The sequence below is a fragment of the Caldimonas brevitalea genome, assembly GCF_001017435.1.
GTDB lineage: Bacteria > Pseudomonadota > Gammaproteobacteria > Burkholderiales > Burkholderiaceae_C > Caldimonas > Caldimonas brevitalea.
On sequence record NZ_CP011371.1, the window covers coordinates 3,490,321 to 3,547,991 of the forward strand.

Annotated in this window: 41 protein-coding genes and 1 tRNA gene (1 of these 42 running past the window's edge); 25 read left to right on the top strand and 17 right to left on the bottom strand. The window is 66.0% G+C overall.

Annotated elements, in window-relative coordinates; genetic code table 11:
• The 12 genes from AAW51_RS14910 to AAW51_RS14965 form a co-directional block, all read left to right on the top strand.
• Positions 1–351, top strand: partial view of an ABC transporter permease subunit gene (locus AAW51_RS14910; RefSeq protein ID WP_083438308.1) — the final stretch only. The gene continues 618 nt to the left of window position 1, outside the view; the window shows 351 of its 969 coding nt (coding positions 619–969); the start codon falls outside the window, past its left edge; it ends in the stop codon at positions 349–351.
• Positions 348–1,202 carry an ABC transporter permease gene (locus AAW51_RS14915; RefSeq protein WP_047195236.1) on the top strand — a complete coding sequence of 285 codons (855 nt, stop codon included), beginning with the start codon at positions 348–350 and terminating at the stop codon, positions 1,200–1,202. Before AAW51_RS14910 ends, AAW51_RS14915 begins: the two co-directional genes overlap by 4 nt.
• 44 nt (positions 1,203–1,246) lie before the next feature.
• Complete coding sequence (locus AAW51_RS14920; protein ID WP_238947601.1) at positions 1,247–2,692, top strand: DUF3138 family protein; 1,446 nt, start codon at positions 1,247–1,249, stop codon at positions 2,690–2,692.
• Between the two features lie 48 nt (positions 2,693–2,740).
• Positions 2,741–4,249 (top strand): aldehyde dehydrogenase, encoded by a 1,509-nt coding sequence (locus AAW51_RS14925; protein WP_047195238.1) that lies wholly within the window; start codon positions 2,741–2,743, stop codon positions 4,247–4,249.
• A 168-nt stretch (positions 4,250–4,417) separates the two neighbouring features.
• A complete protein-coding gene (locus tag AAW51_RS14930; RefSeq protein WP_047195239.1) occupies positions 4,418–5,365 on the top strand; it encodes a DMT family transporter in 948 nt (315 codons plus the stop codon).
• Positions 5,366–5,578: 213 nt separating this feature from the next.
• The gene (locus AAW51_RS14935) at positions 5,579–7,834 is read left to right on the top strand and encodes a type VI secretion system Vgr family protein (RefSeq protein WP_047195240.1); all 2,256 of its coding nucleotides are present in this window, start codon (positions 5,579–5,581) and stop codon (positions 7,832–7,834) included.
• A gap of 17 nt (positions 7,835–7,851) precedes the next feature.
• Complete coding sequence (locus AAW51_RS14940) at positions 7,852–8,391, top strand: DUF6484 domain-containing protein (protein WP_157359903.1); 540 nt, start codon at positions 7,852–7,854, stop codon at positions 8,389–8,391.
• 6 nt (positions 8,392–8,397) lie between these two features.
• The gene (locus AAW51_RS14945) at positions 8,398–9,510 is read left to right on the top strand and encodes a DUF2169 family type VI secretion system accessory protein (RefSeq protein WP_047195241.1); all 1,113 of its coding nucleotides are present in this window, start codon (positions 8,398–8,400) and stop codon (positions 9,508–9,510) included.
• On the top strand, positions 9,507–10,535 hold the full coding sequence (locus AAW51_RS14950) for a 3-oxoacyl-ACP synthase (protein ID WP_047195242.1): 1,029 nt from the start codon (positions 9,507–9,509) through the stop codon (positions 10,533–10,535). The genes AAW51_RS14945 and AAW51_RS14950 overlap by 4 nt, the downstream gene beginning before the upstream one ends.
• Entirely contained in the window at positions 10,535–11,719 is a 1,185-nt protein-coding gene (locus AAW51_RS14955; protein WP_047195243.1) for a PAAR-like domain-containing protein, read from the top strand. Before AAW51_RS14950 ends, AAW51_RS14955 begins: the two co-directional genes overlap by 1 nt.
• Before the next feature lie 20 nt (positions 11,720–11,739).
• A complete protein-coding gene (locus AAW51_RS14960; protein WP_053013593.1) occupies positions 11,740–12,639 on the top strand; it encodes a hypothetical protein in 900 nt (299 codons plus the stop codon).
• A 13-nt stretch (positions 12,640–12,652) separates the two neighbouring features.
• Complete coding sequence (locus AAW51_RS14965) at positions 12,653–13,903, top strand: TIGR02270 family protein (protein WP_047195244.1); 1,251 nt, start codon at positions 12,653–12,655, stop codon at positions 13,901–13,903.
• A gap of 147 nt (positions 13,904–14,050) precedes the next feature.
• On the opposite strand, the gene AAW51_RS14970 is transcribed toward AAW51_RS14965, so the two are convergent.
• The gene (locus AAW51_RS14970) at positions 14,051–15,361 is read right to left on the bottom strand and encodes a peroxidase family protein (protein ID WP_169788034.1); all 1,311 of its coding nucleotides are present in this window, start codon (positions 15,359–15,361) and stop codon (positions 14,051–14,053) included.
• Positions 15,362–16,021: 660 nt separating this feature from the next.
• Here AAW51_RS14970 and AAW51_RS14975 point away from each other — a divergent pair.
• Positions 16,022–17,215 carry a hypothetical protein gene (locus tag AAW51_RS14975; protein WP_157359905.1) on the top strand — a complete coding sequence of 398 codons (1,194 nt, stop codon included), beginning with the start codon at positions 16,022–16,024 and terminating at the stop codon, positions 17,213–17,215.
• Positions 17,216–17,285: 70 nt separating this feature from the next.
• On the opposite strand, the gene dusA is transcribed toward AAW51_RS14975, so the two are convergent.
• The 9 genes from dusA to rimP all read right to left on the bottom strand — a co-directional run bounded on the left by dusA (position 17,286) and on the right by rimP (position 29,016).
• On the bottom strand, positions 17,286–18,314 hold the full coding sequence (gene dusA / locus AAW51_RS14980) for a tRNA dihydrouridine(20/20a) synthase DusA (protein ID WP_047195246.1): 1,029 nt from the start codon (positions 18,312–18,314) through the stop codon (positions 17,286–17,288).
• 247 nt (positions 18,315–18,561) lie between these two features.
• The gene (locus AAW51_RS14985; protein ID WP_047195247.1) at positions 18,562–19,674 is read right to left on the bottom strand and encodes an enoyl-CoA hydratase/isomerase family protein; all 1,113 of its coding nucleotides are present in this window, start codon (positions 19,672–19,674) and stop codon (positions 18,562–18,564) included.
• Between the two features lie 72 nt (positions 19,675–19,746).
• A complete protein-coding gene (locus tag AAW51_RS14990) occupies positions 19,747–20,640 on the bottom strand; it encodes a DMT family transporter (protein ID WP_047195248.1) in 894 nt (297 codons plus the stop codon).
• Positions 20,641–20,650: 10 nt separating this feature from the next.
• A complete protein-coding gene (gene typA / locus AAW51_RS14995; RefSeq protein ID WP_047195249.1) occupies positions 20,651–22,480 on the bottom strand; it encodes a translational GTPase TypA in 1,830 nt (609 codons plus the stop codon).
• A gap of 34 nt (positions 22,481–22,514) precedes the next feature.
• On the bottom strand, positions 22,515–23,480 hold the full coding sequence (gene truB / locus AAW51_RS15000; protein WP_047195250.1) for a tRNA pseudouridine(55) synthase TruB: 966 nt from the start codon (positions 23,478–23,480) through the stop codon (positions 22,515–22,517).
• A gap of 11 nt (positions 23,481–23,491) precedes the next feature.
• The gene (gene rbfA, locus AAW51_RS15005) at positions 23,492–23,857 is read right to left on the bottom strand and encodes a 30S ribosome-binding factor RbfA (protein ID WP_047195251.1); all 366 of its coding nucleotides are present in this window, start codon (positions 23,855–23,857) and stop codon (positions 23,492–23,494) included.
• Between the two features lie 91 nt (positions 23,858–23,948).
• Positions 23,949–26,912, bottom strand: coding sequence for a translation initiation factor IF-2 (gene infB, locus AAW51_RS15010; protein WP_047195252.1), 2,964 nt, complete (start codon positions 26,910–26,912; stop codon positions 23,949–23,951).
• A gap of 65 nt (positions 26,913–26,977) precedes the next feature.
• On the bottom strand, positions 26,978–28,456 hold the full coding sequence (nusA, locus tag AAW51_RS15015) for a transcription termination factor NusA (protein WP_047195253.1): 1,479 nt from the start codon (positions 28,454–28,456) through the stop codon (positions 26,978–26,980).
• Positions 28,453–29,016: a ribosome maturation factor RimP gene (gene rimP / locus AAW51_RS15020; RefSeq protein ID WP_238947602.1), complete on the bottom strand. Its 564-nt coding sequence runs from the start codon at positions 29,014–29,016 to the stop codon at positions 28,453–28,455. The genes nusA and rimP overlap by 4 nt, the downstream gene beginning before the upstream one ends.
• A gap of 432 nt (positions 29,017–29,448) precedes the next feature.
• Between rimP and fabI the strand changes: the two genes are divergently transcribed.
• Entirely contained in the window at positions 29,449–30,234 is a 786-nt protein-coding gene (gene fabI / locus AAW51_RS15025) for an enoyl-ACP reductase FabI (protein WP_047195254.1), read from the top strand.
• 116 nt (positions 30,235–30,350) lie between these two features.
• Here the strand turns inward: fabI and AAW51_RS15030 are convergent, their stop codons facing one another.
• Positions 30,351–31,295, bottom strand: coding sequence for an SHOCT domain-containing protein (locus tag AAW51_RS15030; RefSeq protein WP_083438309.1), 945 nt, complete (start codon positions 31,293–31,295; stop codon positions 30,351–30,353).
• Between the two features lie 50 nt (positions 31,296–31,345).
• Positions 31,346–32,293 (bottom strand): glucokinase, encoded by a 948-nt coding sequence (locus tag AAW51_RS15035; protein ID WP_047195256.1) that lies wholly within the window; start codon positions 32,291–32,293, stop codon positions 31,346–31,348.
• Positions 32,294–33,044: 751 nt separating this feature from the next.
• Between AAW51_RS15035 and AAW51_RS15040 the strand changes: the two genes are divergently transcribed.
• The 8 genes from AAW51_RS15040 (at position 33,045) to AAW51_RS15075 (ending at position 45,162) form a co-directional block, all read left to right on the top strand.
• Positions 33,045–34,352: a maltoporin gene (locus AAW51_RS15040; protein WP_047195257.1), complete on the top strand. Its 1,308-nt coding sequence runs from the start codon at positions 33,045–33,047 to the stop codon at positions 34,350–34,352.
• A 303-nt stretch (positions 34,353–34,655) separates the two neighbouring features.
• Complete coding sequence (locus tag AAW51_RS15045; RefSeq protein WP_047195258.1) at positions 34,656–36,341, top strand: alpha-glucosidase; 1,686 nt, start codon at positions 34,656–34,658, stop codon at positions 36,339–36,341.
• 33 nt (positions 36,342–36,374) lie between these two features.
• Positions 36,375–37,481, top strand: a complete 1,107-nt coding sequence (locus AAW51_RS15050) for an ABC transporter ATP-binding protein (protein ID WP_047195259.1) — start codon at positions 36,375–36,377, stop codon at positions 37,479–37,481.
• 75 nt (positions 37,482–37,556) lie between these two features.
• Positions 37,557–38,759, top strand: a complete 1,203-nt coding sequence (gene malE / locus AAW51_RS15055; protein WP_047195260.1) for a maltose/maltodextrin ABC transporter substrate-binding protein MalE — start codon at positions 37,557–37,559, stop codon at positions 38,757–38,759.
• Between the two features lie 111 nt (positions 38,760–38,870).
• On the top strand, positions 38,871–40,439 hold the full coding sequence (gene malF / locus AAW51_RS15060; protein ID WP_047197857.1) for a maltose ABC transporter permease MalF: 1,569 nt from the start codon (positions 38,871–38,873) through the stop codon (positions 40,437–40,439).
• Between the two features lie 23 nt (positions 40,440–40,462).
• On the top strand, positions 40,463–41,353 hold the full coding sequence (gene malG, locus AAW51_RS15065; protein ID WP_047195261.1) for a maltose ABC transporter permease MalG: 891 nt from the start codon (positions 40,463–40,465) through the stop codon (positions 41,351–41,353).
• A 63-nt stretch (positions 41,354–41,416) separates the two neighbouring features.
• Positions 41,417–43,159 (top strand): alpha-amylase family glycosyl hydrolase, encoded by a 1,743-nt coding sequence (locus tag AAW51_RS15070; protein WP_083438310.1) that lies wholly within the window; start codon positions 41,417–41,419, stop codon positions 43,157–43,159.
• Positions 43,160–43,224: 65 nt separating this feature from the next.
• Positions 43,225–45,162: a glucokinase gene (locus AAW51_RS15075; protein WP_053013596.1), complete on the top strand. Its 1,938-nt coding sequence runs from the start codon at positions 43,225–43,227 to the stop codon at positions 45,160–45,162.
• A gap of 46 nt (positions 45,163–45,208) precedes the next feature.
• On the opposite strand, the gene AAW51_RS15080 is transcribed toward AAW51_RS15075, so the two are convergent.
• A complete protein-coding gene (locus tag AAW51_RS15080; protein ID WP_047195262.1) occupies positions 45,209–47,476 on the bottom strand; it encodes an arginine/lysine/ornithine decarboxylase in 2,268 nt (755 codons plus the stop codon).
• Between the two features lie 223 nt (positions 47,477–47,699).
• On the opposite strand from AAW51_RS15080, the gene AAW51_RS15085 reads away from it, so the two are divergent.
• The 3 genes from AAW51_RS15085 (at position 47,700) to AAW51_RS15095 (ending at position 49,436) form a co-directional block, all read left to right on the top strand.
• On the top strand, positions 47,700–48,131 hold the full coding sequence (locus AAW51_RS15085; RefSeq protein WP_047195263.1) for an NfeD family protein: 432 nt from the start codon (positions 47,700–47,702) through the stop codon (positions 48,129–48,131).
• 58 nt (positions 48,132–48,189) lie between these two features.
• Positions 48,190–49,128 carry an SPFH domain-containing protein gene (locus tag AAW51_RS15090; protein ID WP_047195264.1) on the top strand — a complete coding sequence of 313 codons (939 nt, stop codon included), beginning with the start codon at positions 48,190–48,192 and terminating at the stop codon, positions 49,126–49,128.
• A 217-nt stretch (positions 49,129–49,345) separates the two neighbouring features.
• A tRNA-Ser gene (locus AAW51_RS15095) sits at positions 49,346–49,436 on the top strand.
• A 203-nt stretch (positions 49,437–49,639) separates the two neighbouring features.
• Here the strand turns inward: AAW51_RS15095 and AAW51_RS15100 are convergent.
• The 4 genes from AAW51_RS15100 to AAW51_RS15115 all read right to left on the bottom strand — a co-directional run bounded on the left by AAW51_RS15100 (position 49,640) and on the right by AAW51_RS15115 (position 57,320).
• Positions 49,640–50,026, bottom strand: a complete 387-nt coding sequence (locus AAW51_RS15100; RefSeq protein ID WP_047195265.1) for a hypothetical protein — start codon at positions 50,024–50,026, stop codon at positions 49,640–49,642.
• Positions 50,027–50,239: 213 nt separating this feature from the next.
• Positions 50,240–50,422, bottom strand: coding sequence for a hypothetical protein (locus AAW51_RS15105; RefSeq protein WP_157359906.1), 183 nt, complete (start codon positions 50,420–50,422; stop codon positions 50,240–50,242).
• Between the two features lie 537 nt (positions 50,423–50,959).
• On the bottom strand, positions 50,960–57,058 hold the full coding sequence (locus tag AAW51_RS15110) for an RHS repeat-associated core domain-containing protein (protein WP_083438311.1): 6,099 nt from the start codon (positions 57,056–57,058) through the stop codon (positions 50,960–50,962).
• A 136-nt stretch (positions 57,059–57,194) separates the two neighbouring features.
• Entirely contained in the window at positions 57,195–57,320 is a 126-nt protein-coding gene (locus AAW51_RS15115; protein ID WP_238947603.1) for an RHS repeat domain-containing protein, read from the bottom strand.
• Positions 57,321–57,671 lie beyond the last annotated feature (351 nt).

Consider the following 57,671-nt stretch of genomic DNA (forward strand, 5'->3'; position numbering starts at 1 on the left):
CCGCTATACGCCACGCTGTCCAAGCTCGATCCACGCTTGCTCGAGGCGGCACAAGACCTCGGCGCCACCCGCTGGGTGGCCTTCTGGACCGTCACGGTGCCGCTGTCGAAGGCCGGCATCGTGGCCGGCGCCATGCTGGTGTTCATCCCCTGCGTCGGCGAATTCGTGATCCCCGAGCTGCTCGGTGGCCCTCAGACCTTGATGATCGGCCGCGTGCTGTGGGACGAGTTCTTCAGCAACAACGACTGGCCGATGGCGTCGAGCGTAGCCGTGGTGGTGGTGCTGCTCATCACGGTGCCGCTCGCGTTGTTCCACAAGTACGAGGCCGAGGCGCAGGAGGCGCGTCGATGAAGCGCGGCGCTCGCGACCGGTGGGCCCGCGGTTTGGGCGTGGCCTGGCTGCTCATGGGCTACGCCTTCCTCTACCTGCCCATCGTCGCGCTGGCGCTTTTCTCGTTCAGCGACTCGCCGCTGCCCAACCGCTGGGGCGACTTCACGTTGAAGTGGTACGCCGCGCTGTGGGGCGACCGCGAGATCCTGGCCGGCTTGTGGCTCTCGCTGAAGATCGCCTTCTGGTCTGCCAGTGCGGCCGTGGTGCTGGGCACACTGGCCGCCTACACGCTGGTGAAGTACCGGCACTTCGGGGGCCGCACGCTGTTTTCGGGCATGGTCAGCGCGCCGCTGGTGATGCCCGAAGTCATCGTCGGCCTGTCCTTGCTGCTGATGCTGGTGTCGTTGCAGCGCGTGCTCGGCTTCCCCGAGCGCGGCATGCTGACGATCTGGCTCGGCCATCTGCTGGTCGGCCTGGCCTACGCCACCGTGGTGGTGCAGGCCCGGCTGCGCGAGATGAACCCCGAGCTGGAAGAGGCGGCGATGGACCTGGGCGCGCGCCCGGCCCAGGTGTTCGGCCTGGTCACCCTGCCCTTGCTGGCCCCGTCGTTGGGCTCGGCCTGGCTGCTGACGTTCACGCTGTCGCTCGACGACGTCGTGCTGTCGGCCTTTTTGTCCGGCCCTGGCGCCACCACGCTGCCGCTGGTCATCTTCTCTCGCGCCCGCCTCGGACTCGATCCGAGCGTGAATGCCGTGGCCACCGTCATCGTCGCGCTGGTCGCGGTGGGGGTGACGGCTGCGGGCTACCTGATCGCACGTGCCGAGCGCGGGCGTTTGCGCGCCGCGTCGATGGAGCGGCGTGCTTCCGGTTGATCCTTCGTGTCGTCCCCATCCCCACAACGCAGAGGAGGAAGTCGATGATGTATACCTGGAAGCACCCCGCCTTGGCGGCGGCCCTCGTCGCCGGCCTCGCGGCGCCCGCGGCGGCCCAATCGAATGCCGCGCTGCTGAAGGAGCTCAAAGCGCTGCGCGAACGCGTCGACCAGCTCGAACGCAAGCTGCGCGACCAGGAGAGCCGAACCGGGTCGGCGCCGGCGGCAGCTGCACCGGCAGCCCCGATGGTGGTGGCTCCCGCCGCACCGCCCACCACCGCCCCAGACACACCGAGCGGCATGACCGCCGAGCAACAACAGGAGTTCAACCGCGTCGTCGTCAAGACCGAAGCGCTCGAAGACGCGCGTGAAGCTTCGGGCTTCAAGGGACTGAAGATCAGCGGCTACATGGACCCGACCTACATCTACAACCACCTGCAGGACCGGGCCGGCTTCCAGTTTCTCAACCGGGTCGACGACGACGGCTACAACTACGACAACTCCTACTTCGGGGCTGCGGTGCTCGACTTGCAGAAGGAGACCGACAGCAACACCCGCTGGCGTTTGACGCTGGCGCCCAACCGCGGCGTGGGCGCCGTGTTCGACGGCACCTCCATCGTCCACGAGGCGTCGGTGTCGGTGCCGCTGGGCAACCTGCAGACCCGGTTCATCGCCGGCCAGCTGCCCGACTGGTCGGGCTACGAATACCTGCAGCCCACGCTCAACAAGCTGATCACGCACAACCTGCTGTTCGACTTCACCTTGCCCACCGCCTACACCGGCGCCGGCATGGAAATCACGCGGGGCAAGTGGATCACCAAGTGGATGGTGGCCAACATGAACGCGTCCAAGCGCAGCTCGGGCAACAAGTCGCCGGTGCTGGCCTACCGTGTCGACTATTCGCGCGGTGAGTTCAAGGGCTTCGGCTTCGCCGGCGTACACGGCAAGGCCGCCAATTTCAGCGAGAACGTCGTCGACGACCAAGGTGAGGTGGTGCCGCAGCGCGACTCGGTGCTGCACCTGTTCGAGTTCGATGCCTATTTCATCCGCGGCGACTGGACCGTGCAGGGCCAGGCCAGCATCGGCACACAACGGCGCGCCGCCATCACGCCCGACCCGGACACCGGCGCCTTGCGCAATGCACACTGGTGGGGCCTGTCGGGGCTGGCCGCCTACAAGATCACGCCGCGCTTCGAAACCATCGCGCGGCTGGACTACCTGCACAACAAGCGCCACGGCGGCGGCCTGCTGGGCTATACCGCGGCGGACGACCGCAATGGCATCGGACCGGCGCCCGACGGAGACCCGGAACGCGGCGCCAACCGGTATGCGTTGTCGCTCGGCGCCAGCTATCTGTTCAACCTGAACACCACCCTCAAGGCCGAGTACCGGCTCGACCGCGCCAACCTGCCGGTGTTCCTCGACGTCGACGACGGTGGCTACAAGAAGACCAACCACCTCCTCGGCGCCTCGGTGCTGGTGAGCTTCTGAGCCGGCGCGGCGTGATACGGCAGGCGGAACACGACAAGGAGTTCGATGATGACCACAGCCCCCTCCCCGACCTCCCCCGATTGGCATGCGCGTGCCGGCGCCTTGCGTGCGGATGGGCGCGCCGTCGTCGACGGCCGCCGTGTGCCTGCGGCCGACGGCGCCGAATTCGAGAAGCGGTCACCGGTCGACGGCCGCATCCTCGGCGTCGTGGCGCGCTGCGGCAGCACCGACGTCGACCGTGCAGTGGCCGCGGCCCGCGCCGCCTTCGACGACGGTCGCTGGGCACGCCAGCCGCCGGCCGCACGCAAGAAGGTGCTGTTGCGCTTCGCCGAGCACATCCTCGCCGCGCGCGACGAACTGGCACTGCTCGACACGCTCGACATGGGCAAGCCGATCCGCTACAGCACCAGCGTCGACGTGCCCGCGACCGCCCGCTGCATCGCCTGGTATGCCGAGGCGATCGACAAGCTCTACGACGAGATCGCGCCGACCGGGCCGGGTGCGCTGGCCTTGGTCACGCGCGAGCCGATGGGCGTGATCGGCGCCATCGTGCCGTGGAACTACCCGATGATCATGGCGGCCTGGAAGCTGGGCCCGGCGCTGGCCAGCGGCAACAGCGTGGTGCTGAAGCCGTCCGAGAAATCACCCTTCAGCGCGACCCGGTTGGCCGAGCTGGCCCTGGAAGCCGGCCTGCCGCCGGGGGTGTTCAACGTCGTGCCCGGCTTTGGCCACGAGGCCGGCGAGGCCCTCGCGCTGCACCCCGATGTCGACGCGATCGGGTTCACCGGCTCGACCCGGGTCGGCCGTCGCATGCTGGAATATGCCGGCCGGTCCAACCTGAAGCGGGTCTACAACGAACTGGGCGGCAAGTCGGCCTTCATTGTGTTTCCCGACTTCCACGACCTCGACCGGGCTGCCGCGACTGCCGCCGGCGCCATGTTCTTCAACCAGGGCGAGTCGTGCAACGCGCCGTCCCGGTTGCTGGTGCACCGCAGCATCGCCGACGATTTCGTCCAGCGCGTGTCGGCGCTGGCCCCCCGCTACCAGCCCGGGGACCCGCTGGACGGCAACACCGAAATGGGCGCCCTGGTCGATGCGACCCAGTTGCGGACCGTGCTCGGCTACATCGAGGCCGGGCACGACGAGGGTGCGCGCTGCGTGACGGGCGGACGGCAGGTGCGGGCCGAGAGCGGCGGGCATTACGTCGAGCCGACGGTGTTCGACGGCGTGCGCAACGACATGAAGATCGCCCGCGAAGAAATCTTCGGCCCCGTGCTGTCGGTCATCCGCTTTGCAGACGAGGCGGAGGCGGTGCGGCTGGCGAACGAATCGAGCTACGGCCTACAGGCGAGCGTCTGGAGCAGTGGGCTGGACCGGGCACACCGCGTCGCCCGCGCCTTGCGCGCCGGCACGGTGCACGTGAACCAGTACGACGAGGACGACATCACCGTGCCCTTCGGCGGCTACAAACAGTCGGGCAACGGGCGCGACAAGTCGCTGCATGCCTTCGACAAGTACACCGAGCTGAAAACCACTTGGCTGCGGCTCGACCCGTGACGACACACGCAGCGGCCAGGGGGCGCCGAACAACCCATCGGCAGCTTGCCCGGCCGCTGCAGGAGCGGCCCAACTCCGGCATCATCTCCCCCGCGGGCCTCCCATCCGCCTGACCCGTCCCCACCCTCAACCTTGCGCCTGCCACCCGGCGGGCGCCCGCCGTTGCCGATGACCGTCTCCGCCGTCCCCTCTCGCCCGCCCCTGCTCGCCTATGCCGCCCTCGCCTCCAGCATGGCCCTGGTCGGCAGCTACGTCGGCCTGTCCAAACTGTTGGTGCAAGTGTTCCCGGTCCTGCTGCTGGCCTGGCTGCGCTTCGGTATCGGCGGCGTCGCCATGGTCGGTTGGCTCAAGCGCCAACCCGGCGAGGCGGCGCTGTCGCCGCAAGACCGCCGGCTGTTGTTCTGGGAGTCGTTCTTCGGCAACTTCCTGTTCTCGGTCTGCATGCTGTTCGGCGTCTCGCTCACCTCGGCGCTGGCCGCCGGCGTGATCATGGCGGCCATCCCCGCCGTCGTCGCGGTGTTGTCGTGGTGGCTGCTGGGCGAGCGTGTGCTGGGCCGGGTCAAGCTGGGCATCGCCTGTGCGGTGGCCGGCATCGTGCTGCTGTCGGTCGCCAAGGCATGGCACACCGAGCCGGCCGACAGCGCCACGACGGGCCTTGCGACCAGCCTGTGGGGCGAGCTGCTGCTGTTCGCCGCGGTCTGCTGCGAAGCCACCTACGTCGTGATCGGCAAAAAGCTGACGGCCAACGTGTCGGCCAAGCGCATCAGCGCGCTCGTCAACCTGTGGGGCTGGGTCCTGGTGACGCCGTTCGGCCTCTACCTCGCCTGGCGTTTCGACTTCGCCACCGTCAGCGCCTCCCACTGGCTGCTGCTGCTGTTCTATTCGCTGGCCGCCAGCATGGTGACGGTCTGGCTGTGGATGTCGGGGCTGAAGCAGGTGCCGGCGGCCTCGGCCGGCGTCTTCACCGTGATGCTGCCGGTCAGCGCGGCCGCCGTCGGCGTGCTGTTTCTCGGCGAGCAGTTCAGCACCGCTCACGGCGCCGCCTTCGCCCTCGCGATGGCCGGCCTCGTGCTCGCCACCTGGCCGACGCAAAAACGCGACGACCACGGCATCTGAAACAACTTCTTTCGATGTTCCTGACCACGCGCCTCACCCCCCTCTCATGGGGGAAAGGTCGCACTCCCCCTAGAACCTAGGGATGGGAACAGCCGCCGCTTTGAGGCACCGTCATGCCCGTGCCTGACCGTGGGTCGGGCGCACACCGAGCGCCGGCATCTGCAGTCCGCGGCGCGCCTTCTTCCATCATCTGGAGCCGAGGAACGCGACACCGTGGACGTGCTGGCCGAACTGACCCACCCGCTGGGCGACGAGTTGTACTTTTATCGCCTGCAGGGCGTCGAAGCGCTGTCGCAGCCTTACGACTACACGCTCGAACTCCTGAGCGAGTCGGCCGACATCGCGTTCGACCAGCTCATTGGCCAGGGGCTCCAGGTCGCCCTGAAACTGCCGGGCGGCGCGAAGCGCCACTTCCACGGCCTGGTGTCACGCTTCGAGCTGGTGGGCCGACGCGACCGCTACTTCCGCTACGAGGCCCGCTTGAGGCCCTGGCTCTGGACCTTGAGCCGCACCCACGACTGCCGCATCTTCCAGGCCAAAACCACGCTGCAGATCGTCAAGGAGGTGTTCGACGACCACACGGTGGCCGTGTTCGAAGACCGCACCACCGGCAGCTACGAGCCCTGGGAGTACTGCGTGCAGTACCGCGAGAGCGACCTGCAGTTCGTCAGTCGGCTGCTGGAGCACGAGGGCATCTACTTCTACTTCGAGCACAAGCCGGGGCAGCACACCTTGGTGCTGGCTGACGGGCCGCCCGCCCACAAGAAGACGCCGGGCTACGAACAGCTGCTGTACGAAGAAGTGGCCGGTGGCGACCGCACCGACCGCGAAGCGGTGCGCACCTGGCGTATGGTCGAAGAGATGCTGCCCGGCAAGACCGCGCTGAACGACTTCGATTTCGAGCGCCCCAGCGTCAAGCTGCTGCAGCAGCGCGCCTCACCGCGCCAGCACGATCTGGCCGACCACGAGGTGTACGACTACCCCGGCGAGTACACGCAGGCCGACCGCGGCGAACAGTTCGCGCGCACCCGGCTCGAAGAGCTGCAGTGCCGCTACCGGGTGGCCCGGGCCACCAGCGACGCGCGCGGCGTCACCTGCGGCGCCATCTTCGGGCTCACCGGCTTCGACCGCCAGGACCAGAACACCGGCTATCTGATCACCCGCACCGAGATCGAGATGCTGCAGTCGGACCCGCAGAGCGTCTTGTCGGCCGGCAGCAGCTTTCATTGCAGCTTCGAGTCCATTTCGGCGGACGAGCCCTTCCGCGCGGTGCGCACCACCCCCAAGCCAGTCGTGCAAGGCCCGCAGACCGCCATCGTGGTCGGCCCCGACGGTGACGAGATCTACACCGACAAGTACGGCCGGGTGAAGGTGCAGTTCCACTGGGACCGTTATGGCAAGCGCGACGCCAACAGCTCCTGCTGGGTGCGGGTGTCGCAGCCTTGGGCCGGAAAGAACTTCGGCTTCATGGCGATCCCGCGTATCGGCCAGGAGGTCATCGTCGACTTTCTCGAAGGCGACCCCAACCGGCCCATCATCACCGGCCGGGTCTACAACGCCGAGCAGATGCCGCCCTGGGCGCTGCCGGCCAACGCGACGCAGACCGGCCTGCTGACGCGCTCCAGCAAGGGCGGCAGCGGCGCCAATGCCAACGAGCTGCGCTTCGAAGACAAAAAGGGCAGCGAGCAGGTCTATCTGCACGCCGAGAAAAACCAGGACATCGAGGTCGAGAACGACGAAACACACTGGGTCGGACATGACCGCAGCAAGACCGTCGACCACAACGAGACGGTGCTGGTGAAAAACGACCGCACCGAGACGGTCGGCCACAACGAAAGCATCACCATCGGCGTCGACCGCACCGAGAAGGTGGGGGCCAACGAAACCGTGACCATCGGCGCCAACCGCACCAAGCAGGTGGTGCTGAACGACAGCCTGACGGTGGGCGCCAACCAGACCTACGGCATCACGGCCAACCAGACCGGCACCGTGGGCGGCGCGCGCAGCACCGCGGTGGCGCTGAACGACGCACTCGCGGTCGGGCTGGCGCAGGAGATCGCGATCGGGGCGGCGCAGGTGGTGGCGATCGGGGCGGCGCAGACCACCAAGATCGGCGCGATGCAGGACATCACCGTGGGCGCGACCCAGTCGGTGACCGTGGGGCGCGACCAGTCAGTCAAAGTGGGCGCGACGCTGTCGACCGAAGTGGCCTCCGACGAGGGGCGCAAGGTGGGCGGCGCCCGCACCACCTCCGTGAGCAAAAACGACACGCTGACCGTCGGCAAGGACCTGGTGATCACAGCCGGCGACTCGATCACCATCCGGGTCGGCAAGGCCATCCTCTATATGAAGAAGGACGGCACGATCAACTTCAACGGCAACGACATCACGATGGACGGCTCCGGGAAGATCGGCGTCAAGGCGACCAAAGACGTGGTGATCAAGGGCAAGAAGATCTGCAACAACTGAACGGGCAGGAAGGCACGATGGGCACCTCCACGAAGATCGAGAACGAACAGGTGGCACTGGCGGACGACGCGCAAGGGCCGGACCTGCTGCGTCCCTTGATGCAAGCACCGTTGGTCGCCGCGGCACCGGCTCCGCAAGGCGTGGTCGTCGGCGAACTGCTGGCCCTGTCGGCCGAAGGCGGCCACCCGCTCGTGGTCTACCCCGGCCAGCCCGGCAGCGCTGCGCTGCGCGCCCGCACGGTGGTCGACCTGCACGGGGCGCACATCGGCCGGCAGGTGGTCCTGATGTTCGAAGCAGGCGACGCGGCCAGACCGATCGTGATGGGCGTGTTGCGTGACGGCGCCGGCTGGCCGCTCGAGCAACGCCCGGGCGAGGTGCAGGTCGAGGCGGACGGTGAACGGCTGACCGTCAGCGCACAGCACCAGCTGGTGCTGCGCTGCGGCAAGGCCAGCATCACGCTGACCGCGGCAGGCAAGGTGCTGGTGCAAGGCACTTATGTCTCCAGCCGCTCCACCGGCGTCAACCGCATCAAGGGCGGGTCGGTGCAACTCAACTGATCGGCCATGGAACTCGTCAACGCCACGCGCATGGAAGTGGGCCACACGCTGGGCCTGGAGCCGAGCGGGCGCGAGCTGCTGGTGATCGTCATCAAGGGCACCTTCCGGCTGCCGGCCACCGGCGAGCCGGTGCAGCTGCACGACGAGCAGCTGCCGCTGGTGATGGCCGACACCTTCACCGGTGAGCCCGGCTACTCGGCGCCGTATTTCGAGATCGACTTCGCCCCCCGCAAACACCGCTGCGACATCCTGCTGCAAGGCAGCGCCTACGCGCCGCAAGGGCGCCCGGTCGAGCGGGTCGGCGTGGGCCTGCAGGTCGGGCCGCTGCGCAAGACCTTTTCGGTGGTCGGCAACCGTCGCTGGGAGACCGGGCTGAGCGGCATCGGGTCCACCCCGCCGACGCCGTTCACCCGATGCTCGATTTCGTATGACGTCGCCTACGGCGGCGTGGACCAGGAACACGAGGACCCGGCGAAACACGACGCCTATGCGCTCAACCCGGCTGGGCGCGGCTTCCGCAAGCACTTCAAGAGCGAATGGGTGGACGGCCGGCCGCTGCCCAATACGGAGGAGATCGGCCAGGAGGTGCGCCAGCCCGATGGCGACTACCGCCCGATGGCCTTCGGCCCCGTCGGCCGCGGCTGGGAGCCGAGGCGCCAGTGGGCGGGCACCTATGACCAGCAATGGCTCGACGACCACTTCCCCTTCCTGCCGCCCGACTTCGACGAACGCTACTACCAGGCGGCGCCGCCGGACCAGCAGATCGAGGTGCCCAGGGCTGCGCACGAAGTGGTGCTCTTGAACCTGACGGACGACGGCCACCGTCGGTTTCTGCTGCCGCACTTCGAGGCGCCCGTGCACATCTTCCCCCGCCACGGTGAACGCGAGAACCTGAACGCGGCGCTGGACACCATCTGCTTCGAACCCGACCAGGGGCGCTTCACGATGAGCTGGCGGGTGACGCGCCCCTTGAAGAAGAACCTGTTCGAGATTGCACAGGTGCTGGTCGGCAAAAAGGGCCGCGAATGGTGGCAACGCCGTGATGAACTGAGCTTCCCGATTCCCGTCGTCATGGTGCCCATGCCGCCGGCGGAGGCGGCGCCCGCGAGCCCTGCATGAGCACCTACCCCCTCGCCTTTCACCGCACCGGGCTCGTGACCGCGGTCGGCCTCGAAGCCGCGTCGGCTTGCGCTGCAATGCGCTGCAAGCTCACCAACCCGAGCGAAACCCGCTTCATCGACTCGCGCGGCGAGTGGATCATGGCCCACCAGGTGCCGCTCGAGCAGCCGTGGCTGGGCCGGGCCAAGCTTGCCAAGATGGCGGCGATGGCGATACGCGAGGCCTTGAGCGACGTGCCCGCCGTCGACTGGCCGAACATCCCGCTGCTCTTGTGCGTGGCCGAGAAGGAGCGCCCCGGGCGCACGGATGGACTGGACGACACGCTGCCGCGCGACATCGAGCGTGAACTCGGTCAGTGCTTCGACGCACGCTCGGCCGTCGTGCCGCACGGACGGGTGGCGGTCGCTGTCGCGCTGTCGCAGGCCCGCGCCTTGATCTACCAGCAACGTGTGCCCTACGTCCTGATCGCTGCAGCCGACAGCCTGCTCAGCTGGCCCACGCTCTCTCATTACGACCAGCGACGGCGTTTGCTGACGGCGACCAACTCGAATGGGTTCCTCCCGGGCGAAGGCGCCGGTGCCCTGCTGGTCGGCCAGCCCAGCGGATCATCCTTTGAGCTGCACTGCCAAGGACTCGGCTTCGCGGTGGAGGACGCCCACATCGACTCCGAAGAACCGTTGCGGGCCGAGGGGCTGACGCAGGCCGTCAAGCACGCGCTCGCCGAGGCCGGTTGCGAGATGCACGACATCGACTACCGCATCACCGACCTCTCGGGCGAGCAGTACTACTTCAAGGAGGCGGCACTGGCACTGGCGCGCACCTTGCGGCGCCGCAAGGAAGAGTTCGACCTGTGGCATCCGGCCGAATGCACCGGCGAGGCGGGCGCGCTGGCCGGCGCGGCCGTCATCGCCTTGGCCGACGCCGCGGGCCGCAAGGGCTACACGCGCGGCCCGGCGATCCTGGCCCACATGGCGAACGACGGCGGCCAGCGCGCGGCCCTCGCCCTTCACTTCAGGAGCACCTAGTGGCGAACGAAGTTTTTGCCAACAACATGGAGGTGTCGTGCAAGGCCGCCGACGGCAAGTCGATTTGCGCCTTTCCCGACGTGTGCTTCACACCGCCCCAAACCCCCGCCACACCGCCCGGCGTTCCCATCCCCTACCCGAACACCGGCATGGCCTCGGATTGCACCGATGGCTCGAGCACGGTCAAGATCTCGGGTCGAGAGGTGATGCTGAAGAACAAGTCGTACTTCAAGAGGAGCATGGGCGACGAAGCGGGTTGCGCGCCGAAGAAGGGGGTGATCACCAGCAAGAACATGGGCAAGGTGTATTTCATCGCCTGGTCCATGGACGTGAAGGTGGAAGGCGAGAACGTGGTCCGCAACATGGACATGACCACGCACAACCACGGGTCCACCGGCAACACCGGGCCGCAGATCTACCTGGACCGGATGGCGATGGCCAACATCCCGGGCTGCGAAACCGAACGCCAGAACGTGAAGGACGCCTGCGAGCCGCCGGACGAGAAGGCGAAATGCCCGGACAACAAGGCGGTGGCAGACGCGAAGACACGCAAGGACGCGCTGGGCACGGCGGCCAAGGGCAAACCGAAGGGCAGCCCCGCAGTGCTCGCCCATGAAGCGGCCAAGACGGCGTGGAACACCGAGATGGACACCTTCTCGGCCGCCGTCAGCGCCGATCCTTGTCAGAAAAAACTGCGGTGTCTGTTGTCGCCGTACAGCCCGAAGAAGTGCTGCCCCGGCCAGACCCCCCACCACCTCGTCGAGGCGGGCGCGTTCCACGACCAGGGTCGCGGCGGGAAAACCTGGAAGGACCTCGAGGAGGGTGGCTTCAAATACCAGGGCCGGTCGATCGCCGGCACGGAAAAGTACGACGCGAACAAGGCGCCCTGCATCTGTGTCGAAGGCGAAAGCCAACACCAGGCCAGCCACAAGCTGATGCACGAGGCGCAGAATGACTTGACCAACGACAGCCCGGCGGGCCCGCTGGCCCTGTGCGGCTCGTCGTTCTTGTCGGAAAAGACCGTCACGCTCGGACGGGCCCAGAGCAATGGCGCGCAAGCGGTGGTGACCGTGTTCCCCGACAGCGGCTGTGACCCGGGCTGCATCGAGGCCCAGTTGAAGAACTACCACGAGAAAACGTGCGGCATGGCGCCCGGCCAGCCGATCCGCGCCGTGGAAGTGTGAACTGCAAGGAGCGACAGGCGATGAACCTCGACGACACCCGCTACGTGCACATCACAGGCGCCGTCAATGCGGCCGGCCAGGGTATGGTGGTCTGCATCGAGGAGGAGTACGCCGAAGAGCGCGTGCAGCATGCGCATTTGATCGAATGGGACACCAAGCAATGGCGCTACCGGACACGTGTGGATTGGGCGGCCGTGAGCGTCTGCGACACCGACTTCGGCTGGGTGGTCCTCGGCCCCCGGGGCCAGGCACTGGCGCTCACGCCCGGCAGTGCCACGCAAGAGTCGGTTGACACGCCGGAAGAAGGCCCGGCGACCACCGGCCTGATGAGCCGCGTCAGGAACATCGACGGCGGCGTCTATGCGGTCGGGATGCGGCGTCAACTCTACCTGCGCCACGCGACGGGCGTGTGGGAGCGGCAGGACGAAGGGCTACGGCGGACCTCGGCCGCCGAAGGTGTGGTCGGGCTGCAATCGATCGACGGCTTTGCCCGCGACGACCTCTACGCGGTGGGCTGGAAAGGCGAGATCTGGCGCGGCCGTCCCTCGCACTGGGAGCGCATCGCCTCGCCCACCAACTTCGTGCTGGCCGACGTCTGTTGCGCCCCCGATGGGCAGGTGTACGCCGTCGGACAACGCGGGACTTTGCTGCGAGGCCGCGAATCGAGGTGGGAACAACTCGAGTTCGAGGGGCCGAAGGAAGACTTCTGGGGCGCCGCATGGTACGGCGACCGGTTGCTGCTCAGCAGCCTCCGTTCGGTGTATGCCTACGACGGCCGCGAGTTGCAGCGCCTCGACATGGGCGAGATCGGCCTGCCCAGCTGCTACCACCTGAGTTCGCGCGGCGCCTGGTTGTGGTCGGTCGGATTGCGCTCCATCTCGGCGTTCGACGGCACGACATGGACGGAGCTTTCGGCATGACGGAGCGACAGCCGTGAGTTCGCCGATTGTGTTGGTGGTCGAGCAGCACGCCGAAGACGCCGTTGCGTTGTTCAACGCCCGCTCGGCGCTGATCCAGGCCCCCCATGTCAAGCTGCACCATTTGGCCCGGCTGGACGAGCGCCTGGCGGCACACCTGGACGGATTGAAGGTGGCCGGCGACCTGGGCAGCCGCCTGGCGCTGCGCGCCCTCGAGCGCCCCGGCTCCGGCGAGATGTTCGTCGCCACCGCCACAGCGCTGACCGAACAGCATCATGGCGCGCTGCAGAAGTTGCTCGCCGTCGTGGAGACGGAAGCAGCGGCCCGGGCGGGATTGGCGGGCGCCTTCGGTTGGGTATCGGCTTTTCAGCTGCGCGACATCGCCGCCTCGCTGCTGGCCTCGAGCCACCCGTTCCAACGTCATCTGGGGCTGGTCGCCTGCGCCTTGCACCGGGTGGACCCCGGTGCGCCGATGGAAGCGGCGCTGACCGACCCCAACGCGAGCCTGAGGGCGCAAGCGCTGCGGATCGCGGGCGAGCTGGGGCGGGTCGACCTGCGGGAGCGCTGCCTCCTCGCGCTCGCCGACCCCCACGACGGCTGTCGCTTTCAGGCCGCCCGGTCGGCGCTACTCCTCGGCGACCGCCGCGCGGCGGTCACCGCGTTGGAAGGCTCCGCTTTGTCTCCTGGGCCGCGTCAACGGCCGGCCTTGCGTGTGCTGCTGAAGGCAGTGGCGCCGGACCATGCGCGCGCACTGTTGACCCGACTGACCGAGTCCGGCGCGCACCCGCGCGTGCTGGTCGATGCCATTGCCACGTCTGGAGATGTGCACTACGCCCCTTGGCTCCTCGAGCAGATGCAGGACCCGCGCCTTGCACGATTGTGCGGTGAGGCGTTCTGTACGCTGACCGGCCTGGACCTCGCCGCGTTGGACTTCGACACCCCTCCACCCGAGAACCTTGCTACCGGCCCGAACGACGAGCCCGACGACACCGACGTGGCACTGGACGAAGACGACGGCCTGGCCTGGCCGGACGCCGACAAGTTGAACGCCTGGTGGCAAACCAAAGGCCAGCAAACGCTGTGCAACGCGCCGACCTTCATCGGCAAGCCGCCCACGTCTTCGCACTGCCTGGACGTGCTGAAGACCGGCTTCCAGCGGCAGCGCATCGCCGCCGCACAGCATCGGTGTCTGATCGAACCCGGCACCGCCCTGTTCAACACGTCGGCCCCCGCCCGCCGCCAGCAACGCCTGCTCGCGGCCCTGTAGCGACAGCCCGCCGCGATGGCAGGCCGCTCCCGCATCTAGCGCGTGCCGCGCCTGGCCAGCGACAGCGCCGGCACTTGCGAACCTTTGCAAGGCACCCCGGGTCTCGCTCAGACCCGAGGTGCCGCTGTCGAACGCGCCGACCGGACCTTACGACGCCACGCCGGCGATCTTCAGGAAGTCACCCATCCGGAACCCGGGCCCCGTGATCGGCTTGAACGCCTTGTTGTCGCCGTGCAGCAAGCCGGTCTTGTCTTTCTTCAGCAGGCCGACCGTCACGTCCGCCACGATGGCCGCCCCCATCGGCCCGAGGCGTGCGCCGTTCTGCGTCACCTGGGCTTCCGCCAGCACGTAGTACCACAGCGGCGCCTCGCCGCCGAAGCGAGGATCGGTGAGGCCGATCTGGTCGTTGCTGAGGGGCGTTAGGCCGAGCTCACGTGCCACCGCCTGGCCGCTTGGGAGGCCGTAGCTCTTGCCGCGGATCAAGTTGCGCTGTGCCAGAACGGCTGCACCGCCGGACGGGATCGCAATCGGAGGCAGAGTGAACAGACCCGACGACAGCAAGGTGTCCACCTTGCGTGACACGTTGACCGGCGGCTGCGGATTGGACGTGCCGGGAATGTCGAAGAAGTTCGACCACTGGATGATGTTGGCCGCGGGAATCGGGCGCCCGCCCCGCAGGTCGTTGCCATCCGGGCTGAACACCTGCACGAACGCGGCCTGGGCCGCGCCGAGCGCATAAGCCCGACGCACCATCGAGTGACCGAAACGATAGGCCGCGACGCTGTACTCGACCGGCATCACCTTCTTGTTGGGGTTGTCGACGTCGTAGATGCCCAGCTCGCCTTTCACGGCGGCCGTCACGTTCGCCTGGCCGACGAAGCGGGGCAGGAAGTCGTGCAGGATCACCCACTGGTAGTGGAGGATGGTGGCCTGACGCGCTTGCGCGAAGTTCATGCCCCGGTCGATCATGGCGTTGTGGAACCGCGCGATGGCCACGTGCACCTGGGCCACCACCATGTTCTCGTCGTTGCGCCCTTCGAACAGCACCGCCGATCCATCCGGCCTGCGCTGCAGGTCGCGGCCGTCCGCACTCAGGCGGATACGTCCTTGCGCGTCATAGAGCTCGGGGTTGGCCACCGGGCCGCCGCCATAAACCGAGTCGAGATTCAAGTTGGGCTCGCGGCTGTTCTCCAACTCGCTCAGTGGCACCGGCGCGTCCTGCAAGGGCCGCCGGTCCAACGTCATGTCGTGGTCGATGAACTGGCCCAGGTAGGTGAAGCCTGCCGGCTCTCGGTTCGGGTTGTTGTTCTCGGGCGCGTTGAGGTCGAACATCGGACCTGCCGGCGAGCCGAGATCCACCAGCGCGGCGCTCGGTGGGCTGAATGGCGGCAGGTTGAACAGATGGCCGAAGGTGCCGGGCTTGGGCTTGGCCAGTTGTGGCGCCGCGACGGGGGCCACCTCGGCGCGACTTGCGACAGCCCCACGATGTGTAGCTTGACCAGAGTCGCCTCCGCCACAGGCACTCAGTAGCGCCGTGGCGAGTGCGACCAGCGTGAGTGTGCCCGCTTGGGGCACACAAGGTTTGAGCTTGAACATGAAGGGTTCCTCCTTGAACGGCATCTCTTGTGCCGTGATGCATCGAACATTCAAACCAAGTCCTGCACTGGTTCGACATTCGGTGCAGGTGCATCTACCTTAGGCTGAGCTTCCGGAAAATCCACCCTGTCCCCGCGGTCAAGGGGGCCCTCGAATCGATGCGCATCGGAACGATGGTGTCGTCCCGGTTCAGTCGTTCGATCGACTCATACGCGATGTGTGTAGTTGCACTCGCTCCATGCTTTGCGCATCGATCGCACGCAGAGGACCGTCCCTCCTCCGGGTGCGAACGCGATCACATTGCACCTGTTCATGATCGAGCAGCGAGTGACACAACGTTCGTGTTTACCCTTCCCGTGAGCAAGTGTTGCCGGCGCTGTCGGAGCCGAAGGGCCGCGACTATCTTCAAGGCAGCTCACGGCGCGTGTCTCGTTAGGTGCGAGACACGGCGGGATCGTGGGCGACGGATGGCGGCCTCCCTGGTCGCCTCGATCTGCAACCCACCAACCCTTTCGAGATCCGGTGTGCATCATGAAGAGTAGAAGCGCCTCTCCCCGCGAACGCGTTGCTGTGGCCTGCGTCGCCGCGACCGCCCTCTTGCTGAACTGCACGGGGGCATACGCTCACGTGAAGTGGTTCTCCAAGGTGGTCAACTGCACGTCGACCCCGCTGAACATCGGCAGCATCCTGGCGTCGCCGATGTTCGTCGCCTTGTTCATCGCTGCGCTCGCGGTGATGGCCGGGGTCTGCCGTGTCGACAAGTTGGCGGCCGAACGGTACCCCTACCTTCACCGATCGCCGTCCGTGCTGGAGCATCGGCGGGCAGACCGAGCGGCACTGCTGCTGCGGGTCGGCGTCGGCATCTACTTCCTCAGCGTGTTCCTGTATCGCGACGAGCGCCCTTTCATCCTCACGCCCGAGCTGTGGACGAAGGCGACCTGGGTGCCGCTGGTGCAACTGGCGATCGCCGCCGCGGTGCTGTCACGACACACGGTGCCGTTGGCAGCAGCCGGCATCTTGCTGCTGTATGGCAACGCGGTGGCGCTGTATGGCTGGTTCCACATGCTCGACTATCTCTACTTCATCGGCGTGGCGTCATTCCTGGCCATCAGTGTCAGCGAAGGACAGGTGCGGCCCTCGCTCGGCTTCACCTTGCTGCGCGTGTTGACCGGCTTCAGCCTGATGTGGGTGAGCGTCGAGAAGTGGGTCTACCCGTCGTGGACCTATGACATCCTCGCCCGCGACCTTGCCAACATCACGATGGGCCTCGACCCCCGATTCGTCGTGATGGCCGCCGGCTTCGTCGAGTTCAGCCTGGCCTTTCTGATCGTCTTCGGGCGACTGTCGGCCCGGGTGGCGGCGGTGGCGCTGCTGGCGCTCTTGATCGGCGCCATCCCGCTGGTGGGTATGCTGGACGCGGTCGGCCATGCCCCGCTGATCGTCGTCTTGCTCGTCTTCGCCGCCGGACCGAATCCTTTGGGCGCGGCGGGCCCGAACCATCTGCCGTGGAACGGACGCGCGCACGCGATCTCGTTTGCGGCCGGTGTCGTCGGGCTGATCGGCCTGTATCACGTGACGCACGCCCTCGCCTATCCGCGGCTCGATAACGTCCTGTCGCTGAACATGCTGGTCGCCGCCGCGATGCTGATCCCACTGCGATGGGTCACGACGGTCGGTTGTGGGGTGCCCGCGCGACGGTATGCGGCGCAGATCTGAGAGAACTGCTGCACAGGTGCACTTCAGCGACGACACCCCTGGCTGCGCGTCGCTGACAGAAGCGCCAACGTCAGGCCGTTGGCGCAGCAGCTTCTTGCCCGAGCCGTGCCGCTTGCGCCAGACGGCTGACCTCGGCCGCCGGCAGGCTTTTGAGCCGATGGTCCGACCACACCTGCCGCCATCGGCGGGCGCCGGGCAGTCCGTTGTACAGCCCGAGCACGTGCCGCATCACATGGGCCCACGGCACGCCCAACGTCGCCTGCCGCTCGCAGTAGCGCACCATCTCGGCCTCCACCGCCTCGCGCGTCGGCGCTGCCGCATCGGTGTCGCCGTAGACCTCGGCGTCCCAGGTCGCCATCACGTAGGGGTTGTGGTACGCCTCGCGCCCGACCATCACGCCGTCCAGCCCGCCCTGCAGTTGCTCCAGCACCTGCGCGGTGGTCGTGACGCCGCCGTTGAGTCCGACGGTCAGGCCGGGAAACTCGCGCTTCAAGCGGTGCACCAACTCGTACCGCAGCGGCGGCACCTCGCGGTTTTCCTTCGGGCTCAAGCCCTGCAGCCAGGCATTGCGGGCATGCACGATGAACACTTCGCAGCCCGCTTCGGCCAGGGTGCCGACAAAATCGCGCACGAACTCGTAGCGCTCGACCTTGTCGATGCCGATGCGGTGCTTCACGGTCACGGGGATGTCGACCGCGTCGCGCATCGCCTTCACGCAGTCAGCCACCAGCTGCGGCTCGGCCATCAGACAGGCGCCGAACGCGCCGCGCTGCACCCGCTCGCTGGGACAACCGCAGTTCAGGTTGACCTCGTCATAGCCCCATTGCTGCGCCAGCTTCGCACAGGCCTCCAGGTCGGCCGGCTCGCTGCCGCCGAGTTGCAGTGCGAGGGGATGCTCTTCGGGGTTGAAGTCGAGATGGCGCGGCACGTCGCCGTGCAGCAGCGCGCCGGTGGTCACCATCTCGGTGTAGAGGCGGGTGTGCCGGGTCAGCAGGCGGTGGAAATAGCGGCAATGGAGGTCGGTCCATGCCATCATCGGTGCGACGCTGAGCCGCCAGGGACTGGCTTCCTCACGGGTCGAGCACTTGGCGTCTGTCATTTTGTGAAGCGACTACGGGGCAGACTGCATTTTCAACCATTCGCAGTGCCCAAAAATGGGTTGGGCCCTTCTGAACAAAAGACAGACGAGCGAGTTGACGCGATACGAGGACTTTGCACGAAGCCCGCGACCAGCGCAGCGCTCTGTCCTCCACTCGATGGTTCGGGCAAGACGGGAAGGCGCCCCGAGCCGACCGGCTGGCGGGGTGGTGTTCATCAGGGATCGAGGGATGAAGCTCCGCGGCCCGTCACGCCAAATGCCGCAACGGATGCGCAAACGCCGGCCACGGGCTGCGGAAGAAATCCTGCACCATCTCGGGCGTGACAGCCTCCACCGTCGCCGGGTTCCAGCGCGGGTTCTGGTCCTTGTCGACTGCCAACGCACGGACGCCTTCCACGGTCTCGCTGGCCGTGCCGGAACGCAGCGCGAAACAATGGCGCACCAGGTCGCGCTCCATGCGCAGGTCGTCGGCCAAACTCATCTCACGGGCACGGCGGATCTGCTCGAGCGTCACGGCCATCATCAGCGGCGAACGCTTGCGCAAAACGGCGGGCAGTTCGGCCGCCCAGCTTTCCGTCGCGCGGTTGAGCGAGACGAGGATGCCGGCGACGTCCGCGCCCGAGAAGTGGCGGTCGATCGCGTCACGCCGCTCGGCCCAGGCCAGCGGCGGGGCTGCCTTGCATCGCGCGCGCACTGCGGCCATGGCCTGCTCGCCGTTCTCGCACGGCTGGTCGGCCAAGGACTCCAGCAGGGCCGGCAGGTCGCCGCTGTCCAGATAGGTGTCGGCCAGGCCCCAGGCGATCGCATCGCCGGCGCCGATCACCTGCCCCGTCAGTGCGAGAAACTCGCCGACATGGCCGGGGCAGCGCGACAAGAAATAGCCGCCGCCGACGTCGGGGAACAGCCCGATGTTGGTCTCCGGCATCGCCATCTTGGTCCGCTCGGTCACCACCCGCAACGTGGCTCCCTGGCTGATGCCCATGCCGCCGCCCATCACGACGCCGTCCATCAGTGCGATGTAGGGCTTGGGGTAGACGTGGATCAGGTGGTTGAGGCTGTATTCCTCGGTGAAGAAGTCGTCCAGCTGGGGGTTGCCTGCCAGGGCCGCGGTGTGGAAGAAGCGGATGTCGCCGCCGGCGCAAAAGGCGACGCCCTTGCCTTCTTGCGTGGCGCCGCGCACGACCACTGCCTTCACCGCCGGATCGTCGCGCCAGGTCAGCAGCGCCTCGGTCAGGTCGCGGATCATCGCGAGCGACAGGGCATGCAGCGCCTGCGGGCGGTTCAGCGTGATGAAGCCGAGGTCGCCGGCGGTATGGGCCAGCACCAGGCCGTCCGAGTGGGGCAATGGCAAATGGTTCATGTTGTCTCCGGAGTTCTTCCGGGTGTCATGATGCCAGCGACGGCGCCGCAGCGCTGTCTCCCGAGCGAGGTCTCAGAGGCGCTTGCGCAGGCCGAGCACTTCGTTGCCGACCAGCGAGAGCAGCACCAGCGCACCGCCGCCGAGCACGGCGAGCGATGGCGCCTCGTTGGCCCCGAGCCAGGCCCACGCGACGCCGAACACCACTTCGAGCAGTGCCAGCAGCGCGACCTCGGGTGCCGGCAGCACGCGGGCGATCCCCACCGCCAGCAAACACGGGATGGCGAGCTGGAACACGCCGAGGCCGGCGAGCAGCGACAGGTCGTAGGCCGAGGCTTGCAGCGGCCACGCGAGCGGCAGCGACACGAGCGACGACAGCAACGCGCCGATCAGCACCGCCGGCAGCATGTCCTGCCCTTCCCCACCGTCGACCGAGGTGCGGCTGCCGCGCTGGATCACCGTCCAGTTGATGGCCGACGCGAGCGGGACGGCCAGGGCGACCAGCGTGCCGAGCAGATGGCGTGCATCGCCGCCGGCGATCTGCTGCCCATACATCCAGCCGATGCCGACCCCCGCGACCAGAATGGCAGCCCAGGTGCGCACCGGCAGCCGCTGGCCCAGCGTAAAGCGGGCAATCAACGCGGTGAGCAACGGCGACAGCGCCATCGTGACCAGCACGTTGGCCACCGTGGTCAGCGTCAGCGCCACCATGAAGCAGGTGTACATCACGGCCCACATCAGGCCCGACATCCACAGCGGCCAGCCGCCTTGTGCGACTCGCTGCCACAGCCCGCGCCCGCGCCAGGCCGTCAGCACCAACAGCAAGAAGGCGGCGTTGAAGCAGCTGCGCCAGAAGGTCACCTCGAAGGCGCGCGCGGCTTCGAGGTGGCGGGTCACGACGCCGGCAATGCTCCATAGCAGCGTGACGCCGACCATGGCCCACGCCGCCTGCCCGTGGCTCAGGCGCATGACGGACCGATCAGGCGCCGTCGCGCGAGGCACGCTTGCGCTCGTGCTCCTTCAGGAAACGCTTGCGCAAACGGATGGACTTGGGCGTGATCTCGACCAGTTCGTCGTCTTCGATGAACTCGACCGCGTACTCCAGCGTCAGCTCGATCGGCGGCGTGATCTTGATCGCGTCTTCCTTGCCCGAAACGCGGAAGTTGGTCAGCTGCTTCTGACGCACGGCGTTGACCACCAGGTCGTTCTCGCGGCTGTGGATGCCGACGACCATGCCTTCGTAGACCGGGTCGCCGGCCTTGACGAACATGCGGCCGCGGTCGTCCAGCTTGCCGAGCGCGTAGGTCACGATCTCGCCGTCGTCCTGGCTGATCAGCACGCCGTTCTTGCGGCCTTCGATCTCGCCCTTGTAGGCCTCGTAGCCGTCGAAGATGTTGCTGATCAGGCCGGTGCCACGCGTCAGGTTCAGGAACTCGTTCTGGAAGCCGATCAGGCCGCGCGCCGGAATGCGGTATTCGAGGCGCACGCGGCCCATGCCGTCCGGCTCCATGTTGACCAGCTCGGCCTTGCGCAGGCCCAGCGCCTGCATCACGCCGCCCTGGTGCTGCTCTTCGACGTCGGCGGTGACCATCTCGATCGGCTCGTGGCGCTCGCCGTCGACGTCGTGGAACACCACGCGCGGCTTCGACACGGCCAGCTCGTAGCCTTCACGGCGCATGTTCTCGAGCAGGATGGTCAGGTGCAGTTCACCCCGGCCCGACACTTCGAAAATGCCGTCCTCGGGCGTTTCGCGCACGCGCAACGCCACGTTGGACTGCAGTTCCTTCTGCAGCCGGTCCCACAGTTGGCGGCTGGTGACGAACTTGCCTTCGCGGCCGGCCAACGGCGAGGTGTTGACGCAGAAGTTCATCGTCAGCGTCGGCTCGTCGACCTTCAACATCGGCAGCGGCTGCGGGTTGAGCGGGTCGGTCACCGTCACGCCGATGCCGATGTCCTCGATGCCGTTGATCAGCACGATGTCGCCGGGGCCGGCCGAATCGGCCTGCTTGCGCTCGAGGCCTTCGAACTTCAGCACCTGGTTGATGCGGCCCTTGTAGGTCTTGCCGTCCGGCCCTTCCATCACCAGCACGTCCATCGACGGCTTGATGGTGCCGGCGTTGACGCGGCCGACACCGATACGGCCGACGTAGGTGGAATAGTCGAGCGACGAGATCTGCAGTTGCAGCGGCGCCGCAGGGTCGCCCTCGTGGGGCTGCACATGGCGGAGCACGGTGTCGAACAGCGGGCCCATGTCCTCACCCCAGCGCTCGCCGGACACGCCTTCCTTCAGTGAGGCCCAACCGTTGAGGCCGGAGGCGTAGACGACCGGGAAGTCGAGCTGCTCGTCGTTGGCGCCGAGCTTGTCGAACAGCTCGAACGCGGCGTTGATCACGTAGTCGGGGCGTGCGCCCGGCTTGTCGACCTTGTTGACGACGACGATGGGCTTCAGGCCCAGCGCCAGCGCCTTCTTGGTCACGAAGCGGGTCTGCGGCATCGGGCCTTCCTGGGCGTCGATCAGCAGCACGACACCGTCGACCATCGACAAGGCGCGCTCCACTTCGCCACCGAAGTCGGCGTGCCCCGGGGTGTCGACGATGTTGATGTGGGTGCCCTGCCAGCTGACGGCGCAGTTTTTGGCCAGGATGGTGATGCCACGCTCGCGTTCGAGGTCGTTGCTGTCCATCACACGTTCGCTGACCTGCTGGTTCTCGCGGAAGGTGCCCGATTGACGCAACAACTGATCCACCAGCGTCGTCTTGCCATGGTCGACGTGGGCGATGATGGCGATGTTGCGGATTTGCTTGCTCATAGTTCGCTCTTGAAGACGTGCTCGTATCGACGAGTCACTGTGATGCTTGAGCGTTCAGGAGGCCTTGGACCTCCAGCGGGCTCAACAACCGCAGGGATATCAATTCACCGGCCTTGACGCTGCCGCTGCCCAAAAAGGCACCGGCCTGCGGGCCGTAGACGCGCAACTGGGGCGCGTCGGGGTGGGCGGTGCGTCGCCGCATGCCGCTCAGGAAGCGACCGGCGTCTTCCGCTTCGAGTCGCAGCACCGGCCAGTCGTTCAACAAAGCGTCGACCGGTTGGAGCACTGCGTCACGCTCGGCCTCGCTCATCGCTTCGAGCTGCGCCAGCGTGTAGGCGCCCTCCAGCGTCAGCGGACCGCTGCCGGTGCGGCGCAGCGCCGTCAGGTGGGCGCCGCAACCGAGCGCTTCGCCGATGTCCTCGGCCAGCGTGCGGATATAGGTGCCCTTGCTGCAGCGCACCTCGATCTCGAGCGCACCTTCTTGCCAGCGCAACAGCTCGATCCAGTGGATCACCACCTGGCGCGGCTCGCGCTCCACCTCGATGCCGGCCCGGGCGTATTCATACAAGGCCTTGCCGTCGCGCTTGAGCGCCGAATACATCGGCGGCACCTGCTGGATCGGCCCCATGAAGCGCATGCAGGCCTGCAGCAGGTGCTGCGGCGTCACGTCGACCGGGCGCTCTTCGAGCACCTCACCTTCGGCGTCGCCGGTGGTCGTGCGCACGCCAAGCTTCAAAGTCGCCCGGTAGGTCTTGTCGGCCTCCAGGCTGATCTGGGAAAACTTGGTGGCAGCACCGAAACACAGCGGCAGCAAGCCGGTGGCCAGCGGGTCGAGCGTGCCGGTGTGGCCGGCCTTCTCGGCGCGGAACAAACGCTTGACCTTCTGCAGGGCGTCGTTGCTGCTCAGGCCCAGCGGCTTGTCGAGCAGCAGCACGCCGTGCACCGCACGGCGCGGCACCCGGGGGCGCGCGACGGGAGAAGAACTGGCTTCGGCTTGCACGGGCAGCGTCCTCAGTCGTCCTTGGCCCGGTTCGCGTTGGCCTGATTGATCAGCGCATTCATGTCGGCCGCACGCTCGGTGGTGCGGTCGAAACTGAAATGCAGCGTCGGCACCGTGTGGATCTGCAGCCGCTTGAACAAGCCGTTGCGCAAGAATCCGGCCGCCTCGTTCAGGGCCTCCTCGCATGCTTCCGGGTCGCCCACCAGCAGCGAGAAAAACACCTTGGCATGGGCGTAGTCAGGCGTGACCTCGACCGCGTTGATCGTCACCATGCCGATGCGCGGATCTTTCAGGTCGCGGATCAGTTCAGCCACGTCGCGCTGGATCTGGTCGGCCACGCGGTAGCTGCGGTTCGGGATAGCTCGCTTGTGTCGCATCGTGAGACTCCTGTGCCGCCGGCCGCTCCCTCCAAACACAAACCCCGCCATCTTTCGATCGGCGGGGCTTGCAGGAGCAGCCGGGTCCGCCTTACAGCGTGCGCGCCACTTCCTTGATCTCGAAGAACTCCAACTGATCGCCTTCGGCAATGTCGTTGTAGTTCTTGATGTTCAAACCACACTCGAAGCCCTCTTTGACTTCGCGGACATCGTCCTTGAAGCGCTTGAGCGAATCGAGCTCGCCGGTGAACACCACCACGTTGTCGCGCAGCAGACGCAGACGCGCGTTGCGGCGGACGATGCCCGACAGCACCATACAGCCGGCGATCGCACCGACCTTGGACGAGCGGAACACCTGGCGGATCTCGGCGACGCCGATGACCTCTTCCTTCTGTTCCGGTGCCAACATGCCGGACATCGCCGCGCGGATCTCGTCGACCGCGTCGTAGATGATGTTGTAGTAGCGGATGTCCACGCCGTTGTTCTCGGCCAGCTTGCGCGCACCGGCGTCGGCGCGCGTGTTGAAGCCGATGATGACCGCCTTGGACGCGATCGCGAGGTTGACGTCGCTCTCGCTGATACCGCCCACCGCCGCGTGCACGATCTGCACCTTCACCTCTTCCGTCGACAGCTTCAGCAGCGAAGCGGCCAGCGCTTCCTGCGAACCCTGCACGTCGGCCTTGATGATCAGTGCCAGCGTCTGCGACCCGCCCTGGCCCATCTGCTCGAACATGTTCTCGAGCTTGGCGGCCTGCTGGCGTGCCAGCTTGACGTCGCGGTACTTGCCCTGGCGGAAGGTGGCGATTTCACGGGCCCGGCGCTCGTCGGCCAGCACCATGAATTCGTCGCCGGCCTGCGGCACCTCGGTGAGGCCCTGGATTTCGACCGGGATCGACGGACCCGCTTCCTGCGTCGGCTTGCCGGTTTCGTCCAGCATGGCGCGCACGCGGCCATAGCTCGAACCCGCCAGCACGACGTCGCCGCGCTTGAGCGTGCCCGACTGCACCAGCACCGTGGCCACTGGGCCGCGGCCCTTGTCCAGCTGGGCTTCGATCACCAGGCCCTTGGCCGGCGATTCCTTGGCCGCGGTCAGTTCCAGCACCTCGGCCTGCAGCAGCACGTTCTCGAGCAGCTCGTCGACACCCTGGCCGGTCTTGGCCGACACCGGGCAGAACGGCGAGTCGCCGCCGAATTCTTCAGGCACCACCTGCTCGGCCACCAGCTCGGACTTGACACGTTCGAGGTTGGCTTCGGGCTTGTCGATCTTGTTCACCGCCACGACGATGGGCACGCCCGCCGCCTTGGCATGGTGGATCGCTTCCTTGGTCTGCGGCATCACGCCGTCGTCGGCGGCCACCACCAGGATGACGATGTCGGTCGCCTTGGCACCGCGCGCACGCATGGCCGTGAAGGCCTCGTGACCCGGGGTGTCGAGGAAGGTGATCATGCCGCGCGGCGTGTCGACGTGGTAAGCGCCGATGTGCTGCGTGATGCCGCCCGCTTCACCGGCCGCCACGCGGCTGCGCCGGATGTAGTCGAGCAGCGAGGTCTTGCCGTGGTCGACGTGACCCATCACGGTCACCACCGGCGCACGCGGCAGCACCTCGGCGCCGGCCGTCGCGACGTCTTCCTCGAGGAAGGCCTCGGGGTCGTCGAGCTTGGCGGCAAACGCCTTGTGGCCCATCTCCTCGACCACGATCATCGCGGTTTCCTGGTCGAGCTGCTGGTTGATGGTGACCATCTGGCCCAGCTTCATCAACTGCTTGATGACCTCGGAGGCCTTGACCGACATCTTGTGCGCCAGGTCGGCGACGCTGATCGTCTCCGGCACATGCACTTCATGGATCTGGGCCTCGGTCGGCGCGATGAAGTTGGAGCCGTTGCCCGCACCGCGATCGCCACGGCGACCGCCGCGTGCCCCGGCCGGCGCACGCCAGCCCGGACGTGCGCCGCCCGACGAATCGCCACGGGTCTTGAGCGCACGCTTCTTGGCGGCATCGTCGGCCCAGCTCGACGACAGCTTCTCGGACTTGACCGATTTCTTGTCGCCCGGCTTGGCCGTGGTGCTGCCCGGCGCCGCGGCTGCAGGCGCAGCGCCCGGAGCGCCGGGGACGGCCTTGGGCTTGTGGATCGTGCCCTTGATGCCTTCCTTGCTCGGGTCGACCTTCGGCTTTTCTTCCTCGGGCTTCTTGGCGGTCAGCACCTTGCGGGGGGCCGCCATCATCGCGCGGATCGCCGCCGCTTCGGCTTCAGCAGCCTTGCGGCGCTTTTCAAGGTCCATCAAACGTTGTTTCTCCTCGGCCTCGACTTCGGCGGCCTTGATGACACGCACGCCCGGCCGCGGCGTTTCGGCCGGGGCTGCAGGCGCGGCAGCAGGGGCCGCAGCTGCGGCCGGCGGTTGCACCGGCGCCGGCGCGGGAGCCGGTGCAGCGCGGGATGCTTCTTGGGCCTCGGCACCGACGGTGACAGCGGCTGCCGCCGCTGCCGCACGCTGAGCCTCGGCAGCACGCGCAGCCGCTTCAGCGGCGGCCTTCTCGGCCTCTTCGCGCGCGCGCGCTTCGGCCGCCTCGGCTTCTTCGCGGCGGCGGCGCTCTTCCTCTTCGCGCTGGCGGCGCTGCTCGGCCAGTTCTTCTTCCTGGCGGCGCAGCAACTCGGCCTGGCGGTTGGCCTCTTCCTCGCGGCGAATCAACTCGGACTCGTCCACCGCAGCGGCTGCCGGTGCGGCGGCCTCTTCAGCCACGCTCGCCGGCGTCTCGTCGCGCTTCACGAACACGCGCTTCTTGCGCACTTCCACCTGGATGGTGCGCGCCTTGCCGGACGAATCGGCCTGTTTGATCTCGGTGGTCGACTTCTTCGTCAAGGTGATTTTCTTGCGCTCGCTGCCGGCGGTGCCGTGCGACGAGCGGAGATAGTCGAGCAGACGTTCCTTGTCTGCCTCGGTCAGGGAGTCCTCCGGCGATCCCTTCGTCACCCCGGCGGCTTTCAGCTGGTCAAGCAGCGCCGTCGCGGGGCGATTCAGTTCGGAGGCGAACTGTGCGACTGTGGTAACGGCCATTGTGTGTGTCCTTGGGGCGGCGAGTGCAGTGTGTGCTGGTTCGGTCAGTGCGGCGGGGTGCGGCGTCAGGCGGTGAACCAGTGTTCACGTGCCTTCATGATCAGGCCCTTGGCCTGTGCCTCGTCCACGCCGGTGATCTCGGTCAGCTCGTCCACGGCCAGATCGGCCAGGTCGTCACGGGTGTGGATGCCCGCGTCGGCCAGCTTGGCGATCAGTTCGCCGGAAAGCCCGTCGAGATCGCGCAGGTCCTGCGACACCTCTTCGACCTTCTCTTCCTTGGCAATCTCCATCGTCAACAGCACATCCTTGGCACGGGTGCGCAGCTCGTTGACGGTGTCCTCGTCGAAGGATTCGATCTCCAGCATCTCCTGCAGTGGCACGTAGGCCACTTCCTCGAGGCTGGTGAAGCCTTCCTCGATCAGGATGTCGGCAACTTCCTCGTCGACATCGAGCTTGTCCATGAACAACGCCCGGATCGCCGTGGTTTCCTCGGCCTGTTTGGCCTGCGATTCCTCGGCGGTCATGATGTTGATGCGCCAGCCGGTCAGCTCGGACGCAAGGCGCACATTCTGCCCGCCGCGGCCGATCGCGATTGCCAGGTTTTCTTCGTCGACGACGACGTCCATCGCGTGACGCTCTTCGTCCACGACGATCGACACCACATTGGCCGGCGCCAGCGCGCCGATCACGAACTGCGCCGGGTCTTCCGACCACAGCACGATGTCGACGCGTTCGCCGGCCAGCTCGTTGGTGACGGCGTTGACACGCGAGCCGCGCACACCGACACACGTGCCGATCGGGTCGACGCGCTTGTCATGGGACAGCACGGCGATCTTGGCGCGCGAGCCGGGGTCACGTGCGCAGCTCTTGATCTCCAGCAGGCCTTGCTCGATCTCGGGCACTTCCTGGCCGAACAGCTCGATCATGAAGGCCGGGGCGCTGCGCGACAGCATGATCTGCGGGCCGCGAGCGGTCGGGTCGACCTCGGCGATCACCGCGCGGACGCGGTCGCCACTGCGCAGGTTTTCCTTCGGGATCATCTCGCTGCGCTTCAGACGGCCCTCGACACGCCCGGACTCGACGATCAAATCGCCTTTGTCCATGCGTTTGACGGTGCCGACGAAGATCTTGTCGCCGCGCGACAGGAAATCGTTGAGCAGCTGCTCGCGCTCGGCATCGCGGATTTTCTGCAGGATCACCTGCTTGGCGGCCTGCGCGCCGATACGACCGATCGGCACCGACTCGACCGGCTCCTCGATGTAGTCGTCGACCTCGATGTCGCCGATCTGTTCTTTGGCTTCGAACAGCAGGATCTCGGCATCGGGCAGCTGCAGGCCGGCTTCGTCCGGCACCACGTGCCAGCGACGGAAGGTCTCGTATTCGCCGGTGTTGCGGTCCACCGACACGCGAATGTCGACTTCCCCTTCGTACAGCTTCTTGGTCGCGGAGGCCAGCGCTGCTTCAACGGCGCCAAACACCACCTCGCGGTCCACGCTCTTTTCGCGGGAAATCGCGTCGACCAGCATCAACAGTTCGCGGTTCATGATTCCTGACCTCCGTCTTCTTGTGCGTTCGTCTCGGGCGCAGCGTCACCGGCGGCCGGCTGGTTGCGGCGTCGACCCTTGAAGTCGACCACCGGCACCAACCGCGCCTCACGCACTTCGTCGAGCGAAAAGTTCAAAGCTTGATCTTCCTTGCCGTCGTTGAACACGAGACGCCAGCCATCTCCCTCGGCCTCCAGCACACCGCGATATTTCTTGCGGTTCTGGAATGCCAGCTTCAGGGTGATGTCGACTTCGTGCCCGGCAAAACGCTGGTAGTCGGCCAGCTTGCGCAGCGGGCGGTCCAGACCGGGGGAGGACACTTCGAGACGCTCGTAGGGCACACCTTCGACTTCCAGTGCGTACTGGAGCTGCCGCGTGACCTTCTCGCAGTCGTCGACCGTGATGAACTCGCCGCTCGGGTCGCCCGGGACGCGATCGATAAAAACGCGCAGCAGACCGCGCGGGCTGCGCTCAGTGTCGACGAGCTCGTAACCCAAGCCCGCCACCGTGCTCTCGACCAATACCTGCCACCCAACCTGCTGCACCACTGCCGTGTTCAACTCCGTGCCTAATGCCGTTGCTCATGCCGGCGGCTGACGCCGCCGGCGCCCGCCAGCACATACCTTTGCTTCGCTTGACGACCCGCCCCCCGCCAGGAGCGGGACCCGCTCTGCGCGGGGCGCCGGCTCCGAGAGCCCGGTCGGCGCGTTCGCCTTAAGTTCAGTGTTCAGATAACCACTTGGATATCCGAATTCCCGATCAAGCAAAAAAAATGGGCTGGATTTCCCCGCCCACTGACTATGACTTAGCGAAAGTCGGATTGTACTCCGGCGAACATCCCTAAGCAAGTCCTGGGCCCGCTATTTCCTTCTGGAGCCGCAGCGTACAAGCCACGCCCCCAGGACGCCTGGCAGCCCCGGAGCCCTCCAGGCCTCACCCGGGAGCCAGTCTGCCATGCCAGAATGACGGGCTCTAGACACTGTGGAGACATTATGGGATTTCTCGCAGGCAAGCGCCTCCTGATCACCGGCCTGCTCTCGAACCGCTCGATCGCGTACGGCATTGCCAAGGCCTGCCGTCGCGAAGGCGCCGAGCTGGCATTCAGCTACGTCGGTGAGCGTTTCAAGGACCGGATCACCGAGTTCGCCCGCGAGTTCGATTCCGACCTGATTTTCGACTGCGACGTGGGCGACGATGTGCAGATCGAAGCCCTCTTCACACAGCTTCGCGAGCGCTGGCCTAGCTTCGACGGCTTTGTGCACTCGATCGGCTTCGCGCCGCGTGAAGCCATCGCCGGCGATTTCCTCGAGGGCTTGTCGCGCGAGTCCTTCCGCATCGCGCACGACATCTCGTCGTACAGCTTCCCGGCGCTCGCGAAGGCGGCCGCCCCGATGCTCAAGCCCAACGCCGCGCTGCTGACCCTCACCTACCTCGGCGCCGAGCGCTATGTGCCCAACTACAACACGATGGGCCTGGCCAAGGCCTCGCTGGAGGCAAGCGTGCGCTACCTCGCCCACAGCCTGGGCCAGAAAGGCGTGCGGGTGAACGGCATCTCGGCCGGTCCGATCAAGACGCTGGCTGCCAGCGGCATCAAGGGCTTCGGCAAGATCCTCGACGTCGTCGAGCAGAACGCACCGTTGCGTCGCAACGTCACGATCGACGACGTGGGCAACGTCGCCGCCTTCCTGCTGTCCGATCTGGCCGCGGGCGTGACCTCGGAGATCATGTATGTAGACGGCGGCTTCAGCCATGTGATGGCGGCGCCGGAGAGCGCCTGAGCGAGTTCGACCGGCCCAGCGGCAGGACGCTGCCGCGGCTTTCAAACCGCTGATCTTGTCGAGCAGCAAAAAGACCCGCCGCGGCGGGTCTTTTTCGTGCCGGCGCGCCAGGCGCGTCAGAGCGTCTGCAGGATCTCGCGGCGCTTCTGCTGATATTCCTCTTCGCTGATCAGGTTCTGATCGCGCAAGCGCTTGAGCGTGCGAAGGCGCTGTTCCTGCTCCTCGTAAAAGCGCCCGTCGCGTGACGCTGCGGGCGCCGGGGCGGGGGCCGCGGCCGGCACTGCCGGCGTAGCGGCGGGCACGGGCGCAGGCGCAGCATTCGCGGGTGCCGGGGCCACGCCGGGGGCCGGGGGCGCGGCAGGGGTGGCAGCCGCCCCAGCCGGGGCCGCGACCGGGTTGCCGGCCTGCTGCGACAGCGGGAACGACAGCCAGTCGGGCCGGCGCGCCGCGCCGGCGGACGAGGTCAGTTGGGCGGTGCCTGCCGACGCCCGTGAGCCGAACTTGAAATCGGGCAGGATGCGGCTGCCGCGGTAGGCATCGACGAAGTCGAGCCGGGTGTCGTGGACGATGACCTGCAGCCGCCCGTCCTGCACGAACAGGCGTGCGGTCACGCCGTAGGCCGTGCTGAAGATGCCCGCGCCGCGCTTCGAGGTGCTCAGCAGCAGCACGTCGTGACCTGGGCTGGCGTGCTTGAAGGCGCTCGACAGCGCCCACACCACATCCTTCAGTTCCTCGGGGTGGAACAGCGGCTCGTTTTGGCCCTTGACGCTGATGGTGATGCTGCCCAGCGATTGCGTCAGCACGTCCTGCGGCACGTTGGCGGGGTGCTGATTGGCGGCACCCGGCTCTGCCGCATCGAGTTTGACCTTGCTGAATTCACCCAGCGTCCATTCGCGGCGGCTGCTGGCCGGCGCCGCTTGCTCCTGGGTGGCCTGGCTGTTGCCCTTGTCGGACGAGCCGAACAAGAAGTCCATCACGCCCGCTCGTGCAGGCGCGGAGAACAAGACCAGGGCGGCGGCCGCAGCGCAGACGGCGGCGGCCGGATGGGGACGTTGAACCATGTTGCTCCTCGTTGTGGCTCTACTGGGATGGCGACGGGGTGCGCATCGCGCTACGGCAGTTCATCCAACGCGCGTGCGGCGCCGATCAAGGCCGGCGCGCGCGCCTGCACGACAAAGGTGGCGATGCCTTCGAGATACGGCCGGAACCGCCCCTTGTCTTCGAAGCGCTGCCGGAACGTCGAGCGGTCGAACCACTCGCCCAGGCGCGGAACGATACCACCACCGATGTAGACGCCACCCAGGGCGCCCAGCGTCAGCGCGATGTTGCCGGCGACGTTGCCGAGGAAACTGCAGAACAGCGCCAACGCGGTGACGCACTGGCGATTCGCGCCAACCACTGCCGCAGCCGAAATGTCGGCTGCAGTCATCGGTTGCGCCACCACACCGTCAACGTCGCACACCGCCTGATAGAGGTTGAGCAGGCCCATCCCGGACACCGCTCGCTCTGCCGACACATGGCCGAACCGTTGGCGCAGCACCCGCAGCACCGCCTCCTCGAGATCGTCCATGGCCGCGAGGGTGGCATGGCCGCCTTCGCCGTTGATGGGGATGGCCCCGTGCCCCGCCACGGCCGGCAGCAGGCCGGACACGCCGAGGCCGGTACCCGGGCCGACCAGGCCGAGCGGCGCATGCGGCACTGCAGAACCTCCCCCGACCTGGCGGACTTCGTCGGCGCCCAACGCCGGCAGCGACAGCGCCAGCGCGGTGAAGTCGTTGATGACCAGAAAGCGGTCCATCGCCAGACGCCGCTGAACCTCGGAGATCGAGAACGACCAGTGGTGGTTGGTCATCTGCACCCGGTCACCCACCACCGGATTGGCGATGCCGATCGCACACCAGCGCGGCGAACCCAGCCGGTGATCGTCGAGGAATCGCTGCATCGCGTCCTGCAGCGTGGCGTGCTCGGCACACGCATAGGTGGTGGTGTGGAGGAGCGGCGCGCCGCGCTCGGTGATCCACGCAAAACGCGCGTTGGTGCCACCGACGTCGCCCACCATGCGTGGGAATGTTGTTGTTGCTTGCAATCGAACCCCGCGTGAACGGAAGGAAGGAGGATGGGTTGAAGACCTCGAGCGGCGACGCAAGAAGGCGCCGCCCGGGCCGAGCATGCCGGAGCAGCGGACGACGACGGACACCCGCAGACACCGACGACAGGCGCGACACCGCCGCTCCTGTAGCCAAACTACAGCGTCATGGTAGTCAAGGGAAATGTCGATGTCCAGCCCAACCGATGTTGTTCTCCGTCGATCGTGCACTGCAACACGCGGCAAGACCCGGGTTAACCCTCGTTCACGCGCCGTAGTTTCGTTACTAAAGTTCGCCCCGTTGGAAAACTACAGGGCCCGATGTAGTCGGGCTACTGGTTGCTGCATAACGGAGACGGCCCTCGTGATCCCCCTGCCCTTCGTCCTAGACCCTATGCCCGGCACGTCGGGCGGCTGTGCTCGCACCGCCACGGGTCCCTGGCAGTTGTCGCGGTGCCGTACGGCCCCGTGCTCCTCCACTGGACGGCGATCGGCCCCTTTCTCCCGGAGTTCTTCTCAAGAGAGCGAGTTGGCGGCGCCCCTCGGGGCGTCGCCTCTTTTTTCGACGCCTGCTGCTCGCCGCGACGGCCCGAGCCCGGTGCTGCTTTCTTGTCGTGGCGCGACGTCGCCGCGCCGCACCCCATCCCCAACCGCTGGAGCCCGAGCCTGAAGGCAGGCCGGACCCTGGCATTCACCACCCAAGCAGAAAACGAGGAGTATCCCGATGAGAGGAACATTCAAGCTGTTGGCCGTCGCCGCTGCGGCAGCCAGCGCCGTGGGCGCCGCGCAGGCCCAAGGCATCGAGTTCACCGGCTATTTCCGCACCGGTGTCGGCAGTTCCGACGAGGGCAGCAAACAGGTGTGCTTCAGTGCGCCGAGCGCGGGGGCCAAGTACCGCCTGGGCAATGAGTGCGAAACCTACGGCGAGCTGGCGCTTGCGCTGCCGTTCGGCAAAAAGGACGGCGGCGCCTGGGCCAAATACAACACGATGATCGCGACGATCGAGAAGAACGCCGCCAACACCTTCGAAAGCGTCAACGGCGGCAAGTACGACATCGCAAGCCGCCAGAACTACTTCGAAGGCGGCGGTTTCTTCGGCGAAGGCGCTTTGCGCAACGCCAAGGTCTGGGTCGGCAAGCGCTACTACAACCGGCACGACGTTCACATCAACGACTACTACTACTGGACCAACAGCGGACTGGGTGGCGGCATCGAAGATATCGCCATCGGTGCATCGACCAAGCTTGCCTTTGCCTACCACCAAAAAGGCGACGACACCGCCGCGAACGACACCCTGAACGCCCTGAACACGCGCCGGATCTCTGCGAGGATTTATGACGTGCCGGTCAACCCGAACGGCACGTTCGAGACGGAACTGGTCGTGCTCGACGGCGAGAGCGCGGGCGAACCGTACAAGACCAACCCGGACGCGACGCAGACCCTCGTCGGCACGGGCGAAGGCGTGGCCCTGTTCCTGCAGCACAAGCAAACCGGCATTTTGGGCGGCTACAACAAATTCGCCTTCATCTACGGCCAGGATGCGGGCGCCGGCGGCGACCCGACCGGACGCGACGCCGCGGATGTCAAAGGCAAGGAGTTCCGCCTCATCGAGCAACTCTTCATCGCCCCCGAGGGTTCGAACTGGTCCGGCCAGGGTGTGGTCGGCTACCAGCGCTTCAAGCCCGACGGCGGCGACAAGCTGACCTGGTTCACCATCGGCGTGCGTCCGCAGTACAACTTCAGCGACAACTTCAGCCTGGCGGTCGAACTCGGCCACGACCGCACGAAGGTCGACGGTGGCGGCACGGCCAATCTGACGAAGTTCACGATCGCCCCGCAACTGGCCCTCGCCCGGGGCTTCTGGTCGCGGCCGGTGTTCCGCGCCTTCGTCACCTATGCGAAGTGGAACGATGAACTGGTTGCCGCCCACGTCCGAGCCGATTCGGACGGCAAGCTGCCTTTCGAGGGCGTCTATGGCGACAAGGGCGGCAGCGGCGTGACCTACGGCCTCCAGGTAGAGGCCTGGTGGTAAGCAGCCTTTGCTCATCGCGATGATGTAGTGGACTGTCACCCTGGAATGGGAGGCGAGGGACGCGCGAGACGGGGTGCGGTGCAAGGCGCAAAGCACAGCGATGCCCGTTGGCATCGCGAGCATTTGCAACGCCGCACCGCGCCTCGTATCGCGTGGACAGCGACTTCCGATTCCAGGGTGACAGGCCACTAGGGCGCACCAGGGCGGCTCCGCCGCCCTCACCGTCATGTGCAGCGAGCCTGCACATGCCCGTGAGCTTCCCCGCCCTTCCCCTCCTCGAACCCACAACGCGTCTCGTCTCCTATGGACCCGAAAGCACACAAGCAGCAGCCCATCGAAACCGCCTGGTGGCGCGGCGGCGTCATCTACCAGATCTACCCGCGCAGCTTTGCCGACAGCAATGGTGACGGTGTCGGCGACCTGCCGGGCATCATCGAGAAGCTGCCCTATGTGGCCAGCCTCGGCGTCGACGCCATCTGGATCTCGCCCTTCTTCCGCTCGCCGATGAAGGACTTCGGCTACGACATCGCCGACTACCGCGACGTCGACCCCCTGTTCGGACAGCTGGCCGATTTCGACCGCCTGATCGCCCGCGCCCACGAGCTGGGCCTGAAGGTCATGATCGACCAGGTCTTGTCGCACACCTCCGACCAACACGTCTGGTTCAAGGAAAGCCGCAAGAGCCGCACCAATCCCAAGGCCGACTGGTACGTCTGGGCCGACGCCCGTCCCGACGGCACGCCGCCGACCAACTGGCTCAGCGTGTTCGGCGGCTCGGCCTGGCAGTGGGATGCGCAGCGCCGCCAGTACTACCTGCACAACTTCCTGGCCAGCCAGCCCGACCTGAACTTCCACAGCGAAGAAGTGCAGCAGCAGGTGCTGGCCGACATCCGCTTCTGGCTGGAGCGCGGCGTCGACGGTTTCCGCTTCGACGCCTGCAACTTCCATTTCCATGACCGCAAGCTGCGCGACAACCCGCCGGCCAGCAAACGCGACACCAAGACCGTGCAGGACACCAACCCGTACGGCATGCAGGCCCACCACTACGACAAGACGCAGTTCGAGAACATCGCCTTCCTCGAAAAGATCCGCGAGCTGCTGAACGAATTCGGTGCGGCCAGCGTGGGCGAAGTCGGCGACGACAACTCGCTCGCGACGATGGCGGCCTACACCGCCAGCGGCAACAAGCTGCACATGGCCTACAGCTTCAACCTGCTGACCAGCGAAAACACCGCCAGCTACATCCGCAGCCAGGTGGAAGAGTTGGAAGCGGCGATGGACGGCGGCTGGCCCTGCTGGTCGATCGGCAACCACGACGTGCCGCGCGTGCTGACGCGCTGGGGCGGCCCCGGCGCCAGCGCCGACTACAACAAGGTGGCGCTGGCCATGCTGCTATCGCTGCGCGGCAGCGCCTGCTGGTACCAGGGCGACGAACTGGGCCTGCCCGAGGCCGAGATCCCGTTCGAGAAGCTGCAAGACCCCTACGGCATCACCTTCTGGCCGGAGTTCAAGGGCCGCGACGGCTGCCGCACCCCGATGCCGTGGACGCATGACCTGCCCCATGCCGGCTTCAGCGGCCCGATCGCCGTCGAGCCCTGGCTGCCCGTGCCGCACGAACACGCCGAGCGCGCGGTCGACATCAGCGAAGCCGACCCCCGCTCGCCGCTGCATTTCACCCGGCGCTTCCTGGCGTGGCGCAAGGCGCAGGTCGCCCTGGTGTGCGGCGACATCCGCTTCTTCGACGCGCCCGAGCCGGTGCTGGCGCTGCTGCGCACCCCGGCGGCATCGGCCGGCGCGCCCGTGCTTGCCCTGTTCAACCTCGGCACGGCCCCCGTGACACTGACCCTGGACGACGCGCCCGCCACCCGCGTGATGGAAGGCCATGGCTTCGAGCCGGCGCAGTTCGGCGCGCGCAACGGCGCGACGTTCACGCTGCCGCCCTACGGCGCCTACTTCGGCGAAGTGGTCGCCACGGCCCGCCGCTCCTGACACGAACGATCGAACGCATCACCTGCAAGACCGATGGCAAACCTGCAACTGAAAGACCTGCGCAAGTCCTATGGCGACGTGCAGACCCTGCACGGCATCGACCTCGAGATCCGTGACGGCGAGTTCATCGTCTTCGTCGGCCCGTCGGGCTGTGGCAAGTCGACCATGCTGCGCTGCATCGCCGGGCTCGAAGAGATCACCTCGGGCGAGCTGTACATCGGCAGCCAGCGGGTCAACGACGTGCCACCGGCCCAGCGCGGCATCGCGATGGTGTTCCAGAGCTACGCCCTTTACCCGCACATGACGGTGGCCGAGAACATGGCCTTCGGCCTGCGCCTGGCGGGCTACAAGAAGGAAGAGCAGCAGGCCGCGGTGCAACGCGCCGCGCAGATCCTGCAGATCGAGCACCTGCTCGACCGCAAGCCCAAGGCCTTGTCGGGCGGCCAGCGGCAGCGGGTGGCGATCGGCCGCGCCATCGTGCGCAAGCCCGGCGTGTTCCTGTTCGACGAGCCGCTGTCCAACCTCGATGCGGCCTTGCGCGTGCAGATGCGCGTCGAGCTGGCCCGGCTGCACCGCGAGCTGAAGACGACGATGGTCTACGTCACCCACGACCAGGTCGAGGCGATGACGCTGGCGCACCGCATCGTCGTGTTCAACGCCGGTCGGATCGAGCAGGTCGGCACGCCGATGGAGCTGTACCACCAGCCCGCCAACCTGTTCGTCGCCGGTTTCATCGGCTCGCCCAAGATGAACTTCATCCCCGCCACGCTGGTGTCGGCCACGCCAGCCAACGCCCGGGTGCGCCTGGCCGACGGCACTGAGGTGACGGTCGCGGCCGACGCGACACGCCTGGCACCGCAGGCCAAGGTGACGCTGGGCGTGCGCCCGGAGCATGTGCAGGCGGCCACCGCGCACATCGACAACGAACTGCGCGGCGAGGTGCAGCTGGCCGAGCACCTGGGCGACGCCACCTACCTCTATGTGAACGTCGCCGGCGCACAAGGCCCGGTGGTGGTACGTGCCGACCCTGAAAACCCGCTCGGCACCGGCGACATCGCCCACCTCGGCGTGCCGCCGCAACGCGGCTATCTGTTCGATGCCGACGGCAAGGCACTGCCGCGTGTCGCGGCCGGCGCGTGAGGCCGCGGCTTTGATGACTGCAGTCGATCCGAATTTCATCAGCGCCAAAAAGGCAATATCCAAAGGAGCAACGCTATGAGCACCCAACGTCAACGAATCCGGCTGGTCGCCGCGGCCGCCGCGATGGCGCTGTCGGCCGGCTTCGCCAACACAGCCCTCGCCGCCGAAGCCGGCAAGCTGCTGATCTGGATCAACGGCGACAAGGGCTACAACGGCTTGGCCAAGGTCGGCGAGGAGTTCACCAAGCAGACCGGCGTCCAAGTGATCGTCGAGCACCCTGAAGACGCCCCCAACAAATTCCAGCAAGCCGCCGCCGCCGGCAAGGGCCCCGACATCTGGATCTGGCCGCACGACCGCGTCGGCGAGTGGATCGCCGGTGGCCTGCTGCAGCCGGTCAACCCGGGCAAGAAGGTGCAGGCCGACATCGACCCGCTGGGCTGGAAAGCCTTCACGGTGGGCGGGCGCACCTGGGGTTACCCGATCGCGATCGAAGCCGTCTCGCTGATCTACAACAAGGACCTGGTGCCGACCCCGCCCAAGTCGTTCGACGAGGTCATCGCGCTCGACAAGAAGCTGTCTGCGCAAGGCAAGAAGGCGATCCTGTGGGACTACAACAACGCCTATTTCTCGTGGCCGCTGCTGGGCGCCAACGGCGCCTATCCGTTCAAGGCCAAGCCCGACGGCAGCTATGACGCGGCCGACACCGGCGTCAACAACGCAGGCGCGATCAAGGGCGCCGAGCTGCTGGCCAAGCTGGTCAAGGACGGCGTGATGCCGAAGGGCGCGAGCTATTCCGACATGGAAGCCGGCGTCAACCAGGGCAAGGTCGCCATGATGATCAGCGGCCCTTGGGCGTGGGACAACCTGAAGAAGTCGAAGATCAACTTCGGTGTGACCAAGATCCCGACCGTGGCCGGCAAGAAGGCCACACCCTTCGTCGGCGTGCTGGGCGCCATGGTCTCCAAGGCCTCGCCCAACCGCGACATCGCGGTGGAATTCATCGAGAACCACATGCTGACGCCCAAGGGCTTGAAGACCATCGACGCCGACGTGCCGCTCGGCACGCCGGCCAGCAAGGCGTTCTACAGCGAGCTGAAGTCCAACCCCCACATCCAGGCGACGATGGCCAGCGCGCAAGACGGCGCGCCGATGCCCAACAACACCGAGATGGGCCGCTTTTGGTCGTCGATGAACTCGGCGCTGCAAAACATCTCCGAGGGCCGCCAGAGCCCGAAGGAAGCGCTCGACGCGGCGGCCAAGCGCATCAGCGCCAAGTGACCGACCACACGCCGTTCCAGGCGTGAGCAACAACGCAGCCCGGCGCGCAAGGCCGGGCTGCGCCCCCGATGAGGCGCGGGCGCAGTCGCCGGCTTCGTGAACCTCTGCAACATGAACCCCTCTTACGGCTTTCAGCGTTGGGTGGGGCCTGCCGTCGGTCTGGCGCTGGCCCTCGTCTGTCTCTACTTCGTCACGGTCGTGTATGCCGCGGGCGAACTCCTGCTCGCCGGCACCATCTTGCTGGTGGTGGCGCTGGCCGCCTGGGTCTACAGCTCGCAGCGGCTGTACGCCTACCGCTATCTGTTCCCCGGCATCGCCGCCGTGGTGATCTTCGTCGTCTTCCCGATTCTCTACACGGTGGCCATCGGCTTCACCAACTACAGCACCAACAACCTGCTGAAGTTCGAGCGCGCGACCGCCTATTTCCTCGACGAAACCTACCAGGCCGAAGGCCAGACCTACGGTTTCACGCTGCTGCAGCAAGGCGCCCGCTATCGCGCGCGGCTGGAGGACAGCGACAACGACAAGCTCTACCTCACCGGCCCGCTCGACCTCTCGAAAGCCGCAGTCGACGCTGCCGCCGCGGCCAAGGCCGAACATCCCCGTGTGCAAGCCGAGCCTGCCGCCTCGGCCGCCGCCGCTGCCGCTGGCCAGCCGGTGCAGATCAAGGAACTGATCGCGCTGCAGCCGGCGCTGAAGGCCCTCACCGTCGCGCTGCCCGATGGCACCGAAGTGGCGATGACCGGCTTGCGGCAGTTCGGGCCGGTCAAGAAGCTCTACCAGAAGGAAGCCGACGGCTCGCTGGTGAACCAGCAGAACGGCGAGGTGCTCAAGCCCGACTTCGAGGCCGGCTTCTACAAGCGCCCCGACGGCCAGCCCGTGCCCCCGGGCTTCCAGGTCAACGTCGGCTTTCAGCACTTCGAGCGCATCTTCACCGACGAAGCCTTTCGCGAACCGTTCTTGCGCATCTTCGGCTGGACCGTGGTGTTCGCCGGCCTGACCGTGCTGTTCGCCGCCTCGCTGGGCGTGCTGCTGGCGGTGCTGATGAGCTGGGAGGCGCTGCGCTTCAAAGGTGTCTACCAGACCCTGCTGTTTTTGCCCTACGCGGTGCCCGGCTTCATTTCGATCCTGGTGTTCAAGGGCTTGTTCAACAACAACTTCGGCGAGATCAACCTGATCCTCGATGCCTTGTTCGGCCTCAAGCCGGCCTGGTTCTCCGACCCGTTCCTGGCCAAGGTGATGATCCTGATCGTCAACACCTGGCTCGGCTATCCCTACATGATGGTGGTCACGATGGGCTTGATCAAAGCCATCCCGGCCGACCTGTACGAAGCCTCGGCCGTGGCCGGCGCCGGACCGCTGACCAACTTCTTCCGCATCACCGCGCCGCTGGTGCTCAAGCCGCTGACGCCGCTGTTGATCGCCGCCTTCGCGTTCAACTTCAACAACTTCGTGCTGATCAGCCTGCTGACCAACGGCCGGCCCGACTTCCTCGACACCAAGGTGCCAGCGGGCACCACCGACATCCTCGTGTCCTACACCTACCGCATCGCCTTCGAGGACTCGGGGCAGGACTTCGGCCTTGCAGCGGCCATCTCGACGGTGGTGTTCGCGATGGTCGCGCTGTTGTCGTGGATCAACCTGCGGGCCACCCGCATCACGAAGGAAGAGGCGCGCTGAGGGCGCCCGAAGGAGACACCCAGATGGCCATCGTTCTCGACAAGTCGCACCGCTGGCGTGTGGTCGCCGCGCATGCGTTTTTGATCGCACTGGTGTGCGTCGTGATCTTCCCGTTCCTGATGATCTTGTCGATCTCGCTGCGCCCCGGCAACTTCGCCGCCGGCAGCCTGATTCCCGACCAGATCAGCCTGGAACACTGGAAGCTCGCGCTCGGCTTCTCGTACGTGGACGCCGACGGCCGCACCGTCAACCCGCCCTTCCCGGTGCTGCTGTGGCTGTGGAACTCGGTCAAGGTCGCCACGCTGTCGGCGCTGCTGATGGTGCTGCTGTCGACCACCGCCGCCTATGCCTTCGCCCGCATGAAGTTCCGCGGCAAGTCGCAAGCGCTGTCGGCGCTGATGTTGATCCAGATGTTCCCCGCCGTGCTGGCGCTGGTGGCCATCTATGCGATCTTCGACCGCATCGGCAACGTGTTCCCGCTGTTTGGCATCGACAGCCATGCGTCGTTGCTGCTCGCATATGCGGGCGGCATCGGGCTGCATGTCTGGACCATCAAAGGGTACTTCGACACCATCCCGGCCGAGATCGAAGAGGCGGCCAAGGTCGACGGCGCGTCGCCGTGGCAGGCGTTCCGGCTGGTGCTGCTGCCGATGGCGGTGCCCATCCTGATGGTCGTGTTCCTGCTCGCCTTCATCGGCGCCATCATCGAATACCCGGTGGCCTCGGTGCTGTTGAGCGAGGAACGGCGCTTGACCTTGGCGGTCGGCTCGCGGCTGTTCCTCTACGAGCAGCGCTACCTGTGGGGCGACTTCGCGGCTGCCGCGATCCTGTCGGGTCTGCCGATCACCGCGGTGTTCATCCTGGCCCAGAAATGGATGGTCTCCGGCCTCACGGCCGGCGGCATCAAAGGCTGACCGTCCGGGCTGCCACCAGAGGCGCCACAGCGGCGCCCTTCCCTTGTCGTCATCGGGACTTCCATGCGCTACCGTCCGCTCTCGCGCCGCCTGGCCCTGTCGCTGCTGCTCGCCGCCGCGCTGGCCGGCTGCACCGCCACCCCGCCGGCTCCCGCCGCTGCAACTGCAACTGCTACTGCTGCTGCGCCCGCACCTGCTGTGCCGGTGGCGGTCCCCGGCAGTTTTGCCGACAACCCCATCGTCTACTTCGTCGTGACCGACCGTTTTCTCAACGGCAACCCGGCGAACGACCATGCTTACGGACGCCAGCGCGACGGCGAGCAGGACATCGGCACCTTCCATGGCGGCGACCTGAAGGGGCTGACGCAGAAGCTGCGCGAAGGATATTTCCGGGCGCTGGGCGTGAACGCCTTGTGGATCACCGCACCGTATGAACAGATCCACGGCTGGACCGTCGGTGGGCAGAAAGAGTTCAAGCACTACGCCTACCACGGCTACTACGCGCTCGACTACACGGTGCTCGACCGCAACATGGGCACCCCGGAGGAACTGCGCGAGATGGTCGACGAGGCGCATGCCCAGGGCATTCGTGTGCTGTTCGACGTGGTGATGAACCACCCCGGCTACCTCGACCTGCAGACCGCGCGCGACCTCGGCCTCAAGGTGCTATGGCCTGGCGCGGAGCAGGCGACGCTGCGCGACCAGCACAGCTACATCGACTACAACAACTTCGCCTTCGGCGACTGGTGGGGACGCGACTGGGTGCGCGCCGACCTGCCCGGCTACCTTCCAGGCGGGCGCGACGACCTGACGATGCAGGTCGCCTACCTGCCCGATTTCCGCACCGATCACCCGGCGCCGGTCAAACTGCCCAAGTTCCTGCGCGACAAGGCCGACACCCGGGCGACAGACCTGCCCGGCACCTCGGTTCGCGGCTACCTGGTGCACTGGTTGACGCAGTGGGTGCGCGAGTACGGCATCGACGGCTTCCGCGCCGACACGGTGAAGCACGTCGAGCCCGACGCGTGGCGCGAGCTGAAGGCCGCCGGCGTGAAGGCGCTGGCCGAGTGGAAGCGCGAGAACCCGAGCCGCAAGATCGACGATGCGCCGTTCTGGATGGTGGGCGAATACTGGGGCCATGGCGCCCGCCGGAGCGAACTGCACGGGGCGGGCTTCGACGCGATGCTCGATTTCGACTTCCAGCAGCGTGGCGGCCAGTTCGACCAGCCCGAGGCCTTGTTTGCCGAATACGCCCAGGTCTACGCCGGCCGCCCCGGCTTCAACAACCTGGCCTATGTGTCGTCCCACGACACCACCTTGTTCGACCGCAGCCGGCTGTTCGCCGCCGGCACCGCGCTGATGCTCGCGCCCGGCGGCGTGCAGATCTACTACGGCGACGAGACCGGCCGCCCCGCCGGCCCCGCCCCGAAAGGCGACCCGCAGCAGGCGACGCGGTCCGACATGAACTGGGCCGCCATCGACACAGGCCTGCTCGACCACTGGCGCAAGCTGACGCGCTTCCGCGCCCGCCATGTGGCGCTCGCGCGTGGCGAACACCGCCAATTGCAAGACCGCCCCTACGCCTTCACCCGCCACGATGCCGCCACCGGCGACCGGGTGGTGGTGGTGATGGGCGTGACGGCCCCGCTGGTACTCGACGTCAGCGGCAGTTTTGCCGAAGGCGAGACCCTGCAGGACGCCTACAGCGGCCGCACAGTGACGGTGCGCGGCGGCAAGGTGAGCCTGCCCGAGGCACGTTTGGTCCTGCTCGAACGGTGGGCCGCCCCAGCCGCCCGCTCACGCTGAAACGGGCAGGACCGCGATGGCAGCGACCGAAAACATGGTTACAGTGTGGGCAAAGAGCGAATTTCATGCCCGCACTGCACTTGTCCACTTCCCTGTCGGTGCCAGCGCCGGCGCCCGGCGTCCTGCCCAGCGTCGTCCTGGAGCGTGACGTGGCGACCCACCCGATTCCCTACCCCGAGCCGCGGCTGCTGGCCGACATCGGTGCCACCTACGCCCGTTTCTGCCTCGAGCAGGTCAGCGGCCGTTTCGACTACGTGACGGTGCTGCCCTGCGCCGACTATCCCGGCTTCATCGCGGTGATGCAGGCCTATCTCGAGTCGCTGCCGGGCCTCAAGCCACGCCATGCGGCGGTGGCGATCGCCAACCCGATCGAAGGCGATTGGGTGCGCATGACCAACCGCGACTGGGCGTTTTCAATCGAGGAGGCCCAGCGCGCACTGGGCCTGGCCACGCTGCTGGTGGTCAACAATTTCACTGCACTGGCCATGTCGCTGCCCAAGGTCGGCGCGGAGGGGCGCGAGCAGGTCGGCAACGGCGAGCCGCAGACCAACGGCGTGATCGGCCTGCTCGGCCCCGGCACCGGCCTGGGCGTGTCCGGGCTGGTGCCGACCGGCGACCGCTGGACGACACTGGCCACCGAGGGTGGCCATGTGAGCTTTTCGCCGGCCGACGAGCGCGAGCTGAAGGTGCTGACCTACGCGTGGAAGAAGATGTCCCACGTGTCGGCCGAGCGTCTGGTCTCGGGCCCGGGCCTCGAAATCATCTACCAGGCGCTGACCGAGGCCGAGCCCGACGTCGCGCGCGACCTGAGCACGGCCGACATCGTGCAGCGGGCGATCCAGAAGCTGTGCCCGTGGTGCGCTCAGGCCGTCGACTGCTTCTGCAACATGCTGGGCACCGTCGCCTCCAACCTGGCGCTGACGCTGGGCGCCACCGGCGGCATCTACATCGGCGGCGGCATCGTGCCGCGGCTGGGGAGTGCCTTTCTGGCGTCGGGGTTCCGCCAGCGTTTCGAGGCCAAGGGCCGTTTTTCAGGCTACGTGTCGCGCATCCCGACCTACGTGCTGACGGCCGAGAACTCGGTCTTCCACGGCGTCTCGTCGCTGCTGGCCGAGCATGTGCCGGCGCACGAGGGCGGCAATCCGCTGATGGAGCGGGTGCGCGTCGCGCGCAACAGCCTGTCGCCGGCCGAGAAGCGCGTCGCCGACGTGGTGCTGGAGAACCCGCGCACGGTGCTCAACGACGCCATCGCGGTGATCGCGCAAATGGCCGAGGTGAGCCAGCCGACGGTGATCCGTTTTTGCCGGTCGCTGGGCTTTCAGGGATTGGCTGATTTCAAGCTCAAGCTCGCGTCCGGGCTGACCGGCAACATCCCCGTGCAGCGGACGCAGGTGCGCCGCCAGGACGCGACGCCCGATTTGTGCGCCAAGGTGCTCGACAACACCATCTCGGCCATCGTGCAGTTCCGCGAGTCGCTCAATGTCGACGCGGTCGACCGGGCCATCACGATCCTGCGTGACGCCAAGCGGGTCGAGTTCTATGCGATGGGCAATTCGGCGGTGGTGGCGGTCGACGCCCAGCACAAGCTGTTCCGCTTCCGCATCCCGTCGGTGGCCCACACGGATGCGTCGATGCAGACGCTGGCCGCCGAGTTGCTGGGCCCGCAGGACGTTGCAGTGTTCATCTCCAGCTCCGGTCAGCCGCCCGAGCTGGTGCGCGCGGCCGGCATGGCGCACGAGCGCGGCGCCGCCGTCATCTGCATCACCTCCAGCAAGTCGCCGCTGGCGCGCAAGGCCACCGTGTGCGTGCCGGTCGACCATGGCGAGGAAGGCTCGACCTTCATCTCGATGATCTCGCGCATCCTCCACCTGCTGGTGGTCGACATGGTGTCGGTCGGGGTGGCGATGCGCCGCGAGACCGGCGGCAACGTGCCGCGCCTGGGAAGCCCGGGCGAAGGCGGGAGCGCCGGCGCGCCGGGCGTGCTGATCTCGCACGTCGTGTAGCGCGCGGCGCCCCGCGGCCGCCGTACCTGGCGGCCGCGACGCCGCCTCAGTCCTGCTTCACGCAGTCGACGTAGTACACACCTTCGCCGGTGTCGTCGATCTCTTCCACCAGCCCGTGCACGTCGGTGTCGAAGCCCGGGAACTTGCGGTTGAACTCGCGTGCGAAGCGCAGGTAGTCGACGATCTTCTTGTTGAAGCGTTCCCCCGGGATCAGCAGCGGGATGCCCGGCGGGTACGGCGTCAGCAGCGAGGTCGTCACCCGGCCTTCGAGCAGATCGATCTCGACCCGCTCGGTCTCGCGGTGGGCGATGCGCGCATAGGCGTCGCTCGGCTTCATCGCCGGGTGCAGGTCAGACAAATACATGTCGGTGACCAGCCGCGCGATGTCGCTCTTGGCGTACATCTCGTGGATGCTCTGGCACAGGTCGCGCAGGCCGACGCGCTCGTAGCGCGGCTGCTGCGCGCAGAACTCCGGCAGGATGCGCCACATCGGCTGGTTCTTGTCGTAGTCGTCCTTGAACTGCTGCAGCGCGGTCAGCAAGGTGTTCCAGCGGCCCTTCGTGATGCCGATGGTGAACATGATGAAGAACGAATAAAGCCCGGTCTTCTCGACGATGACACCATGCTCGGCCAGGTATTTCGTGACGATGCTGGCCGGGATGCCCGTTTTGGAGAACTTGCCGTTCAGGTCCAGCCCCGGCGTCACCACGGTCGACTTGATCGGGTCGAGCATGTTGAAGCCATCGGCCAGCGGGCCGAAGCCGTGCCACTTGGCATCGCCCTTGATGATCCAGTCCTCGCGCTCGCCGATGCCGGAGGCGGCCAGTTTCTCGGGGCCCCAGACCTTGAACCACCAGTCGCGCCCGAACTCTTTTTCGACCTTGCGCATCGCACGACGGAAGTCGAGTGCTTCACGGATGCTCTCCTCCACCAGCGCCGTACCGCCGGGGGGCTCCATCATCGCCGCCGCCACGTCGCACGACGCGATGATCGCGTACTGCGGCGAGGTGGAGGTGTGCATCAGGTAGGCCTCGTTGAACAAATGCCGGTCGAGCTTGCGGTTGTGCGAGTCCTGCACCAGGATTTGCGAGGCCTGGCTCAGCCCGGCCAGCATCTTGTGCGTCGACTGGGTCGAGAACACCAGCGACTCCTGCGTGCGTGCGCGGTCCTTGCCCATCGCGTGCATGCCGGCATAGAAGTCGTGGAAGGCCGCGTGCGGCAGCCAGGCCTCGTCGAAGTGCAGCGTGTCGATGTAGCCGTCCAGCATCGACTTGATGGTCTCGGTGTTGTAGAGCACACCGTCGTAGGTGCTTTGCGTCAGCGTCAGGATGCGCGGCTTGACCTTCTTCGGGTCGACACCCTTCAGCAAGGGGTTGGCGGCAATCTTGCGCTCGATCGCCTCGCGGCTGAACTCGCTTTGCGGGATGGGCCCGATGATGCCGTAGTGGTTGCGGGTCGGCGTCAGGAACACCGGCACCGCGCCGGCCATGATGATGGCGTGCAGGTTGGACTTGTGGCAGTTGCGGTCGACCACCACCACGTCACCCGGTGCGACGGTGTGGTGCCAGACCATCTTGTTCGAGGTCGACGTGCCGTTGGTGACGAAGAAACAATGGTCGGCATTGAAGATGCGCGCCGCATTGCGCTCCGACGCCGCCACCGGGCCGGTGTGGTCGAGCAGCTGGCCCAGCTCCTCCACTGCGTTGCAGACGTCGGCCCGCAGCATGTTCTCACCGAAGAACTGGTGGAACATCTGGCCGATCGGGCTCTTCAGAAACGCGACGCCACCCGAGTGCCCCGGGCAGTGCCACGAATACGAACCGTCTTGCGCATAGTGCACCAGCGCGCGGAAGAACGGCGGCGCCAGCGAGTCGAGGTAGCTGCGCGCCTCACGGATGATGTGGCGCGCGACAAACTCCGGCGTGTCCTCGAACATGTGAATGAAGCCGTGCAGCTCTTTGAGCACGTCGTTCGGGATGTGCTGCGAGGTGCGCGTCTCGCCGTACAGATAGATCGGGATTTCCGCGTTCTTGAAGCGGATTTCGCTGACGAAGGCGCGCAGGCTCTTCAGTGCCGTGTCGACCTCTTCCTTCGAGCCGGCGCCGAACTCCTCGTCGTCGATCGACAGGATGAACGCGCTGGCGCGGCTTTGCTGCTGGGCGAACTGCGACAGGTCGCCGTAGCTGGTGACCCCTAGCACCTCGAAGCCTTCCTTCTGGATGGCGTCGGCGAGGGCGCGGATGCCCAACCCCGACGCGTTTTCCGAGCGGAAGTCTTCGTCGATGATCACGATGGGGAAGCGGAAACGCAGCATGGGGGGAGCCTCCGTACAGCCGGGTCGAAAAGCAAAAGCGCGAAGTGTAGAGCTTCCGGTCGACCACGTGATGTCCGAGCGCAGCAAACCTCGTGCGCACCGCAGGGCGAACACCGTACACTGCCCAACACCGGTGCACGCGCCGGAGCCGCTGCCGGCCTCGAACGGCTCGCCGTGGCGCACTGGCGGCCGGCGCCGGCGGTACACAGGAGACAAACGGGTCATGGAACTGAACGTTTCGACATGGTGGTGGATCGCGGCCGGCATTGCCGTCGCGGCCGAACTGGCCACCGGCACTTTCTATTTGCTGATGCTCGCGCTCGGCCTCGCGGCCGGGGCCCTCGCCGCGCATGCCGGCTTGGGGTTCTCGGCGCAGCTGCTCGTCGCCGCTGTGGCGGGCGGCGGCGCGGTGGCCTTGTGGCGTTGGCGGCGCGGTCCCACGGCGGCAGCGTCGTCCCCGGGCGCCGACCGCGACGTGATCCTTGACGTGGGAGAACGGGTGGTGGTCGCAGCCTGGGACGGCAACACGGCCCGGGTGCGCTATCGCGGCGCCGAGTGGAGCGCACGCTACGCCGGCAGCGGCGAGCCGTTGCCCGGCTCCTATGCCATCCGGGCGGTGGACGGCAACGTCCTGGTGCTCGTGCCGGCCGCCTGAACCCTGCTGTCACTCGACCGATTCGACATTTATCTTCCACGCAACGGAGGGACACTTCATGGAATACCTGGCCCTGGTGCTGCTGGCGATCGCCGCCATCTTCGTCGTTCGTTCGCTCAAGGTGGTACCGCAGCAGCATGCGCTGGTGGTCGAACGCCTGGGCCGCTACTACGCCACCTTCGCGCCCGGCCTCAACATCCTGGTGCCGTTCGTCGACCGGGTGGCCTACAAGCACTCGCTGAAAGAGATCCCACTCGACGTGCCCAGCCAGGTCTGCATCACCCGCGACAACACCCAGCTGACGGTCGACGGCATCCTCTACTTCCAGGTGACCGACCCGATGCGGGCCAGCTATGGCTCGTCGAACTACATCGTCGCGATCACGCAACTGGCCCAGACTACCTTGCGCTCGGTGATCGGCCGCATGGAGCTGGACAAGACCTTCGAGGAGCGCGACGCGATCAACGCGGCAGTGGTGAATGCGCTCGACGAAGCCGCGCAGACCTGGGGCGTCAAGGTGCTGCGCTACGAGATCAAGGACCTGACGCCGCCCGCCGAGATCTTGCGCTCGATGCAGCAGCAGATCACGGCCGAGCGCGAGAAGCGCGCGCTGATCGCCGCATCGGAGGGCCGCAAGCAGGAGCAGATCAACATCGCGACCGGCGAACGCGAGGCGTTCATCGCGAAGTCAGAAGGCGAGAAGCAGGCGGCGATCAACCGGGCGCAGGGGGAGGCGGCGGCCATCATCGCGGTGGCGGCGGCGTCGGCTGAGGCCATCGGCCGTATTGCCGCGGCCATCCGGGAGCCGGGTGGCATCGAGGCGGTGAACCTCAAGGTGGCCGAAAAGGCGGTCGAGGCGTTTGGCGAGCTGGCGCAGAAGACCAACACGATGATCGTGCCGGGCAACATGAGCGAGGTGTCGGGGTTGATCGGCAGCGCGATGACTTTGCTGAAGAAGACGCCCCCGCCGGGCGGCGCCGCGCCGGGAATGCGCTGAGGCGCGGTAGGGCCGACTCTTCTCGGCGCGGCAGTTCGCGCCCTGCCCTTCAACTTGCGGCAGGCCGGCGCCGAGATGAATGAATGGGGTCTGGCGGGTTCGTAGCGCCAGCATCAGTCGGATCGCGCAAAGCATTCGCTCCAACGCCCCAACTGTTGCTACAATGGCGGGCTTCGCGCCCACCACAGCGCGACCGGACATGTTCCGGCAGGATACTGGAGAGATGGATGAGTGGTTTAAGTCGCACGCCTGGAAAGCGTGTGTGGGTTAATAGCCCACCGCGGGTTCGAATCCCGCTCTCTCCGCCACAAAACCGGTTTTGATGGCGTTTTCGACGGTCTTCCCGCCTTGCCCATCAACTCACCCATCATCTAAGCAACACGCTTGATCAACGGCCCTTTCGAGGGCCGTTTCTTTTTGGCGCGGCTCGTTCGGTGCCGGCAACGCGGGGCTATCAGCGACGCCAGGCCGAGGCACCACCATCCGGTAATGGTCGAGAACACATCCAGTCCTACTGCCTGCTCGAGGTGCTGTCGCGCTTGGTCAGTTCGCTTTTGGGGGACTGGTAGAACCCCCTGACTGATGGACTCTTGGAAATGTAGGTTGCCGTGGCGATGGCCAGTCCGGCCCAGCAAATCCGTGCGGCCAAACCGAGTGCTGATTGAGCAGCAAACAATGGCAGAAGCAACGACAAGACGCCGGCGGCGTAGAGAAGGTATGTCAGAGCTGTGGCAGCCCATTGCTTGCCGAATAATGCGCTGAGGCCGAGGGCGGCAAACAGCGCCGGCCAAAGCACGGCGGGAAAATGCGGTCCATTCGAGAGGGCAATCAGAAGGACCTTGCTGAAAATGACGAGCGCGAGCAGGGCGACGAGTGGACGGGGCGCCGAGTTGACCATGTTGCTTGATATTCCGTGGTAAGCCTCCGTCCGCGTACAAAACCTTTGCCGCCTGCGAACCGGGTGGGGACAACGCGACGGATGTATTTGGTGGCGCTGCCATCGCGCCGCTCCCGGCGGATATCGGGCACCCTCGCCCCGATATCCGCCGCCTAGATATCGGCAGGTTCATCAGACCCGGAAGTCGAAACAGCGTCGTTTCCTTTGCCGAATCTACCGGGGTTTGTCTGCATCTTCCTCGTTGTACAAACTGAACTCGATGTCCTCTCCGTACTTCTGCCTGAGCTGGCGCTCCGCATCGCCCAAATCGTCAGCGAGTACCGTTGTCCGTTCGCCTGGCTTGTCGGGATCGCTACTCCAAACCATGGCTTGATACACGCGCTTGTTCTCGTTCATCAAACGGGCCTCCGTCATCCAATGCATGCCAGACAAGCCCGCTGTCGCAGACCCATCGGCGTGCCAGCCGCTGAACAGAAAAGTGATCTGGCCCGTTGCCGTCTCGGCGAATTCGTAGACCTGCTCCCGGGATATTGCCGAACCTTGCTACGTCCGCTTTAAGAACAAGGCGCCACCCTTGCCCGGCTTTAACGGCACCCGCAAATCACGTTGACCGTCTCGGATGTCAAAATGAGTCCTCAGACTCCGATACCGTCTCTGCGATGGCTACGGGCGTCTGACCGGCAGTCAGAACAAGCCTTCCACCCTTCGGTGGGAGCCTCGGTTCCATATCCTCGGTTAGTGCAAAGATCTTTGCCCTCTCCCACGGCCCGCGCGCTCCGGCTGCACTTTCAAATTTGACAAACACACTGAAGAGGTCGTCTGCTCCGAGTTCTTCTCTGTAGCAGGTCAGGCCAGCTGTAGCTTCGCGGGTCGGCTGATCAACCAACCAACACAATGTTGCGAGGACACCTCGGCGACGTGTGATCTGAGGGCTCATGGCAAGGCGTTCCCATTCAATGCGTCGATCGTCCCTCGGGAATTGATCTGTCGAAGAAGCGCTCCGTCCGCTGATCGGGCAGGGCCAATTCCGTCGAGCCTCGGCACCCTCATCATCTGCTGCGCGACATCGTCAGGTACTTGCACACGCAGAGTGAAGACCGGTTCTTTGTCGAAAGCATAGAACTTCTTGCCCCAGGCGGCCGCGTCCTCCGCAGATTCTGCGAACCATTTGTTCCCCATTGAGCCGGGCCCGGGGGTAAAACCACCCGAAGTGGCCACGCTGTCCAGCTCAGCGCGAGAGACTGCCCGATACAGCGTAGTCGCTTCCTGCCGCCCCCCACGGGCCAGCGACATCAAACCCGTTGCCGCTGCCCTGAGACCAGAGGCGCCCGCTGCAAGTGACAGAGCGTTAGCAGCCAACTCCCCTGTCTCGGGCGCGTTGTAAACCGGCACTCCGTTCTGCCCGCGCTGGTTGTTGTACCAGTCCATGTAGCGACCTACGGAATAACCGCCGCCAGAAGAGCAGCTTACACCGCAAGACAGCTGGGCCGCCTGCTGGCTCGACATGCCCGCCGGATCCAGGAAATTGACCGGATCATTCCCGACGTACGCGTACAAGTTGAGGTTGTCCTGATACCCGATCGGATCGGTTTGCAGGAACCGGCCGAGCGCCGGAGCGTAAAACCTCGCCTTGTAGTAGTAGAGATTCAACGGACCGAGCAGTTGCTGTCCGGTATACCGGAAGCGCACGCCTGTGGTGGCATTGGGCTCGCCGTAGGGCCCGTAGGTATAGATCGCCGTGCTGGTCCCTGCGCTGTTCGCAGAGGCGACGACGCTGCCTTGGCTGTTGGTGTAGAGCCAGGTCTTGTTGGTCGTGTCGGCCCCCTCGTACCACACCAGCGGTTCGTCGATCCCCGGGGCGTGAACGTACCGTCTCAACAGCGCTCCACTGTCGGCATACTCGGCGACGAGGTCGGTTCCGTCATAACGCAGGTGCGTCGTGACACCCGCCATGACGGTGCGATGCAACCGCGCTTCCGCGTCATAGTTCAGCCCGGCGGAATAGCCTGCCTTGGAAGCGCTCTTCAGCTTGTTGTCGGCGTCGTACGCATACGTCCAGACGCCATCGCCTGTCAGGTTGCCCTTGGTGTCGTACGCGAGAGCGACACCCGCAGCCGTCGTGTACTGGTTCAGCCCATTCGGCGTGTAGCTGCGCGAGCCATTCGAGTAGCCGCGCCACTGGTACAGATCGTTGCTCCAGGTATCGCTCTTGATCTCCTGCGCTTGGTTCCGTGCGTAGGCCCACGTCACGTCCTGGGCCGTACCGGCGAGGTTGTGTCCGACGCCGGCCAATTGCCCGCGAGCGTCGTAGCTGTAGCTGGTCGACGTTCCGTTGCCCAGGGTCACCACCGTGCGCCGCGACAAATCGTCGTAGGCATAGTGAACGAGGCGGGTCGTGTTCAGCTCTTTGATTTCATAAGGCCGATTCAGCGCGTCGTAATCCGTCGTGACATAGAAGTCGGTTTCCGGCCACGTAAGGCGCTTGCGGTTGCCCGCCGCGTCGTACTGATAGGTCAGCGCTTTGCTGCCCGACTGGGTGCGGGTCATGCGACCCGCGTTGTCCCATCCATACGTCACCATATGCGCGTTGTTCGCATACTTCGCTTCCAGGCGCCGACCGAGCAGGTCGTAGCGGAAGCTCAGGTTGTCGCCAACGACCGGGTAGTTCCGGGCGATGAGGCGGTTCAGATCGTCATAGACCAGCGTGACGGTCTCGCCGCTGCGCTTGCGCTGGCTGGTCACATTGCCGTTCGCGTCGTATCCGAACTGCTCATAGTCCGTCGTCGACGAAGTGCTGGCCGTCGTCGGGTGGGGATAACGGACCTTCACGCGTCGGTCGTGGCCATCGTATTCGTACGTGGTCAGGTTGTTCTTCGCGTCCTTGATCGTCGCCGGCAGCCCGTTGGCGGTGTACGTGTGGGCGCTGTAGATCTGCGCCAGGCCCGTCCCCACCGCGCGCCGGACGTTCTGCACCTTGCCGTCGATGAAGTAATCCATCTCCGTGATGCGATTGCCGCCGTCGGCCACCGGCAAGTTCTCGATAACACGTTTGGGTCGATCCAGGTCGTCGTAGGTGTAGTCGGTCACCTTGACCGGCGCTGCCGCGGCGGGGCAGGTCGTTGGAAGGGCAACCAGCGCAGGGCCCCACACCTTGAGGAGCTTGCTGCTGGGCGTGTAGGTACGACAGCTGACCAACCACTGGGTGCCGTACTGCGCCGCGGTTCGAACCAGGCGCCCGTCGGCGTCATAGGCGCTGTGGGTGACCTTGTTCAGCGCATCCGTCACTTTCACGACCCGGCGCTCAGGGTCATGCCCGTACACGGTCACGTCGGCCACATCCGACCGCGGCCCGTCCACGCGGGTGCGGTTGCCCACGGCGTCATAGGTGTAGGTCGTGGTCAGGTTCAGCTTGCCGGTGCCCGGATCGACCACCAGCGTCTTGGGGACGTATTTGTTGGCCGGGTCGTAGCTGGTGCTGGTGACCACCGACTCCGTCGCGTTGATCTTCTTCGTCTCGGAGGTCGGAAGATAAAAGGTCGGGAACCCGGTGGCGGTGTAGGCCGTGTAGCCGAACTCTGTGTAGGGGCGGAGGCCAGCAACATCAGCCGGGCCGGTGATGGTGTGCGGCTGCCCCTGCGCCGTGTACGTATACGTGGTGACCTTGGCACGCGGGTCCGTGGCCATGTGCACCTTGTTGAAGGCGCTCTCGTATGTGTAGCTGCTGACGATCGCCGGCAACCCGGTGCCCGGCTTCGCCACCCGGCGTTCCACTTTGACGTTGTGCGTGCAGCGCTTTTCAGCGCGCGCACAAGATGCGTCGTCGTACTCGTACTCGATCAGATTGCCTTGGGGCAGCTTCTTCCGAACCACGCGGTCGTGCCCGTCGCGGACATACTCAATGACCCGGCGCAGCGGATCGACCGATCTGATCAGTTGACCTCGCTCGTTAAAGTAGGAGATGGTGACGATGCCGCCCGGCGCTGTTTCCCGGGTGCGCGGCGCCGCGAAGCCGTACGTGTACACCTTCCCTCGCGCATCCGTCTGGGTGTGGACGCGTCGCATCGCGTCGTATTGATTGATCAGGAAGGGAACGTCCGGGCTGCTGGGATTGAAGATGCGCTCCAGCAATCCTGGGAGACCGTATTCGTAGGTTTGCGTCTTCTGGTCGGCGTTCGTGAAGTTCCTCAAATTCCCGAAATCGTCAACGCCGTAGGTGACCGTACGTGTTCCGTCCGAGACGGATGTAAGGCGCGAACCGCTGTAACCCAAGGTGAGCTTACGACCCAAGCTGTTGGCGACTTCTTGGAGCTTTCCGTCGACATACACGAACTTGGCTTGCACCCCGCTCGCATCGGTGTACGTCTTCAGGCGACCCTGTTCGAACAGCAGCTTGTCTTTGTGGAGCGTCTCGTATAGATACGTGCCGTCCGCATTCTTCACGAGGCGCGCCGAGCTGCCCGGAGGGGGGTTGTAGCTGCCGTCGGGCAACCTTACAAACACTTCGGCATTCAACCCCTGGCGCACCGTCACCGTATTGGAAGTCGCATGATCGCCGTACCAGCGATGCGTCAGCGTTGAAACGACAATCTTGTCCAACGGCCTGATCTCATCGAACATCAAATCGATCGACACCAGCGCCGCGACCAAGGCGGGCACGGCATCCAGCGCCGAGTCCTCGCCCAAGGCCTGCAACCCGTCCGAGGCGACGGCCACATCGCTGATCAAGTTATGTGACCACCCAGGACCGAGCGGCCCCGTCTGTCGCCGACCACCGGAACTGAAAAGACGGCGGAACTCCAGGCTGCGAGGAAACGCGCCCTCCCCCACCTTCAGGTCATCGTTCACGAACAAGAAGTGCCCGTTGACCATGTCGATCGGGTCACCGTAGGACAACCCTCTCGTCTGGACCAGCGTGTTCGGATCGACAGTGCTCACCGCACTGTTGTTCACCGACGTCAAGAGCGGCTGTGGCGTCGTTCCGAACCCACCGTGCAGGCCGCGTCCGACGTAGAAGTAGAACTGCGAACCGGCGCCATAGATGGCGTAGTAGCCGAGCCCGGTCCACGAATTCTCGGTCACGTTGCAGCGCGCAGGCAGGATCAATCGCCAGCCGGCATCGATCTTTTGCTGAAACTGCGCGGTGTATTCCGAGCACCCGACCAGTTGCGGGGCGACCACGCTTGCGTAGTTGAACCCTTGCGCATCGAAGATGCGGTCGTTGTTTGCCGCGGCGATATCGACCAGCTTGACCGTCGACGCGGCACTCACGCCGTGCACCTGTTGCACCACGCTGGATTCCAGGATGCTCGACAGCATTCCCAATGCGAAGAACGCCGCTCTCGACGCGGCCCACTCGCCGTGCGTCGGCGTGATCATGATGCCCGGCAAGTCGATATAGGGCGTGCCCTCATGCCCCGCGACGCCGACGGTGTGCAGCATCAGCGTCCGGGTCCCGGCGAGCTGATCCACAAGCTGGCTGGCCTGCGCCACCTGCGCCGTCCAGATGGCCCCGAGCATGGAAAGGGACGAACCCACGATGCGCGGCGAGTTGTCCAGGTGCCCAGCGTTTTTGGCGGACGCCATCCTGTCACGATAGTGCTCGATGAGGCCCCGGCCCACCGGTCCCATCGCCTGCGTGATCACAAAACTGCCGCCTGCCTTGATGGACTGCGTGAAGGTCTGATCGGCGCCAGCAGTGGCGTGGGCGTGGTGTGTGATGCTGATCGTGAGATCGTTGAGAGTCCCCGGCGTGAGGGACGCTCCGGAGGCGACCAGCAGGTCGCCGACCCGCAGTTCCGGGGAGTAGCCGCTGGGTCCGTAGGTGATGAGCAGCGGTTGCCCCGTCAGGTCAGCCATCCTGAACGTTTTGTCCATTCCCGCGTGCTGCACCCGAATGGTGGAGTAGTAGCGCTCGGGCACCTCCTCCGAAATACTCATCGCGCCGGGCACCTGATAAGGGAGGTCCTTCTGGCGCAAGGCGACGCCGTACGACGGTACGACGACTTTGCCGCCCACCACGTCCCGAAGCGTAGCGCTGGGTTTGTTTGTCCGCAGGTAAGTGGAGAGGTTGTTCGCGTACTTCGTCAGGTTCGTGCGCACCGCGTTGCGGTTGATGCCCTGTACAAAGTCCTCCGTGATCGTGGCGCCGCTTCTGGCCGCATCCATGAAAGCGGTGGCGCTGTAGCCGGTTGCAGAACGAAGGTCGATCCCCGCCTTGATCTGATGGGTCTTCAGGCTGGGATCGAAGACGAACTGCTCGCCAGAAGGCAATGTCACGTTCAGCCATACGTGGCTGAACGTGATCCGGACCAAGGCGCCGTAGCCGCCAGGACAGGTGAGGTCCTGGGAGGCGACTACATCGATAATCGGTACCTGGGCTCGCGCGAAGTAATCGACAACGCCGCACACGTCGGCTGTGTCCAGGTTCAGCCAGTCCTTGATCTGCTGAGCCGTCAGGGTGACGTCACCGAAAACGATGTGCGTCTGGTAGCCGCCGGGTATCGCCTGAAGCATCTTGCGCATCAGCTCCACCTGGTCGATCGCAGACCCCTGCTTCTCCAGCAGCGCGCCGGCAGCGCCCTTCACCACCCCCGCGCCATGGATGTACGCAATGTTGTTGCGAACATATTCATAGATCAGGTCGAGACTGCCGAGCGACGCCGCGATGGTCGCCACCTGCGTCGCCGGGTCCGCCACCGGATCTTCGACGCCGACGGCCATCGGACTCACCATCGTGGATCCGCTGCTGCTTGTCTTTAGAGCCGAGAGGTTCACGACGTTCTTCGCTCGCGGACGCGAGCGCATCGCCTTCTCGAAGTCCGCCCGCGTCACCGGTGCAGCGATGAACTGCTTGACGCCTCCGATGGACTTGTCATGGTTCTGGTCGCCTGCGACCTTCAGCGACGGGTCCATCACCGCCGGCTTGCCCCCGAAGGTGACCTTCCCCTCGGCAACCGCATGGGTCATGCAAACAGCAAGCAACCCGGGCAACAAGGCTTTGATGCGACGAAGAATCGCGTGTGAGACAGACATAGGAACTCCGTGCCGCAAGCCATGAAACGCTGCGGACCTACGAGACACAAGACGCACGAAAACGTGCCCGGCCGATCAATGGATGGCCGAACAGACGCAGTCAGGAAGGGATTGAAGCGCGGTACCCCGCGCAGGGCTATGAAGCGCCGGCCGTCACCACGCTCGTGCGGTTCCCCGCTGCGTCGTAGGTGTAGGTGATCACCACGCCGTTGCTGTAGGTGACCGTCTTGACTCTGCCCAGGGTGTCGTAGGTGTATGTCACCGAACCCGCTAGAGCCGGAGCCGCGACCATCAGTGCGGCGACTCCACCGACAAGGCATTGCCGCACTTGTCGCAGCAGCACAGCTGCCTTGCTCCCTCTACCCCTTGCGTTGCGCAAGGTGACCCATTTTGTTATCACTTGTTCTCTCCCAGAGGTGGGTGGACGGTCATTGCAATCCACCCGCTTGATCTCAAGTTCGCTTGGTCTGCTCGCCGCGAACGTTGACGCGCCATTGTTAGAAGTGTTCCATGCGCTGTCAACAAGATTCCCGTTGCAAACGGTGTAACCGACATCAGACCTCTGCCTCCCGCACGTCGCGGGGAGGTGCCGGCACATCAGCTGTTTGGCGTC

Coding starts and splice junctions, on each gene's coding strand:
- AAW51_RS14945 (WP_047195241.1), top strand. CDS start 8,398: ATGGAACTCGTCAACGCCACGCGCATGGAAGTGGGCCACACGCTGGGC.
- AAW51_RS15070 (WP_083438310.1), top strand. CDS start 41,417: ATGCGCTACCGTCCGCTCTCGCGCCGCCTGGCCCTGTCGCTGCTGCTC.
- typA (WP_047195249.1), bottom strand. CDS start 22,480: ATGAGCAAGCAAATCCGCAACATCGCCATCATCGCCCACGTCGACCAT.
- AAW51_RS15075 (WP_053013596.1), top strand. CDS start 43,225: ATGCCCGCACTGCACTTGTCCACTTCCCTGTCGGTGCCAGCGCCGGCG.
- AAW51_RS15050 (WP_047195259.1), top strand. CDS start 36,375: ATGGCAAACCTGCAACTGAAAGACCTGCGCAAGTCCTATGGCGACGTG.
- AAW51_RS14940 (WP_157359903.1), top strand. CDS start 7,852: ATGGGCACCTCCACGAAGATCGAGAACGAACAGGTGGCACTGGCGGAC.
- AAW51_RS15030 (WP_083438309.1), bottom strand. CDS start 31,295: ATGGTTCAACGTCCCCATCCGGCCGCCGCCGTCTGCGCTGCGGCCGCC.
- AAW51_RS15105 (WP_157359906.1), bottom strand. CDS start 50,422: ATGAACGAGAACAAGCGCGTGTATCAAGCCATGGTTTGGAGTAGCGAT.
- malE (WP_047195260.1), top strand. CDS start 37,557: ATGAGCACCCAACGTCAACGAATCCGGCTGGTCGCCGCGGCCGCCGCG.
- AAW51_RS14915 (WP_047195236.1), top strand. CDS start 348: ATGAAGCGCGGCGCTCGCGACCGGTGGGCCCGCGGTTTGGGCGTGGCC.
- AAW51_RS15085 (WP_047195263.1), top strand. CDS start 47,700: ATGGAACTGAACGTTTCGACATGGTGGTGGATCGCGGCCGGCATTGCC.
- rbfA (WP_047195251.1), bottom strand. CDS start 23,857: ATGCGACACAAGCGAGCTATCCCGAACCGCAGCTACCGCGTGGCCGAC.
- AAW51_RS15090 (WP_047195264.1), top strand. CDS start 48,190: ATGGAATACCTGGCCCTGGTGCTGCTGGCGATCGCCGCCATCTTCGTC.
- malF (WP_047197857.1), top strand. CDS start 38,871: ATGAACCCCTCTTACGGCTTTCAGCGTTGGGTGGGGCCTGCCGTCGGT.
- AAW51_RS14930 (WP_047195239.1), top strand. CDS start 4,418: ATGACCGTCTCCGCCGTCCCCTCTCGCCCGCCCCTGCTCGCCTATGCC.
- infB (WP_047195252.1), bottom strand. CDS start 26,912: ATGGCCGTTACCACAGTCGCACAGTTCGCCTCCGAACTGAATCGCCCC.
- AAW51_RS15100 (WP_047195265.1), bottom strand. CDS start 50,026: ATGGTCAACTCGGCGCCCCGTCCACTCGTCGCCCTGCTCGCGCTCGTC.
- AAW51_RS15035 (WP_047195256.1), bottom strand. CDS start 32,293: ATGGTGGGCGACGTCGGTGGCACCAACGCGCGTTTTGCGTGGATCACC.
- AAW51_RS14950 (WP_047195242.1), top strand. CDS start 9,507: ATGAGCACCTACCCCCTCGCCTTTCACCGCACCGGGCTCGTGACCGCG.
- AAW51_RS15110 (WP_083438311.1), bottom strand. CDS start 57,058: ATGTCTGTCTCACACGCGATTCTTCGTCGCATCAAAGCCTTGTTGCCC.
- AAW51_RS14925 (WP_047195238.1), top strand. CDS start 2,741: ATGACCACAGCCCCCTCCCCGACCTCCCCCGATTGGCATGCGCGTGCC.
- nusA (WP_047195253.1), bottom strand. CDS start 28,456: ATGAACCGCGAACTGTTGATGCTGGTCGACGCGATTTCCCGCGAAAAG.
- AAW51_RS14990 (WP_047195248.1), bottom strand. CDS start 20,640: ATGCGCCTGAGCCACGGGCAGGCGGCGTGGGCCATGGTCGGCGTCACG.
- AAW51_RS14920 (WP_238947601.1), top strand. CDS start 1,247: ATGATGTATACCTGGAAGCACCCCGCCTTGGCGGCGGCCCTCGTCGCC.
- AAW51_RS14985 (WP_047195247.1), bottom strand. CDS start 19,674: ATGAACCATTTGCCATTGCCCCACTCGGACGGCCTGGTGCTGGCCCAT.
- fabI (WP_047195254.1), top strand. CDS start 29,449: ATGGGATTTCTCGCAGGCAAGCGCCTCCTGATCACCGGCCTGCTCTCG.
- AAW51_RS15040 (WP_047195257.1), top strand. CDS start 33,045: ATGAGAGGAACATTCAAGCTGTTGGCCGTCGCCGCTGCGGCAGCCAGC.
- malG (WP_047195261.1), top strand. CDS start 40,463: ATGGCCATCGTTCTCGACAAGTCGCACCGCTGGCGTGTGGTCGCCGCG.
- AAW51_RS14960 (WP_053013593.1), top strand. CDS start 11,740: ATGAACCTCGACGACACCCGCTACGTGCACATCACAGGCGCCGTCAAT.
- dusA (WP_047195246.1), bottom strand. CDS start 18,314: ATGACAGACGCCAAGTGCTCGACCCGTGAGGAAGCCAGTCCCTGGCGG.
- AAW51_RS15045 (WP_047195258.1), top strand. CDS start 34,656: ATGGACCCGAAAGCACACAAGCAGCAGCCCATCGAAACCGCCTGGTGG.
- AAW51_RS15080 (WP_047195262.1), bottom strand. CDS start 47,476: ATGCTGCGTTTCCGCTTCCCCATCGTGATCATCGACGAAGACTTCCGC.